Source organism: Cytobacillus firmus, assembly GCF_023715565.1.
Taxonomy (GTDB): Bacteria; Bacillota; Bacilli; order Bacillales; family Cytobacillaceae; genus Cytobacillus; species Cytobacillus firmus_C.
In genome coordinates this window covers 57,672-102,939 of sequence record NZ_JAMBOJ010000008.1, presented here as the reverse complement: position 1 = coordinate 102,939, position 45,268 = coordinate 57,672, and the positions used below count along the sequence as shown (strand labels likewise).

The following is a 45,268-nucleotide window of genomic DNA, read 5'->3' as shown; positions in this document are numbered from 1 at the left end:
TCCTCCAAAATCCTAACCTCCAGTAAAATAACATCACAAACTATTTTACTAAAGTTTTAGGGTGATAGAGCAAAAGTGTAAAATCTAATCAAGCGAAAACTGTCAACTTTATTCTAGCGTTTACATAAGTATTCTGGGCAATAGATAATAGTGAGAAAGCAGGATATTACTATACTCTGCTCTTCTCCAAAACAATTTAGCTTTATAAATCTTACCCTGTTCAAGATCTATATTCGTGCCGGGGGCTCAGAAGCATGGTCCTCTTCTTCAAGGAGATGAAACCAGTCACAGTAGAAACATCCAAAATATGCATTGGGGTTATTAAATCTAGATACATAATAATGATTTGGCCCATTAGGAAATAGCAAATATGTATTTTCTTTACCTAAGGAATAACAACTTATCACTGCCAATATACTTGCCTTTAAGTATTATATATTCCCGTTTTTTAGCAATCTTTTTTTCTTGCTATATTCTATAAAATCATCAATGATAGCGTTTACCTCTTTGGTTTTTGGATTTTCTAGAACTACTTTTTTTAGGGACTTTTTTAAAATTATGTTATCGTCTCCCCAAACTAATTCAATCTCTGCGGTTGATTTTCTTTTTGTTGATAGTTTCCGTACCTCTATTCTGAGACCTGCTTTAATATCAGAAAGATAATAAGTTGTTACTTTTATATTAACTTTCCCCTCTCGTACCTGTTTATCAATGAATTCCAATTCTTCTTTCATAAGCGTCCTTCCTTACCATCCGAAAGTCCTCTGATGAATTAACAAGGCGTTCTTATTATCGGGTTTTATATATAAGAGTTACGTAGGCAATTTACACCACAGTTATTAAGAACTTAAATGTCACCCGTCTCTTAAAACTTATAAACTATCGATTTTGTAACATAGATGTATAATTTTCGGCTTCTGTTTTTTTGTCAAATAGTCTCAGAATACTAGAAGCTGTAAGATTATAGTAACTTCCCTTCGATTCGTGATCGATTTTACAAGCTTTCATTTTGCCCCTACCTCGCGGCATTAAGTACCACAGGAATAATATCTTTCCCGTTAACAAAATAACCGGTTCGGACACCGAGCCATTCCCCTGTTTATTTCTCCCATTCTTGACGTCCTTTTATTAATTTGTCAATGCTTGCTTTTTTGGACACTTTTTCAACCGACGCCTGGGTACACTGGATTTCTTTTTCCCCTTTTATTAGGATTCTTACAGGATATTTAGTTCCTGGTTTTACTTCATAGATAACACCTACTTCTCCGGAAGCTTTCAATTTTACGGGACGTCCACATACCACATCTTCATCCTTAATCACTGTTCCGTCTGTCATTCACCATTGGTATCGAGGAAAATCTTTTGTTAGTTGTTTAATACCGCTTTTTCGCCTAACTATCTAAGATCCTCCTGAGTTTGCCCCTCACTTCCATTAATTTCAACCGAAATTGCTGGAAGGTGGAATGTTAATGTTTTTTCATCCTAATCAGCCCTTCTTAAAATTTTTTAGTGTGTTAGGAAAGTCTCCAGTTAAACCTAAGCCTTGGTTGATGGAAAACCTTTCCTTCAAACAAATATATCAAACTCAATACTTATTGTCTAGTTATTTATGTTATATGTATTAAAACAATAAATAAATATAAAAATATTAGTGATTATTATGTATAGACAAATAACCTATTTTTCTCGTAATCTGTATTATAATAAATGTAAGATAATTACTTAATAACTCCTTATATAAGAAGTTTTTTATAATAAAATCTAAATAAAATTAATAGTTTTAAATAAAATTGTTAATAAATATATTTCATCTAAAAGGAGGTAAAATAAAATATGAAATCTAGTGAATTAGTTTATACTGAACAAATTAATAAATTAATAACTCCTGATTTAATAAATAAAGCTCAAACAATTTCTTCTTTGGTAACATACCTTCTAGATAATTCCTTACATAAAAAAATGAGCGATATTATAGATAAAGACGGTGAAGCTAACTTTTCACTCTTTAACGATATCGAGATGATATATTTTTACGTACACCAAAAAAAGGATTTAAATGAGAAGAAAAATCGAACAGAAAATACAAAGCGGGAATATCTTAGGGATCTTCTTCTGGTCTATCAGCAGCTGCTGGAACAAGCAGAATTGCTAGAAGTTGAAATTACAGATGTGCAAGAGTATCGGTTATTGAAGAATCTAACATCACGGAATATGAGGAAATACCAGGAGTGGTTGAAGGAAGATCCCCTTGGGAAGGGTGGTAAGCAATATTCTGTAGCTACCTTAAGCCGAAAAACAGTGGTAATTAGAGGGTTCTTAAAGTTCCTGTACGAAAATAAATACATTAAGGTGCCGCTTCATCAAAAAATGTTAAGCAGCAATGTTCGATCCTTTGATAGACCAAATAAAGAGATGAGTTCTGTGGAGGTAATTAGCTTAGTCAATTACTTCAGAACTCATCCTATCCTTTACGGATTGATATCAGTATTGGCCACAACCGGGCTCCGTATACAGGAGCTCTGTAATGCGAAAGTTAGTGATCTAGCGTATTTAGATGGAGAATACTGGCTTACAGTCATGGGAAAGGGACAAAAGGAGCGGCAAGTTTTAATTCACCCAAATGTTTTAAAGGCAATAGAGGGGTTTCGTAAAAGAAGAAGGTTAGACTTTAAACTCGATCCTTCCGATAGCTCCCCTTTGTTTACTACTTCTAAGGGAAAGGCCTATGGATATAAATATCTGTCGAATTATTTAATCACAAAAATAAACAAAGCTGATTTGGACTTTATTAAAATGCGTAAAAATCCTATTACGCCTCATAGCTTCAGACATGGTTTTGCTCTTATTAGTGCTGACCAGGGCGCAGATTTGTTGACCATAAAGGAAAGTCTTGGCCATTCCGACATCAAGACGACCCAGATTTATTTACAAAGAAAAATGCTACGTAAAAATAACGCTGCTCATTCTTGGAAAGACTCTGATATCATTAATAAGATTTAAATAAAAGAGGCTGGGACAGAACTAAATTGTCCGTTGTTAAAGCCGAATGATTTCTATTTTAAAAAGTAATAAAAATAAAAAAAACGAACTATTACGAAACTCTAAATCAGAATTTCGAATAATAGTTCGTTTTTTTCTTTGGTCGAAATGCTTTTGTCCCAGCCCCTTTATTAATATAGCTTATTAAACAATAGCACCTGTTTGTTTAAGTACAATTATTCACAAACTTTACAGTGGGTATTTTAGATAAGCCTTTTTGCAAATCCAACACTTTTTTCTATATAGCCACTATTTTTATAGAATTTATGAGCATTAATTCTCTCTGGTCGGTTCCCACTATTTAGCCCTATTCCCGTTGCTCCAATTTTTTTTGCCCAAATTTCTGCCTCGTTTAATAGCTGTTTACCTATCCCTTTATTACGGTGATTTGAGTCTACCACAAGGGCTACAATACGAACATATAAGCCATCTAATTCATAATAATACCCTTTTACAAGTCCTATCATTCCAACTACTTTAGCATCATATAATGCTAACAAAGTATGGTAGTCTGGACTAGATTCAATATTGCTAAATCGTTTTTTCATTTTTTCGATTGTTGTGGGATATCCAAGGTGTTCCATCAATATAGTTATTTCCTTAATATCATTCACTGTTGCTATCCTAATTTCCATTTCACACCTCACTATATTTTTATTACTATAAAACTTCTGTAATTACCAATATTTTTCCTTTTTCCATTAACCTGCCCGCTAGTTGAAAAAACAGGAATACCTATCATTCCTGTTTTTGTATCACAGATCTAAGCTGGCACTTTTCTTTTCCCTACTAAAAAATAAAGCAAATAACCGACAATATTTAATAAAGTAAACACGATAACCCAACCAATATTTAATCGTTTATGATGATAAGCATTAACGGTTGCCCAAATAGTGAACAAAGTTATATAAACTGCCATCCCTGAGAACAAAATTATAGACATTAAACTACCAATATGTCTCGTTTCCATTTCAACGTACCACCGTTTACCATCGCCGTTTCCATAAGGAAAGAAATCGGCTTGAAGCCATTCAGGATTCCACACTTTTTGTTCATATCGGTAATCTGGCTTTGTATCTCTTACATAATCAAATACCAAATTGTTATTATCAACATTACTTACATTATAAATTTCGATTTGTGAAATTTGGTCTGTTCCTTGAACGAGCCCTTTTATTTCTTCTTCCATATCTTTTGAAATGGCTCTTTTTCCATCCAACACATCAAAAATTTTAGTCGCAACAATGGAATTTTCGCGTGCATTTTGTTCTTCTAATGACCATATAACTCCAAATGGGGTAACAGTAGTAATAAGGCATATTAAAGCTAGATAAAGCACCCATTTTGCAAATACTTTTTGTGCTTTAAATAATTGCCCTATAACAGAACGCATTTCATTTTCTCCGCCAAAACGGTTAATTGCTATTTCAATAGCTTCTTGTTCTGATTTTCCCTCTGATTTCAATTCGTGAACTGCTTCTAACAAATGATTTTTCATTTCTGCTTTTAAATCTTCAATGTCTTTCTTATTCCCACCAACATTATGATAAACTTCATCAACATACGATTCTATTTGTTTCATGCTTGTTCTCCCCCTTCTAAAAACGAATCAATAATTTTTTTTACAAACTGCCATTCCAAACGCTTTTTTTCAAAACCTTCTTCACCCTGTGGTGTAAGTTTGTAGTATTTTCTTCTTCCTCCTGGTCCTTGTTCATCGCCCCAGTAAGATTCAATCCATTTATTTTTTTCTAAACGCTTTAGAGATAAATAAAGTGTCCCTTCCTTTATTTCAAATTGGTCTTCGCTTTTTTCTCGAACCAGTTTTGCTAACTCATATCCGTACAAATCTCTAGTATGTAGTAAAGACAGTATTAACGTATCAATATGACCCTTTAGCACTTCTTTATTAACTTCCAAATTTGCCCACCCCCTTATCTAAAGATAAAATAAAATACTATATAATGCAAGGTATTATAATAAATAAATAGGACTCTAGGAATGATAAGTCCTTTTTCCATAAAACTGCCCCGTTTGTTCAATTAAAAAAAGCCGCCTGAAAGCAGCCCAATGGTAGAACATTTATTACTACAAAATTAACTTAGCTATAATTATGAAAAGTATTGATATAGAAAAAAAGCAAATAAAGAAATATCCAAAATACCTTAACAGTTTAGGCAATTTCTTTAAATCTACATCTGTTGGATAACCCTCAATGTTACTCATATGTTCCATTGCATCATTAATAGGTTTTTTATCAGACATTTTTCATCCACTCCTGGATTCAAATTTCCTCTTAATTTACTTATTCAACAAATATACAAGTATCCCTTCTTAAGCTAACCTGCCCCTTTCGTATTATAAGGTCATCCAGATATGAAAATATTTCTGGTTGACCATTTTTTATATGGTCTTATTATAACGGTAGCCGGGGTAAAACGTAACTGCCCGTGGGACCTGGATCCCGTCAGCTAAACAGTTTGCCCCCTACTTGTTGAAACATGATTGAGGCTGGTTGGGACATAGATCTCGTATAACAAGCGAAGCTGTGATACTGCAAGGAGAATAAGGGGTACCGGCAAAATTAAAGATTAGGAGATGATTTTGGTGAATCCAGTCGTTGGTCTGGATATTTCTAAGGGGGAAAGTCAGGTTCAAGCTTTTGTCGATAAAGGTAAACCATTCCGAAAGAGCTTTAAAGTAGCACATACTATTCAGGGTCTTGCTTTACTTGTAGAGTTTTTAGAGGTAGTACAAAAAGAAACAGGTTTAAAACCTCCAGTTATTCTTGAAGCTACTGGACACTATCAAACAGCAGTAGTCCAATATTTAGAGGAACGTGGATATTTATTAATTATTATTAACCCTTTGATTTCCTACAAGGCGAAAAGTTCAAGTTTAAGGAAAGTAAAGACAGATGCCGTCGATGCTTACCACCTCTGCGAGTTGTTTTACAAGGAGGAGTTAGAACCTTATAAAAAGCGAGGGGTTCAGCTTTTAAATCTTCGTAACCTTACAAGACAACACGAGAATATTACAGGAGTGATGATTCAGACAAAGCTTCAGTTCCAGGCTATTCTAGATCAAGTATTCCCTGAATATCGGGGAGTGTTCGGTGATTTATATTCTGTAGTATCACTCTTAACCTTAAAGGAGTTTCCGTCCTCTGAAGACATATTAGAAGCTAGTGATGAAACACTCTCAAATAGAATTAAGGAATTATGTAAAAGTCGCTCAATCAGATGGGCCAACGAAAAAGCCTTACAACTAAAAGAGGCGGCAACTCGCAATCCCTTTGAAAAGACAGTCTATCAGAGTCATTTCTTAAGCTTAGGTATGTATATTAATATTATTCTTCAATATAAAGAGCACCTATCCACATTGGAATCAGAGATAGATGCCCTCGCTAAAGAAGTTGAAGAATATAATATTATCAAATCTATCCCTGGTATCGGTGAAAAGATCGCTGCCACGATCATTTCTGAAATTGGGGAGATAGATCGATTTACTGATCCTAAAAAGCTCGTGGCTTTCGCTGGAGTAGATCCTAGTGTTTTTGAATCAGGCAAGTTTACCGCCACAAAAAACCGAATCACTAAAAGAGGTTCCAGCAGGCTTCGCCACGCCTTATATATGGCTGTTCGTTGTGCGATACGTGACTGTCGCAAGAGCAAAACAAGCGATGAAATCATTCCTCGAAATAAGAAATTACGAGAGTTCTATGATAAGAAACGCGAGGAAGGAAAACCATTTAAAGTAGCTGTAATTGCTTGTGTAAATAAGCTCTTACACTGGATATTTGCCTTATTAAGAGACAGAACAACTTTCCAAGATATAGCATAGTAGCAACATCTAACTAAATAACGAAAAACCTTCCAGTTCAGAGAATATGAAGGTTATTTAGTATACCCTTTTTTAGTATATCACGATGAATTTCGATATTTTAATGAAAAATATTGACAAACTATTAGCTGGTTTAGTCCAATAAGAAAAAGGCTGCCTTTTGCAGCCTTTATTTTAATAAGTTGAACATGGTCGAATATAAGTTTAGTGCTACCAATAAAGTCAACACCCTATTCCACTTCTTCCTTATTTAAATGCTCATAATCTAATAATTCCACTTTGAAACCATGACTACATCCAATTTTGGGGCTATCGCAGGATGGAGATACTCTTACTTTAACCAAGTCATGTGCATAGTTGCCAGGTGCATTTCTTTCGTCAGGAACGTGAATACTTATGGAAATATCATAAGAATGATTATTGTTATAAACAATACCAACAATCCTTTGTGACTGCCAACCAAAGGTAGCAGCATCATTACCTGGATACTCTTGCATCACTCTTTTATCAATAGATGGAAATACAATATCTCTTATAATGTCTTCTGGTGTGACATACCAATCTTCTGCATAAGGTTTAATTTCCTTAGATTCTTGAGGTTTTTTAGCATTTACCGAGTTACCTGTCGCACACATTAATAGAATTGTAAAGAGAACAATCAATTTCTTCATGATGCTCACTCCCATAAATTTTTACAGTTAGATTTCGCAATTTCAAATAATATTATCCTCAACGACAATAACCCGTATCTCGAAAGCAGGTTGTTTCGCGATTTGTTTCAAGCAAAATTAATGAACCAATTTAATGTTCAACCAACCTGCCCCTTTTGTTGAACAAGAAAAAGCTGCCCTAATGACAGCCTAGATTTTTTAGCTTTTTCACTTTAGTTCTATAACTAAATCACCTTTTAAGGCTTAAGCTAAATAAGGTCTAATTTATCTTATGAGTGTTCATTCATTACTTTAAACATACTGAAAGTTGATTCCTGGTCTGTTATATAACCTTTTCCTTCTAAATGTTTATTCTTATTATGGTTGAAGGATTCAAAATCCTCGTTATCTTCAAGTTCATATGTATAATGAAACCCAGGACACAAGCAAAATTCCTCTAAATTTTTATATGGTTTATTTGGTATTTCACGTGCAATTACTATATTTGGCTCGAAGAAGAAGTAAACATAGGGTTTATTTGTTCTTATTTTCAACAAACCACTCCTTGTTCTTTTTTAAAGGTATTCTCCTTTCTTACAAAAGGAAAGGAATATCTTATATTATTCTCTATTTTACTTTAACCTCCTTCTCCGTTTGTTCAATAAAAAAGCTGCCACAACGACAGCTTAGTTTGATATTAGTTTCCATTTCTTACGACCAGCTTATTGTAACCTTGGTTCGATTTTATATCCTCAATTTTAATTCCTTTATAATAATATCCTAATATTTCCTTAAAATTCTTCCCCTCACTTGCCATACTATTAGCCCCATACTGGCTCATACCAACCCCGTGTCCATAGCCTCTTGTAGTTACTTGGACATCACTTCCGTTAAGTTTTAAACTAAAATCCGTCGATCTCAAACCTAAAGCTTCCCTAAATTCCGCTCCGGTTAGTTTCTTTCCACTAATTATAATTATGGACACTCTATCACTGGACGTTCTTTCAACATTAATTTCATTTGATATTTTAACTCCAAGCCTAGATTCGATTTCTTTAACAGGAAATGTTTTCGTTTTAACAAAATCAGGAGCTTTTGTGTCCCAAGGACTCGGGACACTTCTTAAATACGGAAGTGATGTTGTCCAATAGTCCTCGGAATTCTCCGTATACCCATTGCTTATAGCAAAAAAAGAAGCATCAATAAGTTCACCATTGTAACTCATTACCAATCCTTGAGTTTCTTTAACAGCCCGAGTGATTTTTTTTATATTCTTTTCATAATTATCATCCTTCCACATTTCTTTCAATTCATCTTGATTTTTATAAACTTGTTGTAGTGTGGAATCAGAAATATCAGCCCCTTGCGGTAAGTCCCCTTTATTTTCAGACATTAAAAACTTCATAATATATGTTCTTGCACTAATAGCTTGTGCTTTTAATGCCTCCATTTCGTAATTTGCGGGCATCTCTGATGCTAATACTCCTTTTAAATATTCTTCTAAATTCACTTTTTCAGTTTCTTTATTATTCATTCTAAATACTGAAACAGTAATGTCTTTATTGCTGCTTTTTGAATTGTTTGCTGGTTTGTTTTTTGGTAAGGTATCTGAATTTGTAGTTTGAGGAAGCTCAGATGATATAATTTTTGTATTTGTTGCATCAGTACCAAAAGCTATTACGATTAGAGATGGGACACAAAGAACGAAAATTAGAAATGAAATGATAATTATAGTTACTGGTCTCATAAATACCTCCCATATTTATATACATAATTAATATGGGTTTTGGACAAGCTTTTAGAACTTCTTTTAGTAAAATTTGTATTATCATGGAAATATCTTACTTAACAAACCTGCCCCGTTTGTTAAACAAGAAAAAAGATCGCTCCAGCGATCCTCATCTTTAACTCTTGCACCCGTTAGCACAATAAATATTTATGCCTGTTCTTCTTTTTTGGCTTTTTGTAATACGTTTTGTATAAATGGAGCTTTATTCTCAGTATAAGAAACTCTGTCAAATTGAAACTTTTCTGCCAAATCAACCTTTAATTGGTGATATTCTTTGGAAACACCAGGATTATTTCTTAAATAATTTCTGAACAAAATTTGATTGTTCCAGTGTTCTCCTTGAAACTTATAGAAATGCAAATGATGTGTGCCTGCTCTCCATTGTCCCTTTCTAAAGAAGCGTCTTTCAGGAAATTCTTTATGATAAACAAATTCATATCCTATTTGTTTTAAAGGCTCAATGAATTCACTAACCACTTCTAAATCATTTACTCCGATAGCAATATCTAAAATAGGTTTAGCACCTAACCCTTCAACAGATGTACTTCCAATGTGCTCAATAGCAATAACCTTTTCACCTATTATCCATTTAAGAATTTCTCGTTCCTCTTGAAACTGTTTTACCCAATCAGAAGTATATTCCTCAATAAAAACTGGTTTTTCCATTGCGTCTCCCGCTTATATATAATACGTAGTAATAATTATATCTCTTTATTCAACAAACCTGCCCCTTTCGTATTATAAGGTCATCCAGATATGAAAATATTTCTGGTTGACCATTTTTTATATGGTCTTATTATAACGGTAGCCGGGGTAAAACGTAACTGCCCGTGGGACCTGGATCCCGTCAGCTAAACAGTTTGCCCCCTACTTGTTGAAACATGATTGAGGCTGGTTGGGACATAGATCTCGTATAACAAGCGAAGCTGTGATACTGCAAGGAGAATAAGGGGTACCGGCAAAATTAAAGATTAGGAGATGATTTTGGTGAATCCAGTCGTTGGTCTGGATATTTCTAAGGGGGAAAGTCAGGTTCAAGCTTTTGTCGATAAAGGTAAACCATTCCGAAAGAGCTTTAAAGTAGCACATACTATTCAGGGTCTTGCTTTACTTGTAGAGTTTTTAGAGGTAGTACAAAAAGAAACAGGTTTAAAACCTCCAGTTATTCTTGAAGCTACTGGACACTATCAAACAGCAGTAGTCCAATATTTAGAGGAACGTGGATATTTATTAATTATTATTAACCCTTTGATTTCCTACAAGGCGAAAAGTTCAAGTTTAAGGAAAGTAAAGACAGATGCCGTCGATGCTTACCACCTCTGCGAGTTGTTTTACAAGGAGGAGTTAGAACCTTATAAAAAGCGAGGGGTTCAGCTTTTAAATCTTCGTAACCTTACAAGACAACACGAGAATATTACAGGAGTGATGATTCAGACAAAGCTTCAGTTCCAGGCTATTCTAGATCAAGTATTCCCTGAATATCGGGGAGTGTTCGGTGATTTATATTCTGTAGTATCACTCTTAACCTTAAAGGAGTTTCCGTCCTCTGAAGACATATTAGAAGCTAGTGATGAAACACTCTCAAATAGAATTAAGGAATTATGTAAAAGTCGCTCAATCAGATGGGCCAACGAAAAAGCCTTACAACTAAAAGAGGCGGCAACTCGCAATCCCTTTGAAAAGACAGTCTATCAGAGTCATTTCTTAAGCTTAGGTATGTATATTAATATTATTCTTCAATATAAAGAGCACCTATCCACATTGGAATCAGAGATAGATGCCCTCGCTAAAGAAGTTGAAGAATATAATATTATCAAATCTATCCCTGGTATCGGTGAAAAGATCGCTGCCACGATCATTTCTGAAATTGGGGAGATAGATCGATTTACTGATCCTAAAAAGCTCGTGGCTTTCGCTGGAGTAGATCCTAGTGTTTTTGAATCAGGCAAGTTTACCGCCACAAAAAACCGAATCACTAAAAGAGGTTCCAGCAGGCTTCGCCACGCCTTATATATGGCTGTTCGTTGTGCGATACGTGACTGTCGCAAGAGCAAAACAAGCGATGAAATCATTCCTCGAAATAAGAAATTACGAGAGTTCTATGATAAGAAACGCGAGGAAGGAAAACCATTTAAAGTAGCTGTAATTGCTTGTGTAAATAAGCTCTTACACTGGATATTTGCCTTATTAAGAGACAGAACAACTTTCCAAGATATAGCATAGTAGCAACATCTAACTAAATAACGAAAAACCTTCCAGTTCAGAGAATATGAAGGTTATTTAGTATACCCTTTTTTAGTATATCACGATGAATTTCGATATTTTAATGAAAAATATTGACAAACTATTAGCTGGTTTAGCACAATAGGGAAAAGCTCCTTTTTAGAGTATAAAAATAGGATTGCAACAGCAATCCCACTATTTAATCACAAGGATCTGGCATTATTTCTGATACTTAAGTAATTCCTCAACAACCTCCGCAAGCGCATCCGCTGTTCTATATTCTTCTTCCAATGTATTTTCAACTCCACCAATTTCCAATAAAACTGATTGATTTTTTAGGTCCTGGTTGTAGGTGTTTTGAGTATTCGGATCTGTTTTAACCAATACCCCTCTGGATAAACCAGGATATTTTCCTTCAACTATCTTATGAAGGTGTTGTGCAAATTTTAAACTGTCCTCGTCCTTAACATTTGACCGAAAAACGACAAATGCGATTCTTGCAAAATCTTCCCCATTTATTTTGGCCGTAGTCCCATTCTTTTCATTTGAGTCCCGGTGTATATCAAATATCATTTCAATGGTAGGGTTATTTTTCAGGCTTTCTTCTAAAGATTCTCTTGAAACAGAATATGATTGATCATAGGAAAGCCCTCTGTCCTGAAGAATTCCCATAGTATCACTAGTATCGTGTACTGAACTGATATTTCTTTCCTTTAATGCCTGACTAAATCTATTTCCCACTAATGAGATATTCCTTGTGGGATGGTAAGGTTCGTTGTTGGGATCCTTCGTCTTCGTTTCTGAGATAAATGATTCTTGATTATGTGAATGATAAATATAAACTAAAGGTTCGGAGTTCTTAACTACCGATAATGGATTGTTTTCAACAAATGAAGAAAGTGTATTTTCAATGGTTTCTTTACCATTAAATGAAAAAATCCATAAGATAGCAAGGAAGCTCAGGATGAACCCACTTGATGTAAGTGAAATCAATTTAAAAGTTCTTTTTCTTTTCATTTTCCTTGCAGCTTTTCTAAGTTCTAATTCAGTATTTAAAACAAAATCCGGTCTCGGTTCCATTGAATAGGTTTCCTTAATTTGGTTAATAAGAGCCTTATCAGTTTGCATTTTCGATTACCTCCTCTGCACCTATATCTAGCTTACATTTAAGAATTTTTAATGCCCTATGATAATCTACTTTTACCTTGGATTCGCTGCAATTAAGAACCTCAGCTGTTTCTTTTATTGAAAATTCATTTATAGCCCTCAGGATTACAACAGCCCTAAAACTAGGTTTTAATCCTGAGATAGCTGTATGAACCATTTTTTTAATCTCATTTTGTTCAACTAAATCGTTGGGCTCTTTTTCGGTTGAAGCTAACTGCTTAAAAAACCCATCCGTAAAGATTGCACTAAATCTTTTCTTGCGAAAATGATCAATTGCAATATGCTTAGCTATCGAAAAAATCCAAGTCTTTACACTGCTGCTTCCAGAATGGAAATTTTTAAAATTATTCAGAACGCGAATAAACACTTCTTGGGTTAAATCCTCAGCATCATTTTGATTTCCTGTAAAACAAATAAGAAACCGATAGACATCCAAATAGTATTGCCGATAGATTTCAACAACTCTGTTTTCGTAATCGTTATCAGCCAAAATTATCCCCCCAATTACGTATTCGCTAATTAATCGTTTGAGATATGGAAAAGGTTACAAAAATTTTATTATCATTAAAAAAGACCGTCCTTGACGACCTTTTTGATTTATCAAATATAAATACCATATTACTTATTCGTTCTTCTTTTTTAAGAATTATCCTTCTTCGACTAACCTGCCCCGTTTGTCAAAATAGAAAAAGCCACCTGATTAGGCAGCTGATTTTGAACATAGGCACCTTATTGTATTAATAAAGGTTGGTTTAATCAATTCTTCTAATTTTATGAAGGATGTTATACCCTTGTAACACCTGGCTATATAAGAATTGCTCCTCTAAAAAATATCTTTGTTTAAACTATCCTAGGGTTGGATGAGTAGATTCAGTTGAATAGATTCTTTCAGAATGAGTCAATATTCTCTTCAATTTCCCTCGATCAATCTCATAACCTATTCCCAATCCTTCTGGAACCTGGATGTATCCATTTTCCATTGTGATTTCGGGCTTTACTATATCATCTTCCCAATAATGAGAAGAAGGGGCTGTATCACCAGGCATTGTGAAATTAGATAGTGCTGTCATATGAATATTATGTGCTCTTGCTATTCCAGTTTCTAGCATTCCTCCGCACCATACAGGGATATTATGCTCTTCACATAAATCATGGATTCTAATAGATTCTTGGAGCCCTCCAACACGGCCGATTTTAATATTTATGATCTTGCAGCTGCCAAGTTCAATTGCCTTTCGTGCATCTTCAAAACTATGAATACTTTCATCAAGGCAGATTGGTGTAGAGATGTTTTTCTGCAAAATAGCATGATCAATAATATCATCATGGGCCAAAGGCTGTTCAATCATCATGAGGTTATATTTGTCCAACTTTTTGAGGTGTTCAATATGCTCTAAGGTATAAGCGGAATTAGCATCAGCCATAAGGGGGACATCGGGATATTTCTTGCGAACAGCATCAATATATTCAATGTCAGCTCCTGGGGCAATTTTTACTTTTATTTTTTTAAATCCTTCCTTAACATACATCCCTACCTTTTCAACTAATTGGTCAGGTGTTTCTTGAATACCAATGCTTTTTCCAACAGCTATCTTTTTCTTTTCTCCTCCAAGAACCTCTGATAATGAACTTCCATTTTTTTTAGCAAAAACATCCCACATGGCCGTTTCAAGGGCAGCTTTTGCTATTTGGTTTCTGCGTACAAAAGAGAGCATTTTATGGACTTCTTTAGGATGGGAGATTTTTTTTTGAATAACTTTAGGAATAAGGAAATCTTTTAACATATAAACTGCGGTATAAGTTGTTTCCTCATTATAATATGGTTCATTGCTGGTAACCGTTTCTCCCCAGCCTGAGATACCAGATTCGTCAATTGCTTCAACGATACAAACATCCTTAGTTTGGATAGTGCCAAAACTTGTAGTAAAAGGGGCTTTCAAAGATACCCTAGTATGATGCAGTACCACCTCTTTTATATAAATTCCTTTCATATCAACACCCCTTTTTACTATGTAGAATGATAATTTCAGATAAAATATTTATTCCATTGAGTAAGGAATCTCTATTAAAAGTCATATTCGGATGGTGCAGGCCAGGTTTTAGGTCGCATCCTAGCCCAACCATAGTTGCTTTTAAATGTGGCTTTTTAATCGTATAAAAATGAAAATCATCTCCACCAGGTGTAATCAGGGGGGCCGCCAACTTTTCTTTACCTAAACAATTAACAATTGCTTGCTCAGCCATTTCTAATGCTTCATTGCTGACTTCAGCTGCCGCAATTCCATAATCATTCGTTAAAACGATATCTGTATTAAAAAGCTCACTGGAGGATTGTAAAATTTCAAGCACTCTCTGTCTTAATTTTTCCATAATTTCATTTGTCTGCGCGCGTAAATCAATAGCCAAAGAAGCACTGCCAGGTATGATATTCGTATTTTTTCCTCCTGAAATGAATCGAGTAGCTTTTATTGTGTGAGCCACATTTGGATCTAGGTGAATTGTATTAAAGGAATTTAGAATAGAGTTTCCAATTTCAATTGCATTATGAGTTAAGTGAGGACGAGCACCATGTGCATCATCTCCTCTGATTTCAAATTCCATAGAACCTGTGGCACCATGCATAATAGCGGGAGTAACATAGCCATCTGGTGTTTCTTGGACTGGTCTTAGATGAATTCCATATAGATAATCGACATTATCAACGATTCCTTTATCTACTAGCTTTAGTGCTCCTGCACCAACTTCTTCTGCAGGCTGGAAAATAAACCTTACACCGACCTTGTCTTTAAGACCCTCTAGCTCTTGTATTTTCCAGAGAACGCCCAAAACCATAGTCATATGGGCATCATGTCCGCATGAATGATTAGCCTGTAATTCACCGTTGACCTCTTGCCAGAGTGCATCCATGTCTGCACGAATTGCAACAATTGGCACATCTCCTGAGAAATCTCCATAATCCCCTATTACTCCTGTACAATCCTCAAACGTTTCAACTGAACATCCTGCCTGTTCCAAACGCTTTTTAATATATTCTGTAGTATTAGTTTCTTTCCAGCTTAGTTCTGGGTGGGAATGTAAATAATCAAATGTTTCATCGATCTTCTCTTTTAGATAAGCTACCATTTTTATCACCTTTCATTGAATATAGTATCGATTAGTGGGGTTCACAAAATCGAGCTTTCCAACCTTTTGGGCTATATGGAGCAGAAGTGCGTTTAAAACAGAAAAGGTTACAGGCCCTTTTTCCAATAGGGACTTTTGTGATGTGTTTATAGTTAAAACAAGATCTCCATATTCCACAATTGGTGAGATCTGTGAATCCGTTATGACGATAATATTATTCCCATTTGATTTTGCCTCTTTTGCTAATCTAATTGATTCCAAAGCATATCGATAATAGGAAAAAATTAAGACCGTATGTTCATTACCATCTTTAGTGATACCAACATCAGTTTCAGGGCGATATAAAGTGGTGTTATCCAAAAGACTATTTAGAACGTATGAAAACCAATGTGCATAAGCAAAAGATTGGTAATACCCCACTATTTTTACTGAACGAGAACCAACAATCTGATCAACAATATTTCTAGCAATATCCCAGTCAATATTTTTAGCAACCTGATTGATAATGCCTTCATCAATACTCATTACATTTTCAAATGAATCAGATGTATCGGGAGAAACCTCTTTACCTGGCGGCTGAATCGTTAACAATCTGTATTGGACATCTTTTTGTAATTCTGCAAAGCCAATGTAGCCAATAGCTTTACAAAAGCGGATAACCATTGTCTCGCTTACATCAATTAAAGAAGCTACTTTTTTAGCTGGGTGAGTGGCAAATAAAACTGGATTGGAGAGTAATGATTCAGCTACTTTTTTTAATCCTTTCGTTAAGGAATTATAGTGTTTGTTTGTTTTTTCAATATAAGACATGTTTCAACTCCAGAATAAAGTATTTAATTTATTGTTGTTAAAATAAAGTTTATGCTTTATTATAATAAAAGTCAATGAATATTAAGAAAATTCAAACGGAGGTGTTTACAATGGAGAAAGCAAAAGAAAAGAAAGGGTTAAAATGGGGTATACCTGATGCCTATGTTATTTTATTTGGTATTTTAGCCCTTATGGCGGTTTTGACTTATCTTATACCAGCTGGTGAGTTCTCTAGAGAAGAAATAGAAGGTATAACAATGGTAGTACCAGATAGCTATCAGCAGATAGCTTCCTCACCTGCAAGTCTTCTAGACATATTTCTTGCCATTCAAGAAGGGATGATTAGTTCCGCTCCTTTGATTTTCCTAGTATTAATCATTGGAGGATCGTTTGCAGTTATCGAATCAACTGGTGCAATTGATGCAATGATTTTAAAAACGATAGAAAAAACTAAAAATAAAGAATTACTTTTGATAACAGTTGTGTGTATTCTCTTTTCAATTTTTGGAGCACTAGGGATTATCGTTAATGCGGTAATAGCATTTATACCTATAGGTATCATTCTGGCACGTTCAATGAAGATGGATGCTATAGTGGGTGTATCAATTATATATCTTGGAGCATACGCAGGATTTAATACCGCTTTCCTTGACCCGCTAACAACAGGTACTGCACAGCAAATTGCCCAGTTGCCTTTGTTTTCTGGTATCGGCTACCGAATTGTCATTTATATCACAATACTAATTACAACCATTGCCTACATTGCTTATTATGCAAGTAAGATAAAAAATGATCCTGCTAAAAGTGTATTGGGCAATACCCCTTTTCCGAAAATCGAAGAGAAAAATCAGTTAAATAAACAAGTTGTTCTCACTGGTGTACATAAACTTGTGTTGTTCTGGCTTGTAATCGGAATCGGAATCTATGTATTTGGGGTTTTTCAATACAATTGGTCTTTAAATGAGATGGCTGCAATATTTTTAATAATTGCAGTGGGAACTGCAATCATTGCAAAGATATCACCAAATAAACTTATTGTAGAATTCTTTAAGGGTGCTAAGGGATTAGTGTATGGAGCAATGATTATTGGAATGGCTCGTTCCATTGTAGTGGTGTTAGAAGATGGGAAGATTTTAGATACAATTGTTCAGGGTATGGCAAATCTGATGACACCTTTTACTAGTGTTATGGGTGCGTTGGTAATGTTTATTGCCAACTTATTATTTAATATCTTAGTTTCTTCTGGAAGTGGCCAGGCCGTTATAGTTATGCCAATTATGACACCATTGGCAGATATTATGGAAATTCCCAGACAAGTTGCAGTACAAGCATACAAAATGGGAGATGGCTTTACAAATGTAATAACACCTACATCTGGGATATTGATGGCAAATTTAGCAATTGCAGGTGTATCGTGGATAAAATGGATTCGGTTCATTTTTCCATTACTTATGATTTGGATCATCCTGGGATCAATTTTCCTTGTAATCGGCGTATGGATGAATTGGGGACCTTTTTAAATTGCGTTTTTAGAGCTGCCAATCACAGCCTGGAAAGTTATAATGAAGGTATACTGTAATTAAGAGCCTTCTTTTCTCTTATATAGAAAGAAGGCTTTTTTATTGTTATTAAAATACAAGTGCATCCTACCTGTCCTTCATAATATCTTTTAAAATATCATTTTTTAAACTCTCCTTGTACCTCCATAGCTTTTTTTATTCTGATTATTTAGGTAACAAATTTTCTGCCTATGGAAGCATATCTGTTTACTTTTGGACTCTTAGTTTATGAACAGATCAGTTTGACATTAACTGTTTGTATTGTGTTTTATAATAATAAAAGGGATGCCTGTACTTTTGAAACTGCTTCTTTAACTAACCTCTCTCAATAAAAGAAACGTACACACCCGATTACTCCTGATTTCTTAGATTTTCATAGCTGCCCCGTTAGTCGAATAAAAAAAGAGCTGCCGATCTCATTAGATTTTCAACTCTTGCACCCGTTTAGAATAAAAAAAAACTAAAATTTTTATGCTAATATACCAAGTAAATCTAATTGAAAGACTATTACTATGAAAATTACCAATAAAAACATTTCACTAATAGTCAGAATAAATTGTTTGGGGTTCTGTGAATACTTCCACTCAAAAATTGCCCTTATCCCATAATCTAATACAACAAAAATGACTAATGCAAATACCCAAAGTTCAATAGAAAAGCTTTGGAAAAGCACTAAATAAAGGAAAATTAAATTGGTAATAATAGAAGAAATTCTTAAACTCCAATCAATTTTTCGATGTATTTTGTTTATGTGATTATAAGAAAAAAATTCCTTTTTCTCTTTCTCGATATTAAGTGTCTTTCTCAAACAAAGCTTAACTACTGCAATAACAGCAAAAGTAAGTAACGCAATTATTGCCAATTTAGCCAAACTTAATAATCCCCCTTTTTAAACTCTACTGCCCCATTTGTTCAATAAGAAAGTGATAACCAAAACTATATAAAGTTGACCAATTTATCCTTAGAACAATAACTACATTGCTTAACTTCTCTTTTGATTTCGCCTTGTTTCTTAAATTTATTACAAATCTGATTAACCTGCTGCCTTGGTTGAATATTTAAAACCTCAGACAGGCAATCATCACAATAAATATCACTTGTACTTTTTAAGAATTTTTGTATTTTTTCAGTATTAGTCACTACCGATACCTCATAATATTTTTATTTGTTACTTAATGCTTATTATTCCTTATTAAGCTAAGCTAAACTATCCCTTTAGCTTAATAAGGAATTCAAGAATAAAAGCGTTTATCCTTTCACGATCACTTCAAGTGTTAGTAAAAATTGATATAGTAGTACTCATTTACTTCTGTCTTTCTTCCATTTATAAGGTTTACTTGACCAATTATATAAAAGAATAAATAAGAATATCATAAAAGATATCCCTATATTATCAACCCACTTAACTTCTTTATTAACAATATACTGCCAAACAATTGATACTACAAAAAATATTAACGGATATCTAATGCTTTTTTTAAGCAAATTGTCACCACTTTCATTTCCCTCTTGTGCTAACTTACCCCGTTTGTGCCCTTTACATTGAAAGAAGGCTCCTTAATGACTTTCCTTTAATGTCTTTTTATATCGAAATAACTCATCAAACCACATACTAAAACTCCTAATCCAAAAAAAACAGTAAAAAACCAATTCTCTCCCCAACTTACAACTACACTGTATAAACAAGCCAATGCAGTAATTAATGCTGCATATTTGCTCGCAGTCTTTGTATTATTGAAGGTTTTACATCATTCAAATTATTACACTTCAATTTGGATAATTTAGTGACGTGAGTGCTATACCTACATTAAGTTATTACTGACGTACCATCCTAAAAGCCAACCAATGATTCCGCCTATAATTCCTAAATAAATCATTGCTGACCCTTGCTTACTCCTCTGGTAATCTCGCCTTATTACAACTCCTATGTATATAGGGAAAAACAATAGCATAGGCGGCATTAAGTTAAAAGTTAATAAGATGACAGATAACCACCCAATTGTTAGGAGTATACCTTTACCATCTTTTTGTTCATTTCCCATCAACTAACCTCATTTAATACCCTAAATTTTACATTTGTTCCTCATTCTATCATATAGAGAGCTTTAAAATAATAATTTCTTTGATTATCTAATCTGCTTTGTTACTTGGATTAGAAAAAGTAATTCATGTTTATTGAAGAATCACGAGTATAAAAAATATGTACCTATTAAAAAAACAGGGCCTTTTAAGCTATGACAATAGGTCATTAAGAAAAGCATAATTAATAAGTTTATGGGTTGTTTATCTTATTTTATTTTCCAAAAAAAGGGTGTTTCTATTAAAGATAGAATTTCTTATGAACAGGAGGTGTTTGGTAATTTATGGGGTAAGGAAATCAAAAATAGTGGTTTTCTAAGGGCAAATCAATTAAAGGGGAGTGTTCTATTTGAAAAAGTTTATTAGTTTGGTATTCTCGCTTCTACTATTAATATCTATTTCTTCTCCAACTAGTGCCTCTACAAATCATACAGATAATCATAACCATCATATAGAACATCACAATCATGCGTACGAAAGCTTCTCTGATACTAGTAAGAGTAAGAAAAAGCAAGATGGGGATTTTGGAGTCTTATACGTTCCCTGTCCAGAGACAGGCACAAAACATCAAATGAAGGCTCGCGGGACTGGAAAGCATACTCTAACCAATGGAAGTACATGGATTGGGAATTTGTATCAATGTTCCGGTTGCCTTATGACATTAACTACTTACTATAACTATTTTAATTCTGGTGAAAGGCCAAATGGTCCTGGAAAATACATTTTAGCTTCAGCACCTGTTTTTGTAAGTCCTGCAGGCTACGTCTTTTCAGGAAGATACACGTTATCAGGACCAGCCACTTCATGGATCACAGGTGTATTTGGAAGCATGTCGTTTTCATATTAGTATCTTAACAACTGACTAAATCGTTGCTAAATCTTTGTTCACAATACTAGTTAACAAGGGATTTGTGACGCGAAGAACTCTATAAACTTAAAAATGGCTTGCCAAAACTATTTATAGTTAGCAAGCCATTTTTATTGTCATTTATTTGATATGCACTTCAAAACTTAACTATTTTCATTATGAGATAAATTCTACAAAGGAAGGGATACGTAATTTATTTTCTTTTGTCAGGTTACGATATTTTACCTTTGCCTTTATTTTTGGTTCTAGGAAAATAAAGTCCTTGTTTTCATCAACTACATAATTACGGTACTCTTGATAAAACTTTTTCCTCGCTGCAGGAACCATGAACTCCATTAATCCAACAGGTCTCATTTTGTTCCCCTCTTTCAAGGTTAGAAGAAGCCCAAATTCGTTTTTCCTCAATCCTGTAATGTAAACATCAGCGAAAGAGTAATTGATGACTTTAAGCCAATTATGAGACCTATTTTTAATTTTATATAAGGAGTCTGCTTTTTTTATAACAATCCCTTCTAGTCCATGCTCTTTGGTTAAATTAAAATATGCTTCCGCATTTCCGGTTGTCCATTCGACCGGTGCTATATATTGAGAAGGTTTGATTAATGATTTTAATAGTTCTTTTCTCTTGAGCAGAGGTAAATGTGTAATTCTTTTCTCCTCAAGATAGATAATATCGAATACACAATACTGTATGGGTTGTATTCCATTTCTCCCCGCTTGAAATCTGCTAATTGTTTCCTCGAAATCAGGTTTACCTCCAGGACCAGGCACAACTACTTCTCCATCCAGAATCGTTCCATTTGGGATGTCTATATTCAGGAGCTCAGGAAACTTCCCTGTTATTTCATTTCCATGTCGAGTATATAGTTTTATAACGTTATCCCATTTAGATAGAAGTAACCTAATCCCATCTATTTTTAATTCGGAGATATATTCATTTTCATCAAATGGAAGCTCATCGAATGGAGGATTAAATTTATGCAATAACATTGGTGAAACAAACATCCATACCACCTCATTTCAACATTAACAGATACCTTCGATAGTATCCTTATATAATTGGTGGCAAGTTATCCAAATGCTTGTAAAGTAACCATATTGGAGGTTTCGAAGTCTGAATTTCCTTGACCCTACCATAATAAGGTAATATAATAAACACTATAAAACGGTGTAATTTAAAATGAATTTATTTTATATTATTTACTGGCGGTGAATAGGATGAACACTTTGCTTAGTGCGGCTAATGCAGCATTGCAATATAACAGGGGAAAACAAACAGGTTTAGCTGGTTTAGTTTTTATAGGAATTGTTTTACTTGCTGCTTATCAATGGGATCATATCGTCCCTATTTTTGAAGCAATCGGTTTGATAAGTTTTCTCGATCAATGGGGTCTCATATATGAAGGTGAATCTTATATGACTGGATTCAGCATCTTTATGGTTGTATTTAGAATCTGCATTTTGTTTGTAGTACTCGGGTTTATATTATTAGTATTAGGAATTATTGTATCAATGGTTGGCTCTAGTGATATCGGTATTTTAATATTGGGTCTTCTTATCAGTATTATTGCCTTACCGTTTTATCTTGTCTGGATACTTTTCGAGACTATATTCACTCCGAAAGAAGTCCGGGAAGAACGAAAAAGAGAACGAATGAGAAAATATAAAGAAGCTAATAGTACTCCAATTGATATCATAAAGGAGAACTGTAATGAAATTACTGAAGATGAGGCAATAAGGTATTTGAACCGAATTCCTACTAAGGGAGACCATTTATTCTTATTAGGGGTAACGGAGGAAAACGAAGTATTTTTTGTTTTTCCAAAACCATATTATTTAAATACTGAGAATTTCAGTGCTGGCCTATGGGGAATAAAATCCATTATGAAACGGTGCAATGGCTCAGAATTTGGTATTGGGCCATTTCAGATAGATATTAAGCCAGAAGAGATTTACCCAGGTAAAGGTATTCAGCCAGTCCCAATTGATCGGATTACTTTCTATCACTCTGATAATAGCCATAAGGATATTAAAGCGAAATCTCAGCAATTTAGTTACCGGGATGAATATAGAAAATACATTGATGAAATACAGTCAACATACTTTCAAAAAAAGGATAATTTAGAAAAAACCATTTCTATTACTCCAAATAAAGAAAGATTCAATGAAGCAGTCCATGAAATAGCAAATTTCAATGCTTCCAATGAAGAGATAGTAAGGATGATGTTACAATCTGAAGGAAGAGTACAATAGAGAGGCAATGTATGGATAACGAGGAATTAATAAATCAATTAGAACAACACAAATCGGAAATAACAACTGCTGCACATTGGAACTCATATGCAAAAAGTGTTGGTTTACCAGATTCAAATAAGTTGATCGCTAATTATGGGTCATGGAATGAATTAAAACGTAAGCTAGGGCTTCCGGTAACAAATACATCATATACTCCAAGCGAGATACGAACAATAGTCAAAAAGCATAAGAATCATGTTAGGACCCAATCTGTGTGGGATCTATACGCAAGGGAACATTCTTTACCCTCTTCTAAGACGCTTATAAAGAGTTTTGGAACATGGAGTGAAGTAAGGAAATATGTTGGGAATAAACGGGAAAGAAAACCGACATATACAAAGAAAGACATTAAAGATATACTCAAAAACCATGCTCCCAATTTCCAAAATCGTACACAATGGGATGTTTATGCAAAAGAGAATAAACTTCCGACTTACAAGACTATAAAGAAATTTTTTGATTACGAGGAAATTACAAAAATTCTTAACAAGGAAAAAAAGATTAATTTATCAAAAGATGATCTAATACGCATAGCACTTAAGCATAAGGATATATTTTTAACATCAAGCATGGCAAAGTGGGATATATATGCTTCTGAGAACAACTTGCCTAGAAGTACCACCTTCCATAAACATTTTGGCTCCTGGAACACAGCTAAAAATGTGATAAAGCCAATGTAATTTAAAAGCCAGCTCTCCTGTTATTGGAGGCTGGCTTCTATCTGTTTAATGATATCCCAAGCAGAAGTAGTTATTACGTAAGTGCCTATTTCATCCTCATGGTGAGAGTCTGATAAAGTTAAAAGATCAAAATTCACCGTGGCTTCTTTTTGATCGTCGTATTTAATGGTTAGTGAGATTGTGTTGCTATCTGTATTTAAGAACCCTTTATTTACTTTATACAAAATCTCTTTTAGAGTACCATTGCGAGAAATTTTATCCATTATTTCTTTAGTAACGGCATCCTTATCGGGATTTTTACTCTTAAATAAATCTTGAGAGATAGACTCTACATAAAAACTAGATAAAAAGATGTCGGTATTGTTGCTAAGAAGCCCAGCAATAAAATATTTTATGGCATCTTTTTTGGGATCTTCTTTTCCTTCATGCTCAGCATGTTCTGGATGGAAATAACCAATGTCTTGGTCGTTACCTTCCGCTAATTGAATTGTTTTCTCAGTGTATTCTTTTGAATCTTTTATTTCCTTCAGTACCTCTTCTTTAGTAGCGTCTAACTCAATCCTTTGTTTGTCTGAATTGATATCTAGATAGATAAACAAAGAAACACCTAAAATGGCCATTATTGATATTAAAGCGGCAGATTTTTTATTCATGATTATTGAGGTGTCTCTCCGTCTGAGGTTTCAAGACTCTTTCTTAGTATTTTCCATTCATTATTGATAGATGCTTGATTCGTTTTAATTTCTTGGTACTCAGTTCTTAGATAGTTTTTATCAATTTCATTTTCTTCAGTGTTGGCCATATCAATAGCAGTTAACAAAAGTCCGTGAGAGCGATTAATTAGCGCAATAAGATTTTGATGGTTCTCAAATAATTCGGGCTCTACATCTAAACTTTCAACATCAGAAACTAGTGTATTTGATATTTCTATATTGTCTTTCATAGATTTTGCGAATTGTTCACGGCTGTATTGTTCAGTATATAAGCCATCTAATGAATTATTAAAGGACTTAAAAATTGATGTCATTTGATCAAAATATACTTGTAAGGACTTATCATATTCTTCTAGATAGGATTTATTTTCTTCAGTTACCTTTAAACTTGCTGTAGCATTTTGTTTTGAGGAACATCCCATTAAAATAAAAATACTAGTAATGATAATAGTTGCAATCCCTAGCTTTTTCACAAATACTGATTCTCCTTTTTAGAGGGGGAATCCCCCTCATTTATTAAAATTGAACAACTAATGCCGGATTCATCGCATTCCCTTTATTGGGTGTCCACTGGTTTTTGTGCACTTCAAAGTGTAAGTGTACTCCAGTTGAATTCCCGGTCGTTCCCATATAGCCTAAAAATTGCCCTTGCTTGACTTTTGCACCTTGACTCACTGCTCTATTGGTCATATGAGCATAAACTGTTTCATAAGCTTGCCCATTAATGTTGTGCTTAATAAAAACAACGTTTCCATAAGATGAAGAAAAATATGATCGGCTAACTGTCCCATCTGCAGAAGCAACGATAGGAACTTTGGATTTACCCCCAGAAGCGATATCAGTTCCATAATGTACCGTTCCCCATCTTGCTCCAAAAGGAGAAGACACAGGACCAATAGCTGGCCTCATAAAGCTACCTGGCTTTAATGGAGGAGTATTTCCACCACCTTCATAGGTTGCTGCAGTCTTAAATTTCTCTGCGTTTGATAGTACCTTATTAACATACCAATCTGCGTGATTGTATTGCCAAATGGCTTTTCTTGCATCTTTTGCATATCCATTTTTTGATAGGTAATATGCTGCGGTATGAATGGCATCTTCCATGTCCCAAGGGTCTGCTTTGCCGTCATTTTGGGCATCTCTTCCGTATCCATTTCCAGCAGCAATGACTGCTGGACTGGTGATATCTAGACTTGACGAAACCAGTCCTCCGCCGATATTGTACTTCCAGCCAACCCATGTTGCGGGCATGAACTGCATGTGTCCAACAGCGCCAACAGATGAAACCATAGTTTTATGTGAACTGAATCCAGTTTCAACAAAATGTACAGCTGCTAATACATACCAATCAACACCATACTTCTTTTCCGCAGATCGATAGAAAGGCATGTATTGTGGAGGTACACCTGCACCAGGTATTATAGTTCCGTCAAAGCCAGGGGAACCACCGAAGCTACCTCCGGTTCCCATCGTTTGAAGCCAATCTGTATAAGCAATAGTTCCTCCCATAAACATATAGTTTGCTTCTACTATACTTTTATCGGTTAGACCAAGCCCATAAGAATTGAGGATGCTATCAAAAGTAGCATAATCAGTAATAGTAGATTTAGAGGACTCGAAATATTGTTGACGTGTTTTAGTAATTGTTTTTACTTCTATTTTTCGAACTTTCTCGACTTCTACTTCTCTAACCCTTTCTTCTTCCCTTGATTTAGCTTTTTTGACAGGAACTTTTTTATACTTTGTTTTAGTTACCTTTTTATACTTTGTAACAGTTATATACTCTACGTACCTTCTACCGTTTTCATCAAGTTTTACAACAGCAATTTTCTCTTCGTAAGGAACGTATTCGGTAACTGTATAGGGCCGTGTCTCATATTCGATATAGTACTCCACTACAGTAACGGTGTATGTTTCTTTTACTTTTTCTTTATATTTTTCTTCCCGGTATGTGATCTTCTCACTAGTTTTCCAAGGAGTGACTTTAGGTGTGTACGTAAAAGTTGTTGTTCCATTCCAATACTCTACATGGTTTAATTTTGTAACCATATTAGAGGTTCTTTTTACAGGTCCAGCATTACATTTTCCATCTTCACATACCGTGACCTGTTTTTCTTTCCATTCATCATATTGACCGTAATCAAATGTAGGAGCAAGAGCATTGGCCATTTTTTTAATGACGCTTTTAATATCATCATTTTTTTGGAAAGCATCTAATTGAATAGTGGCAGCTATTAGTTTTTCGGGTACGCGATAGGGTCTTTCAAGTGAACTATTCATATTTACTGTGCCATTTGCCTGTTGCACGATATATTCATGAATCTTCTTATCTTCACCCTCTAGTCCATCGCCTGTACCGAACATGAAGCTCCAGGCTAATGAGATAACAATAAGAGCAACAATTACCGCTAAAGCTATCCCTATAACAGGGAGGCCAACAGCTCCAACTAGCCAAGCTAGTACTTTTCCAAGTAGCAAGACAAACTTTTTTGCCGCGAATTTAGCTAATTTAACTGCAAATTTAGCTCCTTTTTTAGCTAGCTTTTTAGCTACTTTCCTGCCCTGCTGTTTGGCCTTATGTTCAGCATATTTTCTTAATACGGATGGATCACGTTCTTTTTCTTGAGGTGAAGGCAGCATGCGATCACCTCAAGCCTTCCACAAATGCTTTATTTCTGAACTTGTCATTCTGTTTTCTCATCATATTTCGTTTGTTAGCTGGACGATAAGCGACTAAATCCTCTGGTTTTAATGAAGTAGTATAACCATCAGTATTATTTGGAATCAGCTTATTATTTCTCATCTCACAGGTGATCTTTTGAGTTTCATCTGGGCTAATTCTTGTATCACCCGGTCCATAAGGAGAAATGCGGTAGGTTTGTCCATTCTTTACTCCTTGAAGGTAGCTTCGATTTCTGTCAACAATCATTTCAATGTTGGACATTTCACTCATTGCATTCTTTAAATAATACTGTCCGCTATCTACCAATTGGTTATAGCTTTGTACTTCTTTTACAACCCTTGGAGTTTTAGGTGTGTTCCTATTAGCTACCAGTTTATTAGGGTTAACATTTATTGTGCGGTTTAAATTAACCCTCCCTCCTCCACTGTCTTCTTGGTAGACATTAGAAGTTGGAGTGAGTTGGCCATCTTGAATTGATAAATCTTGATAAAGGGTGTCTCCCTTTTTTAAAGAAGAATCACCCGAGCCAATACGAGAAACTGTTTGAAGCTGTCCCGATTTCGTTCTTACTTGAAGGACTGTTTGACCCTTAGTAGTAACCATTCGAACTGCTCCAGATGCAAGTGTTTTTTGGCCATCATCCCCAATTATAGTTTGAGCAATTTGTTCTATCTCAGATATTTCAGCAACATCCGGAGATTTTTGATTAACAGCGTTGTTATATGGATTCCATCCTTTTAAGCCAAATGCTTTAGTTACTTGTGTTCCTCCAGCTGCATAATTCGCTCCGGCTTTATAACCCTTTACACCACCAATCATGCCTGTGGTATAAGCAACAGCATTTCTGAAGCCTGATTGTTTTTCTAATACATTTTGAGCGATGTGGTTCCTTCCAGCATCCCACGACTGTTTAATTCCTAATCCAACAGAATCAACAGCTGCTGTTACTGGATTTTGAATTGGATCTCTATTTTCCCATGCTGTTCTTGTTTCAACAGGTAAAGACCTAACAAGAGTGCCCAATTTGGAATCACCAACAAATTTGCTAACCGCTTTCGGACCAGAAATAATACCCGCACTTTCAAGGACTCCACTAGCAACACCTGCACCTAAAGCAGATGCTCCTCTAACGAAACTACCTCCTCCGATTAACCGATGGTCTAAAGGTATATGCCTAGGGAGTCCGCTTACAGGATTGGCTAACGCGTTTAAGTTCTTTTGAAATTGAGATGGTGCATGTGATGTGTTCCATTCTTGAACAGCCTCTTGTCTGGTGGCCCCAGGGTTGCTACTAATATGCTGTTCAACAAAAGCGTCCCTTTGCTTGTTTGTTTGCATTGAAGCTAATTGATTACGTAAGAATGGTGTATTTACCGACTTCCCTGAATACAGTGAAGCGTTCTTTACGGAACTTGTAGCTCCACGAACAGCGAGGAGGCTAGCGCTTTGACCCGCTCCAATTACCGCGCCTACTTCATTTCCAACCTCATTAACAAAGTCGTCCTTATTAATGTAAGAATTGGTACTAGAAGGGATATATCCTAATTTAGAAGCGGCCTTACTAGCAATCTGACTAATTGTGTTTCTTTTACCAGCAACCGCATTTTGCCAAGCAACTTCCCGATTTTGGTTATGGGTTTGTATAGTATCTGAACTTGCATCTGCAGGCAATGGGTTGGACATATCATAGTTCTTCATAAAGGATTCACGATTATTTTTAGCCCACTTGCTTGTCAAATTGCTTACAGTTGCACCGATTAATTCAGAACCCTGAGCTTGTCCCACTTTAACTCCATTAGTCGCAGCTTTGACTGCTTGAATACTTTCAGGATTATTAAAACCGGTAATGGAACTTACTTTATTTCCAAGCTGATTTACAAACTCTTCTTTATTAATAGAGGATGAATCAACTGGAGATCCATTCCCTAGTTTGGAGGCAACCGAAATGGCAGCATTTTTAATAGCATTTTGCTTTTGACCAAGTGCTTGATTCCAGGCAGCTTCTTTAGATTGTTGATGCATTGTTTTTTCTTCTGTAGAAGCATTCGTTGGTAAGGGGTTTTCATTATCATAATTTCTCATAAATGCTTCTTTATTTTTACTGGCCCATTCTTTTGTTAGGCCACCAACAGAAGTATTTATCAAATCTGTAGCTTTTGCACGATTTAAGTTAACGCTATTGATTGCATCCTTAACGGCACCTAAACTTTCTTGTTTCCCATTCATGCCAAGAACGCTACCGACTTGATTGCCAACCTCACTAATAAAGTCATCCTTATTAATGAAAGATTGGCCATCTAACTTGCCAAATCCGAGTTTAGAAGCTGCAGCCAAGACTACACCATTTATGGCATTTCTCTTTTCAGCTATCTTCTGATTCCAGGCTTCATTTTTATTCTGATTATGTTTATTCTTTTCAGCTTCCGTAGCATTTGCTGGCAACGGATGAGCGGCATCATAATTTTGTTTAAAGGTATCTTCATTGTTTCTTGCCCAATCATTAGTCAGGTTATTTACGGTGGAATCTACTAAGTCTGAAGCTTTTGCAAGTTTCCCATTTTGTGCTTTAAGTCCTTTTACTGTTGACCTTGCTTTTTCGAGAAAATCACTTTGCTTAGACGCAACTTGTTTATCCCACATTTGATTGATTTCGCGATCAGTGGCATCAGGGAAACGCTCTTTAATATCTTTTAGAAATGCATCTTTATTTTCACCAGCCCATTGAGAGGTTTCTTTATCAGCAAGGGTATTAGCTAATTTTTCATCTGCATGAGCTTCAGCATTTTTTAAACCATCAAACTTGTTTTTCCCCGCCTTAAAACCAGCTTTAGCTCTGTCTGCCAATAATTCTGCACCAGCCATACCCGCTCTTCCCGCTACTCCACCGATTGCACCACCAGCACTAAAACCTAAAGTTGAGCCAGCAATTGAACCGACAGGACCCATCGGTGAACCAGCAATAGCTCCGGCGGCTCCAAAGACAGCTTTACCGCCTTTTGAAAAAATTTCTCCAGCTTTTAGCATTCTTTCTGCTCTTGAGGTAGAACCTATGTCTGTTCCAGCTCCTGCAAGGAGACCTTTTGCACCGTCTTCTTCAGTACCATCTTTTCCGCCTTTAGCATTTTTAGCTACCTGGCCAGCAGCACTTCTTAATGATTGAGCGACAGATTGTCCACTTAAGGCCCCTTTAACTGCACCAGCAACACCCATTAGTGCAGAACCACCCATCATGGCTGCCGTTTTACTTAACCGGTCATTCATCTGTCCTCCTAAACCTAAAAGAGATCTGATTGATTCCGTAACAGGAATAAAGATGATGTAAAGTAAGATACTTCCGATACCAGGATTCGCACCAGCAATTGCTGCAATTACCCAATATACCCCGGCATGAACGGATTGAACAAATACAGTTCCTGCATATTCTTTAAACAATCCAGCGGTAATACCTTTCGTTTGCGGAATAAGGTAAAGAGCCACTGCCAAAGGCGACATTATGGTTAAAATCATTAGTGTAAGGGTACGCATCATATAATAGAAGTTTGCCCATATTGAAAGTCCAAGAAGTACCAATCCTATTATTAATCCCCCTAGAACACCTTGCTTTAGAAATGTAGTAGCCTGTTTCGCAATATCTCCATCCATGACTTCTTTTGCACTTGAGAATGTCGAAACAAACATTTCATTTACGGAGTACATAATTTCGAAAATTGTGCTCAAGTTAAAAAACAATATAGCTACAAGAATAAAGTCTTTAAAATATTCAAATGTATAGGTCCTGTTAGAAGGATTTATACCGGAAGAGGATATTCTCATACCCGCTAATATAATAGAAACTAAAATGAACCCTACAGATAAGGACTGCATAACAGCCATACCTTGAGCTATAACACCAAATTGATCCTCATTAAAAACACCATAATAGTATTCTTCTTTTCCTGTGTCATAAATGAGCCCCTTAAGAGTGTCTAGATCCTTAAAGGGACCCAATATCCATTCGAGCATCTTCTCAAATAGGGACTCAAATATATCCATAATTTTATCTTGCAAGGACCACCACCCCCTTCTAACGCTGTTCCATGAGTTGTTTTCGCTTCATTTGTTCTTCATAAACTGCTTGGTTAGATTCAATGAAGAATAATTCTTCCTCACTAGGATTTGTTTGTAACCACACGGAGCTTTTTCCCATCCGAAGAATTCCTTCACCTTTATCCGGATTCCCGAATAAGATATTTATTTCACCAGCGCTAAGGTCAAAGTTTTCCTTAATAACTTTCAAATCAATTTTGTTTTGCTGAAGGAATAGATAAGCATGTGTATTTTGTAGAATCCCTCTAGCTTTGTTATTAGTAACAAAGCGTACAAAGTCCTGACTTGCCAATCGAAGACCTGTGTTTCGTTTACGGGCTCTTCGTGCCATTTTTTCAAGGAAACTGACTGTTTGCTCAGAATCGATTAATGTCCAAGCTTCATCGGCGTAAACAAATTTCTTTTTTGTTGCGTTATCTAGATTTTTCACAAAATGCTCCCATAAATAATTCAGGATTACATGATAAGCAATTGGGCGTAAAAAGCCTTCCTCCATTTGGCTAATATTAAAATTAACCAGCCTTGCATCTTGCAATGATTGGGTAACTCCCTTGCCAAGATATGTTTGTCCATCGAAGATAGGCTTTGAGCCATCCCTTAAGAAGGGGCGAATGGCGGCTATTAATCTTAGAGCTTTTGGCTCTTCCTCATAATGATCTTTTAAGTATTCGAACACATCAGATATAGTCGGTTCCGGTTTCCTTACTTTTGATTGGATCAATTGGTTGTCAACTTGAACTACCTCGTTGCTGAATAAGGAATCCGGATGAGATGTAAGCTTTAACTTTTCATTAAAGATGTATTGAACTGCTTCTTCTAAATAGTTTCTCTCAAAAACATCAAGGCCTCGATCTTCCGAATTCTTACCGCGGCAAATAATATCGAAAAAGTCCAGAATGTCATTCATTTTTTCTCTAAGAGGTACAAACCGAATAAATTTCTTCCCCTCTTTTTCAATAACTTCTCGTTCATCAGTATCTTCTAATAAATCTAACTCTTCATCTTGCTCATCCATTGGGACGTCAGTAAAGTTAATAGCGAGAGGATTAATGCAAATATCTTCTTCTTCACTAATGTTTAAATTGATACCACCTAATCGTCTGGTGATTCGAACAAATTCACCTTCTGGGTCTATTAATCTGCTATAGATATTTGCACCAGTTAATTCCCGAGCAATTAAGAGCTTAAGAGTTACTGATTTACCTGAACCAGATATACCAACTACAAACATGTTATAGTTTTGTGGACGGTACTCTTCATTCCCAAAACTATTGATAAACTCTAATTGGCCAGTAATTTTATTTATTCCTAATGGAATACCTCCCATGTATTTACCGCTGCCACTAATGAAGGGAGCGAAGGTAGATAAAGCACGGCGGTCAATATTACGAAATGAATCCGGAATCTCATTTTTCCCAAAAGGAATAACACTTTTAAAACCTTTTTTGACTCTGCCCCAGGTCGAGACTAAAGAGAAGAATTGACTGCTCATTTCATCCTCGATGGCTTCACTGTACCTATTTAGTTCCTTCTCGCTTTGGCCATATAAAACCCCTAACGAACTAACGTTATACATGTCATTCTCGGAGAACTGTATTTCGCTCATAAGTAAGTCTGTGTCTCGAATTTTAGATTCCAAATCATTAATTTGATCAATGTTTCCTCTTTTAGTCTGAAAGGTTAAGTTCGACTGGAGCATTGTAATTTGCCGCTGTAAGGTTCTAATGGCATCTGATTTTCCTACTTTATGTACATCAATTAGAACGTCTACTTCTCCACTTGAAGAAAGATTGTAGAGCCAATTAGTCTGCATTTTTCTGGGATAGCCGTCTCTTGGAATATAAATTGGACGGAAATATGTTTTGGTTCCTAGAGATTGCTTTATTATTCCAAAATCTTCACTATTAATTTTTAAGCCTTCAGGGGAAATAATGTCCCACATTGTAGGCTTAGTCACCATTTGATGATCTGAGATCGCTTCATCCTTACCGGACTGTTTTTTCTTTTTAACCTTACTTTCTTTAACTTGCTTGGCTTTCTTCTGTTCGATCTTCTTTTCGCTGTTCTTCTTGGTTAAATTCATTTTCTTCAATAGCCTCCTTAACCGCTTCAATATGTTCATCAGTCTGCTCAGCTGTTACGTACAATGCATTTTTTTCTGTTTCTACTAAATCTTTGAAACGATTTTTTACTGCTTTTCGACGATTAAAAGTGTGATAAAGCAATTCATAAATCCCTTCTGTAGGAAGAAGAGAAACATTCATTTCCGCTCTCCTTAATTGAGATTTAGCGGCATTCAATCTCCTCATTAATTCAGCAAATGATTTCTCAACAAGTTTTTCTTCTAATTCTTCAGCTGAATCAGCTGAAATGTCCTTTGCGTTGATTTTATGAGTAAATATGAGATATCTCTTAGTCTCATAACGTGGTGTTTGTGATTGCCAATTTTGTAAGTCATCAATCATTGATTGGCCAAAACTTAATGCTGCTTCATTAAGGTCTTCTGAATTTCTCATGCTCTCTTTCATTTGCTGGACCGGTTCAGAAATATCTATAAAACGATTTTGTAGGTAAAACTGTACAGGGTAATTAATGGCAGCTAACCAACTTTCAAAAACCATATCGATCGCTTCCTGTTCATCTTGGCTCTTAAGGAAGTAATTGACCGGCTCAACTTCAGCTATCATGGTGAAGGAATTATCATTAAACCTAATCATATGGTTTGATATGTCCTTTACTTCATCAAATAACTCTTGAAAAAGCTTTGGCTCTTCTTCGATTGAAACCTCATGCTTTTTCTTTTTTTGTTTCTTTTTATTTGATGGGGTATCTGATTCATAAACTTTTTTTTCTTTCCAAGGGAGAATGGGCTCCTTCAACATCATTTTGTAAAATACATAAGCAACAACCCCGAAGATTGCCATTACGATAAGTTCAATCATTTATTAGTCACCTTCCAATTTTTAGAACGGCTTCCTTTCCGCCAAATGCCTATCTGTTTTCCGTAATTAAGCTTAATTAGAAAATAGTGGTCAAAATTTAGATGAAGTTTTGTTTTTTTCCAAAAACCAAATATGAAAATAAAAACCAGTGTGGGAATTGCTGAAATAAGAGCAGCTATCCCACCGACGATAAAATGCGGGAATATGTTAAAGACTATGGGGATATATGTATATAAAATGGCCCCGCCAATGATGAGGTAGATAAGTTGCCTTATAGAGATAAAGCCTAGTATTGTTTTTTGTTCAGAGGACATATCAATTGGAACAGTTTCTTTTCTCAAATGAGCACCTTCTTTAAAAATCTACCCCTCTAATAATTTAGAGGGGTATGAGTTTTTCTATTTGAATTTCTAATTAGGATCCGAATCCTGCAAACCAACCAGCAATAGTCGTTGCTTTAACAATAATGAAAATTCCAAGTCCAGCCATTAAGATTCCAATAAAGCCCTGCGTTCGGGCCTGTGGATTTCCGCCCTGAGCAGCTGAGAGTCTCATACCCGCGAATAATAGGCATCCAATAACCCAGAATCCACCTACAGCTGTAATAAAGTAAACAATGTTAGCAAGATCGGTGTAAATTTTACTGTTTTGCAAATTTCCCTGAGGGGTAATACCGGATTTTTTCCAAGCTGCTGCGGCTTCCTCTGGAGAGAAAAGAAGTAAAGAAAAGGCAAATACTGCAGTTAACGCTATAAATGGAAATAATTTTTTCATAGACTTTTTCATGGTTCCACCTCCTTCGAGGAACAAAAAAAGCCCCGAAGAAGCTAAGAGCTGCAGATACAAAAAGTATCTGCTCTTAGTTCTTCGGGGCTTTCCCGTTGGTTTAATTTATATATCATCATAATAATGTAAATATTGGATATGGTCAAGCCTTTATTCCTGTTTTTTGAAGGGCCTATTGCTCCGTGAAATCCTAAATTATGGTACCAACTTTAATAAGGATTATAAGTTTCTATAACGAGCAACAATATTTTCTATTACGTTGGTTAAATTTCCAGTTCTATATTTCTGTATAAAGTCGCTATAAAGAATTCTTAGCACCTGGTTAACTGTAAATGATTTGTTTTCCCCTAATTCTGCTATATCACTTAAAATTACTTCCAGTCGTAAGGCTTCTTTTCTTCTGATGGTACATTCAAATATACGCTCTTTTCCTTTAGATGTATTACGGTTATATGTTTTATTCCCACCTTCATAGCTATTCACCTTTAACGAGTGTTCACTCCTTATATCTAATTCATGATAAAGATCATATGGATTGTTTCGTTGTTTTGCTTGATACAAAAAATCGTCAAGGAGTAAACTTATTAGATCTCTTTGCGTGAATTTACACTCCATGGCTTCAGATACATCATTGCAAAATAGTTCTCCCCTTAAGTATTCAGATGCAGGCACAGAAAAAGAGTATTGAAGTTCTTGAGATTTATATAAGCTTCTACCCAGATTAAAAATTAACTTATCAATCAATCCACTTGGTTGATAAGATAAATCGTCAAGTTCTTCTTCATATATTTCATATTGACCATATCTGGTTTTATTCATAACAATAACCTTCTTTCAATGGTTAGCATGAAACTTATAATCCTGTAGGCAGCCTCTTTTAGACTACAATCCCATTTAACTTTATAATCAAAAAGCTGATCATGGTAATGAACTTCAAGTTTTGCAGGATAAGGTTTCCCTTTTGGATTGTAATAACAGGGAGGAAAATGATGCTCTTCCTTGAGCGCCTTCTTGATTAACAAAGTGCAATAAGGAGTCGGTTCCAGGCCACGCATTTTAGCAAGCCTTTTAATTAATACCCTCTCTTCGTCATTGAATGGTATCTTCACATCTTTCTTTTTATCGCATCTTTCTTTTCTGCCCTCAGCCTTCGTTACAGGCTTTTTCCGAACATTGGGTGTATGAGTTACGGATAGCTTGTTTTTATTTTTGTTATCAAAAATTGGATTGATTGCTTTCAATATACTCCCCCCTCTTCTAAAAGAGCCCCTCTCTCCTCTTTTATCCCAGTGTCAAAATGTTAAATAGTTATATTGTTAATCTATTCATCTAGTGGAGAGTATAGTACGTTTAGAATTTATTAATTTGGACAAACTAAAAATTAACGAACGAAATAAGAGGGCAGGTGGGGAATATATGGCTTCTAAAAAGGATAAAAAAACATTGCTGAAGGAATTAGGGAAGGCAGCAAAAAAATCTAAAGCTGTGACGAAAGTAAAAGTGAAGTGATTTTAGCAGATTTTAAACTCAAGCTGGTAAAGTAGTAAAATATGAAGAGATTATTTTTCTTGAATATAAACAAGCTTATATGCTATTACTTATAGTGCAACAATAAATTGATGATTCCAAATTTTTCTAGAGGTGACCAAAATGAATAAAACAGAACTTGTAAATGCAGTTGCTGAACGTAGTGAGCTTTCCAAAAAGGATGCTTCAAAAGCTGTTGATGCAGTATTTGAAGCAGTTACTAATGTATTAAAAGAAGGGAAAAAAGCCCAATTTTTAGGTTTTGGTAACTTTGAGGTTCGTGAAAGAGCCGCTCGTAAAGGGCGTAATCCGCAAACTGGTGAAGAAATTGAAATTGCTGCGAGTAAAGTACCAGCATTTTCTCCAGGTAAAGCACTGAAAGATGCAGTGAAAAACAGTTAAATAACTGGTTCTAAATTTAGTAAAGCCCTTCTTAAGGGCTTTTACTATTTAAATCGCTTATACAGGTAAAACTCCATTAGTTCCTGGACCCTATTTCGAATTCTTGGATTAAAATAATTATGTTTTTCCTCATAGCCTTTGTAAATAAATAAAAACATCGTGAAAGCCTCATCCCGGGTGATTTCTTCAACCTTCATTTGACCTTTCCTCATTGCATCTTTAGTTATTTTTAGATCATATTGAACGGCCTTTATCGTCTCATCAATAAGTTCCAAGTATGGTTGTTTAAGTTTGAAGGAACCTTTATCAAATAATATTCGATCCCTTTCGAGAATGGTAAGGAGCATCGGGAGATACATAGCTTGCTCTAAAATATCCCGGTCTTTTTCTGGAATCCTGGTCATTTTTATATCCTCTCAACAGCCGTAATTTCGTGAATAGATATCCTTAATAACTCACCATTAGATTCTAAGAGTAAATATTTCATTAGCATATCCACTTTATCTACGATTCCGGTTCTAAACATAAAAAACCCGTCTTTCCAAATCGTCACTTTAATTGGGATGGTACACTTTAAGGATTCCATGACAATATAACCTATTTCCTCAAATTCATGTTCATCCAACTGAGGCTTTTTTTGCTTTTTGTCGTCGATTGTTATTCGATTAAGCATGGCCCTATGCTCTGGCATAAAATGAGCTGGCTGCCATTTTATTCTGTTATCAAGACTTTTTTCGATAAATCTTTTTAATTTCAAACATTCATTCATTAAAGATATGTTTATATAGATAATCCTTACCATTTAGTCCAACTCTTACTTTTGCTCAATTTTTTTAGAATATTATTCATAGTAGTTTGATATGCCCATGATATTTTCTAATTTTAAAAAGTGCTTTTCAGCCCGTTGATCAATAATTCTTAACTCATTTTTTAATACATCGAAATAGTGAATATTGCCAATATATTGTCTGATATCCCCTTGAAAATAATAAGCAAATTCCAAGGTATTATTCATTTCCATAGCCTCAGATACGATTTCATTAAACTGTTCATATTTCTGTTCATCAAGAGACGGTTTTGGAATCTTATTATAATTTGCGTTATATTCCCTCAACATCTTTACATGTTCAGGTAACATTAGTGAAACCCACTTTTTAGTACCTCTATCGCGGATCATTTTGTCCCCTCTTTTCTCTACAAATGAATCCTTTGCTAAATTATCGAACATATGTTCTTTTTATTGTATTATAATTTTATCCTTTTTTCAATCTTGCTATTCAATAAGGTTTTGAGTATTAAAAGAAACCCATCTCAGATGATGGGTTTAAATTTTGTTGATTTATTCCTTTATTATATTTTAATCAACATCTTTTTTATTTTTCCCTGAGAAGGCTGGTTTACCTAGAAAGAATACAGATGAACAAGCCGCTATTATACAAATTGTCGAGACTCCAGAGGGATAATATATAACAGCTAAAATAGTGGCTATAAGGAATATTAACCCATGCACAACTAGTTTTTGTTTACTGATGCTATTATTACGCATTACTCATCATGCAATGCATTACATGCCCACCTAAACATCCGGCACAAACTGCAGCACCCCAAATATTACCTCCAAATACAACGCTGAAACAAGCAGAAGAGCAAACTGTCCTTAACCAACTTGGGATTTTACTCCAAGAATTCTTAATACACTTTGCAACATCGTTCCAATAGCCATTCACTTGATTATCAGGGTATTCGATCTTTTCTAAATATTCACCATCCTCACTAAATAAGAATCCAGCAACAGCAACGTTATCAAGGGTTTTATATTCGACACTTGGCCGTTCATCATTTTCTTGTGGGTCAATTTCCATCAAAATTGGGTTTAGAATCTCCCCATCTTCCACTGAATAACCAGCCATTAGAAATACTAAATTACCACCTTGTTCAAGTTTGGTAGAAGGTACAACTAATGAAGAGTCACCATTTTCGTATTTTGTTAGTGTAACTTCATTCCAATTAAACTCATTGGTATTATAATAAGTTACTCCTAAAGATTCCCACTGATTATACTGAGATTTAAAATTATTGATTACTGTTGTATCCTCTACTTTAATGGATTCTTTCACTAATGAATTTTCACTATTATCGTTTTCACATCCACATTCTTGACCTGTTTCTTCATTGAGTACTTCTTGAGGAGGTTGGGGAGGAATTTCCCTAGTTTGGGCATTTGTAGAAAAGGGTAATAATATACTTACTGTTAAAACAAAGACACTTAATAATTGAATTATCTTTTTCATATTTCTCTCCTTTTTTGTTGTTTTTTTCTTTCTTGCTCTTTATTGGAGTAAAAAAATTGTTCTCACATTCCCCCTTTGTAAATAAATAATACATATTTTAATTTTCGAGATATGCTATATAAAACCTTCCCAAAAATGGATAAACGAGGAAAACGGTAATTATTCCCTATGATCTCAAAGAATTAAAAGTGGTTTAAATCTCGAATCAAGGCTTTAGGTTGAGGATAATTTTCCTGCACTAATAAATAATGAGGAAAAAATTTTTATAGGGCAGCTCATAGAGGTTAAGGAACACTTTAAAGACCCATCATATAAGAAAGAATAGGTCTACAATTTGAATGTAATCAGTTTATCAGAGGTTATTTCGCGGCTCTAAAAAAAAGGTAATAATGATTTTAACATTTGCTCTATTTATAGATTGAAGACGTAAGAAAAACATAAATAATCCTCATATATCAACGAATCCAAACGCTAAGCCAGGAGATAGTTCGAACTGTATGGTGGAGGATTTTAACAACAACGGGGGTAGATTTTGTTCAATAATGCCTTGCAATAATCTTCAACAAAAATAGAAGCTAAGGTGTTATACCGTTATAGAATTTAATTGAATAAAAGGGCGATACAAATTAGTCATGTTTAAAATGTATCGCACTTTATTTTTCATGACTTTTTAATCAGATATTTTGAGTTGGAATGATACCCTTACTATATCTTGTCATAAATATTCCCTAGCTCAACTTTACGTGTTTCTTTTAGTTGTTTGTTTTCTAGTTCCAATTCCCGATTTTTTCGGTTTAACTCACTTATTTTACTCTTTAATGCCTCAATAATGACATCTTTCGATGTTTCCGATACACTTTTCTTATAATGGTTTAGAGACTGAATTCCTTCCTGTTCTTTTCGAAATGATTCAATTTTATTGCGATACTCTAATTCTTTATAAAGAAATGCTTTTGATACTTTGGCCACTTTTGAAACTGAATTAAAGTTAATTCTCATGTTCTCTTTATACATTTTTTTTAAGGCTTCATCCACACGTTCCTTCGTAATTATTTTCTTCTGTAACGCATATGTTTTTAATCCTTGAGTATTTGGATTTATATTAGCCATGTGGTCCTCCTTTATTACATTCTGAGCCTATATATTCTCTTCTCTCTTTTGATAGTCCTAAGATTTCAGTGCCCTCAGATATTAAGTCACGGATCTCCTTGTATTTACTTATTTTTGGCTCTATTAATTCGATAGAGCGATGACGTCCACTTTTTTTATATAATTCAATATCCGATTCCATTTTTATGATCTGACTATTGTAATAATCTAAAAACGTTTGATCTACATGAAAGCTTCGACAATTATTCTTTATACAAGGTGGTTCTAATGTTTGTTCTAAAAAATCACAATTAAGTTTCGGGCTTTTTATACAAAAACCATGGTCTAGTCTTACGGAATCCATATTATGACGTATCCATTCTAACTCAAGACCATTTTCTTCAACTTGTTCACTTAAATCTGCATGTATAACCTCTCCATAAGGATTTAAACGAACTGCATTTTCGACTTTTTCCCATTCCTTACGGAGGGTATTATCTAGTATTCTAGCGTATGTTAAAGTCATCTCAGGGCTTGTATGTGCCATTAATTTTTGTACGTGGAGAATATTCATTCCATTATTTATTAAGGTTACGCCATAACGGTGCCGAAAAGCATGGTTTTTAAAATGATAAATAGAGCCATCCTTGTCTAATACTTTCATCTTCAGTGCCAACCGATTAAGGGCATTGCTCACCATTTTCTGTGATACAGCTTTACCTTTATTTCTACCGGATAGCACAGGAAACAAGAACCTATTAGGATTATCGTCTCCTTGAGAACGCGAAAGTACATACTCTTGTTGCATTTTTATAATAGTTACGATTTCCTTAGATATAGGAACAGTATGCTTTTCATGCCTAACTTTGCGCTGATCACCTATTAACCACCAGCCATCACTTTTGCGTATTAGACAATCATAATTTAATTGACATACATCTGAGACACGGAAGCCACTAGCCTCTAAAATAATAATTAATCTTGCTATTTCCGGTTCAAGAAGGTGTAAATATTGTTGTACTTGTTCCCAAATTTCATCTGGTACATGTTTAATATGATCACTATAACGAATAAATTTTCTTTTAGGTATATCTTCCTTAAAAATCAATAGTTTGACCGGTATTGCGGGTGCTTCTTTCCATTCGTATCTCTGCATGTATTCAATTAATCTTCTAACATTAGAAATACATTCTAAAATGTGTCTATTACTTGGTTTGCGATTTTTTGTGTAACTCCTGCCGCCCATCTCAATATTTCTGACATACAAGAGAAACCGTTCGATATCTATTCGGGACAAATTGCGTAAATCTCTCCAAGTCGGATGTTCTTCAACAATAAAGTCAAAAAATAAATACATTTTTTTCATAATATTTGTTGCTGTTGAGTAGGTAATTAACTGCTGAACAAGAAGGGTTTGATACATATACCTCTTGACCAGTTCACGAAATACAGAAGGTATATTCCCGAAATTTATATTCTTATCTCTTCTGGACATATTGAATTCAATGCCTAGCCTTTCAACATTCCAACAATCTTTTTTATATTCTGGTCGATCATCATAAAAATCTGTCCAAAATTTATAAAACTCATTATAAACACTTATATATCTCGAAATACTATTTCTGTTACTTCCTTTTAAAGGTTTGTTGTTCTCAATTAGAAATTGTTTATATTTTTGAAAGGATTCTTGATACGGCATTTCTGTTATCGACTGGATATTTTTACGGTATGAGGAGATGAACTTCCAAATCCAAAGTAAATAATTGTATGTACCATAGCTGTAAGAGGAAAGTAGCCAATACTCATGAGACAAACCATAAAACGAATAATATTTTATTTGGTGCCTAATGTTTGAATTTTGAATTACCGTAAAATCAAATTTTGCTTTACCCACACGGCGTCCAAGTTTATTCGGATATGGGAAATCTTTCACTTCCCATATGTCAGCCGCCCAATAGTCCGTTAATTTAGGATCTATGTTCTTATTAGAATTTAGTAATGTTACTAAATTAGTTGTCATATAAGCCTCCTGTTTGTTTCTTCATTGCAATTTCCCAATGTTTTCGAATAGTCTCATCAGAAGGATGAACATACATTTGCATAGTTGTCTGAACATGAGCATGTCCTAAAAACTTTTGAATTGATGAAGCATCCATTCTATGCTTATGTAAGTTAGTTGCACATGTATGACGAAGCATATGTGCTGAAAAATCAATACCAGTCTTTTTCCCTATTCTTCTTATTAAGGATTGAATTGTCCAATATTGTATTGGTTTTCCTTTATTTTTCCCTGATAAGTTAAAAAACACAAAATTTGTATCTACCTCATCCGCATGATAATCAATAATATAATCTTGAAAAATATTCATCGTCTCTGTAGAAACATAAACTTTACGGTTTTCTCCAGCTACCGTTTTAGATTTTCTAACAAGAATACTGTGATCATTAATATTAAAATCTTCTATCCATAAATTTATTACTTCGCTTGCTCTTAACCCCCCTTCATACATTATTCTAATAATTAGTTGGTCCCTAATATTCTTACACGCTTTTTGAATCTGTGTTGACTGTTCCTCAGTAACAGTTTTAATTTTTCTTCTAGGTTCTTTAACTTTTAATACGTTCATTGTTTGTAACTGCTTATCTGAAATGTGATTAAGGAAAGATTTATAAGAGCGTTTACTTACCTTTATTTCTTTCATTACTTTAGTTTTAAGGTCTTTCTCGAAGCCATCTAATCTCATTAAATAATCATAGAAATTGATAACACAGTTAACAATTATATTTATAGATTGCTCACTTCTTTTTGCTTTTTCTCCATAAAGGTATTTAACTTTCCCTTTTTGTTGCGGCATCCTCAACCAACCTATGAAATTTGCTAATAAATTTAGATCAACTTCTTTAAAGCTCTTATCGTGGCTAAGTAGGAACTCCCAGTAAAGCTTTAAATGATAACAATAGGATTTGAGTGTATTAGGAGCCTTTCCTAGACTATCAAGGTACTTTATATATTTCATTATTGGAATGACTGGCTCAATTTGATTAGTTAACACTATCCACCTTTTCTCCCCTGAAGGTATAACAACCTCTCTTACTACAACCATCTTGTTCCTCCGTTTGATTAATCATTAATTACTATAAGATCTACATAGAATTAAATATTGATAATGAATTTACAACGTAAAAAAAGAAGGGGAAGTATATCGTTAAAAACGATTTATCCTCCCCTATATTATAGTATTGTTTAAATTTTTCCTCTGTCACGGATCATCTATTCTCATCTCCTTATATCAATAATTATACAAACATTTGTTCTTAAATCAACTTGAAAACGAACATTAGTTCCCTTATTATTATGTAAAAAGGAGCTGATAATACATGAAATGCTTGTTTAATTTCTCAAGGGAAAATAAAATACCGATTGATCTAATTTATATGAATGATGCAGGGAAACTCACACATAGGGCAGTGGTTGTAAGGAGTTATACTAGCGAAGTTGTTCTTACATTGGATGTTGGGAAGCAGCAACTTAGGACTTTTAAATGTTCAAATATCTTATCAGCTGCCAAACAACGAAAGGGATGGAAAGTTGCCAATAACATTTAATTTTGTTTGTTCAGTTTTTGATGTAAAAAGGAAAAGTCCCTTGAGAACTCAACTCAAAGGACTTTTTTATAGCTTAAATAATATTTTTTAAAATAATTTTTTTATATGTGGTAAGCGGTTTTTGATAAATAAGTCATCAATCCCCTTAGCTTCATCTTCATTCCATAAAACAAGGTTTGCTCTATAGCCTTCTTCTTTTAGACCTTTCGCACATTCCATCAAGTGTTTCTTTACATATACATTGGAAACGGCATCAGCATCAAAGCAAATATTTACTTGTTCCACACCCATTTCCTTTAATACAGGAAGGGCTAGACGCCATGCTCCTGCTCCCGGAAGTGCTAAGAAGATATCACCTATATCATCAATTTCTAATGGATCATATAGTTTCCCAATACAATCTGATGCTATGTCGCATTTTAAAGGACCTTCAGATAACCATACAGTTCTTGCTTTTAGACTAACCCCTTCTTTCCATTCCTTTAACTTAGAAGTAGGTACTGCAACATGAATGGGGGCTGGATTACCTGAACCTGTTCCTTCTGGTTTCTTTGCTGAACTAAGCCAGAAATAACGGTTTCCTTTTACTACTCGAACCCATCCTTTAACGCCATTTTCATGTACAATGGTTGTCCATGTTTTGTTAGATTTAATCTCTTCCTCTAAGATGATTTCACCATCAAAAGAGACCTGCACAAGATCTGGTTGCTCTATAATCCGGGCTTTAAGACCAGGGCGATTAACTTTTACTTCAACCACATTTTGAGGATTATCTATTCGGTACTGGAAACCGACAATTTCATTATAGTGATTTCGAAAAGGTATCAAAATGCCCTTGCTGCCGGCAATAGTCCAGTACTTTTCTTCTTGTAGATAAAAACCAGGGATTCCTTTAAAATGTTTAATTTCCAAACCTTCTTTCAACAATCTCGCTACCTCCCAAGGCTTATCAGGAAAGCTGCGGTATTGCCTTAGCATAACTTGCTTATCAGCTAGCTGTCTTGAAGGAGAAGTTAAG

At 34.9% G+C, this 45,268-nt stretch carries 45 protein-coding genes (1 of these 45 running past the window's edge); 9 read left to right on the top strand and 36 right to left on the bottom strand.

Annotation, left to right across the window (positions count from 1 at the left end; all coding sequences use genetic code 11):
• Positions 1-431: 431 nt before the first annotated feature.
• Together M3205_RS04920 and M3205_RS04915 are read right to left on the bottom strand one after the other, a co-directional pair.
• Complete coding sequence (locus M3205_RS04920; RefSeq protein WP_251168888.1) at positions 432-734, bottom strand: hypothetical protein; 303 nt, start codon at positions 732-734, stop codon at positions 432-434.
• A 365-nt stretch (positions 735-1,099) separates the two neighbouring features.
• The gene (locus tag M3205_RS04915) at positions 1,100-1,336 is read right to left on the bottom strand and encodes a hypothetical protein (RefSeq protein ID WP_251168887.1); all 237 of its coding nucleotides are present in this window, start codon (positions 1,334-1,336) and stop codon (positions 1,100-1,102) included.
• A gap of 497 nt (positions 1,337-1,833) precedes the next feature.
• Between M3205_RS04915 and M3205_RS04910 the strand changes: the two genes are divergently transcribed.
• Positions 1,834-3,000 (top strand): tyrosine-type recombinase/integrase, encoded by a 1,167-nt coding sequence (locus M3205_RS04910; protein WP_251168886.1) that lies wholly within the window; start codon positions 1,834-1,836, stop codon positions 2,998-3,000.
• A gap of 242 nt (positions 3,001-3,242) precedes the next feature.
• On the opposite strand, the gene M3205_RS04905 is transcribed toward M3205_RS04910, so the two are convergent.
• The 3 genes from M3205_RS04905 to M3205_RS04895 form a co-directional block, all read right to left on the bottom strand.
• Entirely contained in the window at positions 3,243-3,674 is a 432-nt protein-coding gene (locus M3205_RS04905) for a GNAT family N-acetyltransferase (protein WP_179288997.1), read from the bottom strand.
• 128 nt (positions 3,675-3,802) lie between these two features.
• On the bottom strand, positions 3,803-4,621 hold the full coding sequence (locus M3205_RS04900; protein ID WP_095244169.1) for a permease prefix domain 1-containing protein: 819 nt from the start codon (positions 4,619-4,621) through the stop codon (positions 3,803-3,805).
• On the bottom strand, positions 4,618-4,959 hold the full coding sequence (locus M3205_RS04895; RefSeq protein ID WP_095244168.1) for a PadR family transcriptional regulator: 342 nt from the start codon (positions 4,957-4,959) through the stop codon (positions 4,618-4,620). The genes M3205_RS04900 and M3205_RS04895 overlap by 4 nt, the downstream gene beginning before the upstream one ends.
• Before the next feature lie 687 nt (positions 4,960-5,646).
• Between M3205_RS04895 and M3205_RS04890 the strand changes: the two genes are divergently transcribed.
• Positions 5,647-6,882 carry an IS110 family RNA-guided transposase gene (locus tag M3205_RS04890; protein ID WP_159871969.1) on the top strand — a complete coding sequence of 412 codons (1,236 nt, stop codon included), beginning with the start codon at positions 5,647-5,649 and terminating at the stop codon, positions 6,880-6,882.
• Between the two features lie 230 nt (positions 6,883-7,112).
• Here the strand turns inward: M3205_RS04890 and M3205_RS04885 are convergent, their stop codons facing one another.
• From M3205_RS04885 to M3205_RS04870, 4 genes are all read right to left on the bottom strand, one after another.
• Positions 7,113-7,553 (bottom strand): hypothetical protein, encoded by a 441-nt coding sequence (locus tag M3205_RS04885; protein ID WP_019381050.1) that lies wholly within the window; start codon positions 7,551-7,553, stop codon positions 7,113-7,115.
• A gap of 269 nt (positions 7,554-7,822) precedes the next feature.
• Complete coding sequence (locus M3205_RS04880) at positions 7,823-8,086, bottom strand: hypothetical protein (RefSeq protein ID WP_019381051.1); 264 nt, start codon at positions 8,084-8,086, stop codon at positions 7,823-7,825.
• A 143-nt stretch (positions 8,087-8,229) separates the two neighbouring features.
• On the bottom strand, positions 8,230-9,279 hold the full coding sequence (spoIID, locus tag M3205_RS04875) for a stage II sporulation protein D (protein WP_251168885.1): 1,050 nt from the start codon (positions 9,277-9,279) through the stop codon (positions 8,230-8,232).
• A gap of 189 nt (positions 9,280-9,468) precedes the next feature.
• A complete protein-coding gene (locus M3205_RS04870; protein WP_251168884.1) occupies positions 9,469-9,987 on the bottom strand; it encodes a GrpB family protein in 519 nt (172 codons plus the stop codon).
• A 321-nt stretch (positions 9,988-10,308) separates the two neighbouring features.
• Here M3205_RS04870 and M3205_RS04865 point away from each other — a divergent pair, with 321 nt between their 5' ends.
• Complete coding sequence (locus M3205_RS04865) at positions 10,309-11,544, top strand: IS110 family RNA-guided transposase (protein ID WP_159871969.1); 1,236 nt, start codon at positions 10,309-10,311, stop codon at positions 11,542-11,544.
• 219 nt (positions 11,545-11,763) lie between these two features.
• On the opposite strand, the gene M3205_RS04860 is transcribed toward M3205_RS04865, so the two are convergent.
• The 5 genes from M3205_RS04860 to M3205_RS04840 all read right to left on the bottom strand — a co-directional run bounded on the left by M3205_RS04860 (position 11,764) and on the right by M3205_RS04840 (position 16,644).
• Complete coding sequence (locus M3205_RS04860) at positions 11,764-12,672, bottom strand: stage II sporulation protein P (RefSeq protein WP_251168883.1); 909 nt, start codon at positions 12,670-12,672, stop codon at positions 11,764-11,766.
• Positions 12,662-13,201, bottom strand: coding sequence for an RNA polymerase sigma factor (locus M3205_RS04855; RefSeq protein ID WP_285886117.1), 540 nt, complete (start codon positions 13,199-13,201; stop codon positions 12,662-12,664). The genes M3205_RS04860 and M3205_RS04855 overlap by 11 nt, the downstream gene beginning before the upstream one ends.
• 355 nt (positions 13,202-13,556) lie before the next feature.
• Positions 13,557-14,702 (bottom strand): o-succinylbenzoate synthase, encoded by a 1,146-nt coding sequence (menC, locus tag M3205_RS04850; RefSeq protein WP_019380267.1) that lies wholly within the window; start codon positions 14,700-14,702, stop codon positions 13,557-13,559.
• 1 nt (position 14,703) lies between these two features.
• Complete coding sequence (locus M3205_RS04845) at positions 14,704-15,834, bottom strand: M20 peptidase aminoacylase family protein (RefSeq protein WP_251168882.1); 1,131 nt, start codon at positions 15,832-15,834, stop codon at positions 14,704-14,706.
• Between the two features lie 12 nt (positions 15,835-15,846).
• A complete protein-coding gene (locus M3205_RS04840; RefSeq protein ID WP_251168881.1) occupies positions 15,847-16,644 on the bottom strand; it encodes a MurR/RpiR family transcriptional regulator in 798 nt (265 codons plus the stop codon).
• Between the two features lie 110 nt (positions 16,645-16,754).
• Between M3205_RS04840 and M3205_RS04835 the strand changes: the two genes are divergently transcribed.
• Positions 16,755-18,164, top strand: a complete 1,410-nt coding sequence (locus tag M3205_RS04835) for a YfcC family protein (RefSeq protein ID WP_251168880.1) — start codon at positions 16,755-16,757, stop codon at positions 18,162-18,164.
• Positions 18,165-18,672: 508 nt separating this feature from the next.
• Here the strand turns inward: M3205_RS04835 and M3205_RS04830 are convergent.
• The 3 genes from M3205_RS04830 to M3205_RS04820 all read right to left on the bottom strand — a co-directional run bounded on the left by M3205_RS04830 (position 18,673) and on the right by M3205_RS04820 (position 20,245).
• Complete coding sequence (locus M3205_RS04830; RefSeq protein ID WP_251168879.1) at positions 18,673-19,074, bottom strand: DUF4181 domain-containing protein; 402 nt, start codon at positions 19,072-19,074, stop codon at positions 18,673-18,675.
• Between the two features lie 65 nt (positions 19,075-19,139).
• Entirely contained in the window at positions 19,140-19,343 is a 204-nt protein-coding gene (locus tag M3205_RS04825) for a hypothetical protein (protein ID WP_251168878.1), read from the bottom strand.
• A 662-nt stretch (positions 19,344-20,005) separates the two neighbouring features.
• The gene (locus M3205_RS04820; RefSeq protein WP_251168877.1) at positions 20,006-20,245 is read right to left on the bottom strand and encodes a hypothetical protein; all 240 of its coding nucleotides are present in this window, start codon (positions 20,243-20,245) and stop codon (positions 20,006-20,008) included.
• Positions 20,246-20,631: 386 nt separating this feature from the next.
• Here M3205_RS04820 and M3205_RS04815 point away from each other — a divergent pair, with 386 nt between their 5' ends.
• Positions 20,632-21,129: a hypothetical protein gene (locus M3205_RS04815; protein WP_251168876.1), complete on the top strand. Its 498-nt coding sequence runs from the start codon at positions 20,632-20,634 to the stop codon at positions 21,127-21,129.
• A 177-nt stretch (positions 21,130-21,306) separates the two neighbouring features.
• Here M3205_RS04815 and M3205_RS04810 read toward each other — a convergent pair whose 3' ends face one another.
• Positions 21,307-22,155, bottom strand: a complete 849-nt coding sequence (locus M3205_RS04810; RefSeq protein WP_251168875.1) for an ATP-dependent DNA ligase — start codon at positions 22,153-22,155, stop codon at positions 21,307-21,309.
• 213 nt (positions 22,156-22,368) lie between these two features.
• Here M3205_RS04810 and M3205_RS04805 point away from each other — a divergent pair, with 213 nt between their 5' ends.
• Both M3205_RS04805 and M3205_RS04800 read left to right on the top strand, forming a co-directional pair.
• A complete protein-coding gene (locus M3205_RS04805) occupies positions 22,369-23,403 on the top strand; it encodes a hypothetical protein (protein ID WP_251168874.1) in 1,035 nt (344 codons plus the stop codon).
• An 11-nt stretch (positions 23,404-23,414) separates the two neighbouring features.
• Positions 23,415-24,125, top strand: coding sequence for a hypothetical protein (locus M3205_RS04800; protein WP_009336140.1), 711 nt, complete (start codon positions 23,415-23,417; stop codon positions 24,123-24,125).
• A 20-nt stretch (positions 24,126-24,145) separates the two neighbouring features.
• Here the strand turns inward: M3205_RS04800 and M3205_RS04795 are convergent, their stop codons facing one another.
• The 10 genes from M3205_RS04795 to M3205_RS04750 form a co-directional block, all read right to left on the bottom strand.
• Positions 24,146-24,745, bottom strand: a complete 600-nt coding sequence (locus tag M3205_RS04795; RefSeq protein ID WP_251168873.1) for a hypothetical protein — start codon at positions 24,743-24,745, stop codon at positions 24,146-24,148.
• A 35-nt stretch (positions 24,746-24,780) separates the two neighbouring features.
• Positions 24,781-25,311 carry a hypothetical protein gene (locus M3205_RS04790; protein WP_019380456.1) on the bottom strand — a complete coding sequence of 177 codons (531 nt, stop codon included), beginning with the start codon at positions 25,309-25,311 and terminating at the stop codon, positions 24,781-24,783.
• A gap of 43 nt (positions 25,312-25,354) precedes the next feature.
• A complete protein-coding gene (locus M3205_RS04785; RefSeq protein WP_251168872.1) occupies positions 25,355-27,478 on the bottom strand; it encodes a peptidoglycan DD-metalloendopeptidase family protein in 2,124 nt (707 codons plus the stop codon).
• A gap of 4 nt (positions 27,479-27,482) precedes the next feature.
• A complete protein-coding gene (locus M3205_RS04780; protein ID WP_251168871.1) occupies positions 27,483-31,568 on the bottom strand; it encodes a conjugal transfer protein TraG N-terminal domain-containing protein in 4,086 nt (1,361 codons plus the stop codon).
• Positions 31,569-31,584: 16 nt separating this feature from the next.
• Entirely contained in the window at positions 31,585-33,690 is a 2,106-nt protein-coding gene (locus M3205_RS04775) for a VirB4 family type IV secretion system protein (protein ID WP_009336130.1), read from the bottom strand.
• Positions 33,629-34,549, bottom strand: coding sequence for a hypothetical protein (locus M3205_RS04770; RefSeq protein WP_019380453.1), 921 nt, complete (start codon positions 34,547-34,549; stop codon positions 33,629-33,631). Before M3205_RS04770 ends, M3205_RS04775 begins: the two co-directional genes overlap by 62 nt.
• Positions 34,546-34,890, bottom strand: a complete 345-nt coding sequence (locus tag M3205_RS04765) for a PrgI family mobile element protein (protein WP_019380452.1) — start codon at positions 34,888-34,890, stop codon at positions 34,546-34,548. Before M3205_RS04765 ends, M3205_RS04770 begins: the two co-directional genes overlap by 4 nt.
• Positions 34,891-34,963: 73 nt before the next feature.
• Positions 34,964-35,323, bottom strand: coding sequence for a pilin (locus M3205_RS04760; RefSeq protein ID WP_251168870.1), 360 nt, complete (start codon positions 35,321-35,323; stop codon positions 34,964-34,966).
• 231 nt (positions 35,324-35,554) lie between these two features.
• Complete coding sequence (locus M3205_RS04755) at positions 35,555-36,154, bottom strand: hypothetical protein (RefSeq protein WP_009336127.1); 600 nt, start codon at positions 36,152-36,154, stop codon at positions 35,555-35,557.
• Positions 36,151-36,576: a hypothetical protein gene (locus tag M3205_RS04750; RefSeq protein ID WP_019380475.1), complete on the bottom strand. Its 426-nt coding sequence runs from the start codon at positions 36,574-36,576 to the stop codon at positions 36,151-36,153. The genes M3205_RS04755 and M3205_RS04750 overlap by 4 nt, the downstream gene beginning before the upstream one ends.
• A gap of 409 nt (positions 36,577-36,985) precedes the next feature.
• On the opposite strand from M3205_RS04750, the gene M3205_RS04745 reads away from it, so the two are divergent.
• Positions 36,986-37,264 (top strand): HU family DNA-binding protein, encoded by a 279-nt coding sequence (locus M3205_RS04745; protein WP_009336125.1) that lies wholly within the window; start codon positions 36,986-36,988, stop codon positions 37,262-37,264.
• Positions 37,265-37,308: 44 nt separating this feature from the next.
• Here the strand turns inward: M3205_RS04745 and M3205_RS04740 are convergent, their stop codons facing one another.
• The 7 genes from M3205_RS04740 to M3205_RS04710 form a co-directional block, all read right to left on the bottom strand.
• The gene (locus M3205_RS04740; protein WP_251168869.1) at positions 37,309-37,668 is read right to left on the bottom strand and encodes a hypothetical protein; all 360 of its coding nucleotides are present in this window, start codon (positions 37,666-37,668) and stop codon (positions 37,309-37,311) included.
• Between the two features lie 2 nt (positions 37,669-37,670).
• A complete protein-coding gene (locus tag M3205_RS04735) occupies positions 37,671-37,955 on the bottom strand; it encodes a YolD-like family protein (protein WP_251168868.1) in 285 nt (94 codons plus the stop codon).
• Positions 37,956-38,105: 150 nt separating this feature from the next.
• Positions 38,106-38,441: a YolD-like family protein gene (locus tag M3205_RS04730; RefSeq protein WP_159870505.1), complete on the bottom strand. Its 336-nt coding sequence runs from the start codon at positions 38,439-38,441 to the stop codon at positions 38,106-38,108.
• Between the two features lie 361 nt (positions 38,442-38,802).
• Positions 38,803-39,555: a hypothetical protein gene (locus M3205_RS04725; RefSeq protein WP_159870502.1), complete on the bottom strand. Its 753-nt coding sequence runs from the start codon at positions 39,553-39,555 to the stop codon at positions 38,803-38,805.
• Positions 39,556-40,260: 705 nt separating this feature from the next.
• The gene (locus M3205_RS04720; protein ID WP_236566336.1) at positions 40,261-40,665 is read right to left on the bottom strand and encodes a DUF6262 family protein; all 405 of its coding nucleotides are present in this window, start codon (positions 40,663-40,665) and stop codon (positions 40,261-40,263) included.
• A complete protein-coding gene (locus M3205_RS04715) occupies positions 40,658-42,664 on the bottom strand; it encodes a tyrosine-type recombinase/integrase (protein WP_159870499.1) in 2,007 nt (668 codons plus the stop codon). The genes M3205_RS04720 and M3205_RS04715 overlap by 8 nt, the downstream gene beginning before the upstream one ends.
• On the bottom strand, positions 42,654-43,748 hold the full coding sequence (locus tag M3205_RS04710; protein WP_251168867.1) for a tyrosine-type recombinase/integrase: 1,095 nt from the start codon (positions 43,746-43,748) through the stop codon (positions 42,654-42,656). The genes M3205_RS04715 and M3205_RS04710 overlap by 11 nt, the downstream gene beginning before the upstream one ends.
• A gap of 274 nt (positions 43,749-44,022) precedes the next feature.
• On the opposite strand from M3205_RS04710, the gene M3205_RS04705 reads away from it, so the two are divergent.
• A complete protein-coding gene (locus tag M3205_RS04705) occupies positions 44,023-44,250 on the top strand; it encodes a hypothetical protein (protein WP_019380479.1) in 228 nt (75 codons plus the stop codon).
• An 87-nt stretch (positions 44,251-44,337) separates the two neighbouring features.
• Here the strand turns inward: M3205_RS04705 and M3205_RS04700 are convergent, their stop codons facing one another.
• Positions 44,338-45,268, bottom strand: partial view of a DUF3854 domain-containing protein gene (locus M3205_RS04700; protein ID WP_251168866.1) — the 3' portion only. It continues 242 nt past the right edge of the window; 931 of the gene's 1,173 nt are visible here — the last part of the coding sequence; its start codon lies off the right edge, out of view; its stop codon occupies positions 44,338-44,340.

Bases quoted from the DNA above. Each gene is read 5' to 3' on its own strand.
- M3205_RS04920 (WP_251168888.1), bottom strand. From the start codon at position 734: ATGAAAGAAGAATTGGAATTCATTGATAAACAGGTACGAGAGGGGAAA.
- M3205_RS04915 (WP_251168887.1), bottom strand. From the start codon at position 1,336: ATGACAGACGGAACAGTGATTAAGGATGAAGATGTGGTATGTGGACGT.
- M3205_RS04910 (WP_251168886.1), top strand. From the start codon at position 1,834: ATGAAATCTAGTGAATTAGTTTATACTGAACAAATTAATAAATTAATA.
- M3205_RS04905 (WP_179288997.1), bottom strand. From the start codon at position 3,674: ATGGAAATTAGGATAGCAACAGTGAATGATATTAAGGAAATAACTATA.
- M3205_RS04900 (WP_095244169.1), bottom strand. From the start codon at position 4,621: ATGAAACAAATAGAATCGTATGTTGATGAAGTTTATCATAATGTTGGT.
- M3205_RS04885 (WP_019381050.1), bottom strand. From the start codon at position 7,553: ATGAAGAAATTGATTGTTCTCTTTACAATTCTATTAATGTGTGCGACA.
- spoIID (WP_251168885.1), bottom strand. From the start codon at position 9,279: ATGAGACCAGTAACTATAATTATCATTTCATTTCTAATTTTCGTTCTT.
- M3205_RS04870 (WP_251168884.1), bottom strand. From the start codon at position 9,987: ATGGAAAAACCAGTTTTTATTGAGGAATATACTTCTGATTGGGTAAAA.
- M3205_RS04860 (WP_251168883.1), bottom strand. From the start codon at position 12,672: ATGCAAACTGATAAGGCTCTTATTAACCAAATTAAGGAAACCTATTCA.
- menC (WP_019380267.1), bottom strand. From the start codon at position 14,702: ATGAAAGGAATTTATATAAAAGAGGTGGTACTGCATCATACTAGGGTA.
- M3205_RS04845 (WP_251168882.1), bottom strand. From the start codon at position 15,834: ATGGTAGCTTATCTAAAAGAGAAGATCGATGAAACATTTGATTATTTA.
- M3205_RS04840 (WP_251168881.1), bottom strand. From the start codon at position 16,644: ATGTCTTATATTGAAAAAACAAACAAACACTATAATTCCTTAACGAAA.
- M3205_RS04835 (WP_251168880.1), top strand. From the start codon at position 16,755: ATGGAGAAAGCAAAAGAAAAGAAAGGGTTAAAATGGGGTATACCTGAT.
- M3205_RS04820 (WP_251168877.1), bottom strand. From the start codon at position 20,245: ATGGGAAATGAACAAAAAGATGGTAAAGGTATACTCCTAACAATTGGG.
- M3205_RS04810 (WP_251168875.1), bottom strand. From the start codon at position 22,155: ATGTTTGTTTCACCAATGTTATTGCATAAATTTAATCCTCCATTCGAT.
- M3205_RS04805 (WP_251168874.1), top strand. From the start codon at position 22,369: ATGAACACTTTGCTTAGTGCGGCTAATGCAGCATTGCAATATAACAGG.
- M3205_RS04800 (WP_009336140.1), top strand. From the start codon at position 23,415: ATGGATAACGAGGAATTAATAAATCAATTAGAACAACACAAATCGGAA.
- M3205_RS04795 (WP_251168873.1), bottom strand. From the start codon at position 24,745: ATGGCCATTTTAGGTGTTTCTTTGTTTATCTATCTAGATATCAATTCA.
- M3205_RS04785 (WP_251168872.1), bottom strand. From the start codon at position 27,478: ATGCTGCCTTCACCTCAAGAAAAAGAACGTGATCCATCCGTATTAAGA.
- M3205_RS04775 (WP_009336130.1), bottom strand. From the start codon at position 33,690: ATGAATTTAACCAAGAAGAACAGCGAAAAGAAGATCGAACAGAAGAAA.
- M3205_RS04770 (WP_019380453.1), bottom strand. From the start codon at position 34,549: ATGATTGAACTTATCGTAATGGCAATCTTCGGGGTTGTTGCTTATGTA.
- M3205_RS04760 (WP_251168870.1), bottom strand. From the start codon at position 35,323: ATGAAAAAATTATTTCCATTTATAGCGTTAACTGCAGTATTTGCCTTT.
- M3205_RS04755 (WP_009336127.1), bottom strand. From the start codon at position 36,154: ATGAATAAAACCAGATATGGTCAATATGAAATATATGAAGAAGAACTT.
- M3205_RS04745 (WP_009336125.1), top strand. From the start codon at position 36,986: ATGAATAAAACAGAACTTGTAAATGCAGTTGCTGAACGTAGTGAGCTT.
- M3205_RS04740 (WP_251168869.1), bottom strand. From the start codon at position 37,668: ATGACCAGGATTCCAGAAAAAGACCGGGATATTTTAGAGCAAGCTATG.
- M3205_RS04735 (WP_251168868.1), bottom strand. From the start codon at position 37,955: ATGCCAGAGCATAGGGCCATGCTTAATCGAATAACAATCGACGACAAA.
- M3205_RS04730 (WP_159870505.1), bottom strand. From the start codon at position 38,441: ATGATCCGCGATAGAGGTACTAAAAAGTGGGTTTCACTAATGTTACCT.
- M3205_RS04725 (WP_159870502.1), bottom strand. From the start codon at position 39,555: ATGAAAAAGATAATTCAATTATTAAGTGTCTTTGTTTTAACAGTAAGT.
- M3205_RS04720 (WP_236566336.1), bottom strand. From the start codon at position 40,665: ATGGCTAATATAAATCCAAATACTCAAGGATTAAAAACATATGCGTTA.
- M3205_RS04715 (WP_159870499.1), bottom strand. From the start codon at position 42,664: ATGACAACTAATTTAGTAACATTACTAAATTCTAATAAGAACATAGAT.
- M3205_RS04710 (WP_251168867.1), bottom strand. From the start codon at position 43,748: ATGGTTGTAGTAAGAGAGGTTGTTATACCTTCAGGGGAGAAAAGGTGG.
- M3205_RS04705 (WP_019380479.1), top strand. From the start codon at position 44,023: ATGAAATGCTTGTTTAATTTCTCAAGGGAAAATAAAATACCGATTGAT.